Source organism: Paenibacillus oryzae, from assembly GCF_001675045.1.
Taxonomy (GTDB): domain Bacteria; phylum Bacillota; class Bacilli; order Paenibacillales; family Paenibacillaceae; genus Pristimantibacillus; species Pristimantibacillus oryzae.
Genome location: NZ_LYPA01000038.1, coordinates 1 through 57671, shown reverse-complemented (window position 1 = coordinate 57671; position 57671 = coordinate 1). Strand labels below are relative to the sequence as shown.

Annotated in this window: 56 protein-coding genes and 1 riboswitch (1 of these 57 running past the window's edge); of the genes, 17 read left to right on the top strand and 39 right to left on the bottom strand. The window is 51.1% G+C overall.

Annotated elements, in window-relative coordinates; translation table 11 throughout:
- The 6 genes from A7K91_RS06030 to A7K91_RS06005 all read right to left on the bottom strand — a co-directional run.
- Nucleotides 1–230 carry the 5' end (the start) of a phytoene desaturase family protein gene (locus A7K91_RS06030; RefSeq protein ID WP_156739359.1) on the bottom strand. Its footprint begins 1282 nt before the window's first position, so 230 of the gene's 1512 nt are visible here — the first part of the coding sequence; the start codon lies at nt 228–230; its stop codon lies off the left edge, out of view.
- A 228-nt stretch (nt 231–458) separates the two neighbouring features.
- On the bottom strand, nt 459–980 hold the full coding sequence (queF, locus tag A7K91_RS06025) for a preQ(1) synthase (RefSeq protein ID WP_068680717.1): 522 nt from the start codon (nt 978–980) through the stop codon (nt 459–461).
- Between the two features lie 21 nt (nt 981–1001).
- Nucleotides 1002–1706: a 7-carboxy-7-deazaguanine synthase QueE gene (gene queE, locus A7K91_RS06020; RefSeq protein WP_068680827.1), complete on the bottom strand. Its 705-nt coding sequence runs from the start codon at nt 1704–1706 to the stop codon at nt 1002–1004.
- A gap of 140 nt (nt 1707–1846) precedes the next feature.
- Nucleotides 1847–2530 carry a 7-cyano-7-deazaguanine synthase QueC gene (gene queC, locus A7K91_RS06015; protein WP_068680715.1) on the bottom strand — a complete coding sequence of 228 codons (684 nt, stop codon included), beginning with the start codon at nt 2528–2530 and terminating at the stop codon, nt 1847–1849.
- A 173-nt stretch (nt 2531–2703) separates the two neighbouring features.
- Nucleotides 2704–2747, bottom strand: a riboswitch (PreQ1 riboswitch).
- Nucleotides 2748–2846: 99 nt separating this feature from the next.
- Nucleotides 2847–3386, bottom strand: a complete 540-nt coding sequence (locus A7K91_RS06010) for a nucleoside phosphorylase-I family protein (RefSeq protein ID WP_068680713.1) — start codon at nt 3384–3386, stop codon at nt 2847–2849.
- A gap of 2 nt (nt 3387–3388) precedes the next feature.
- The gene (locus A7K91_RS06005; RefSeq protein WP_068680711.1) at nt 3389–4423 is read right to left on the bottom strand and encodes a leucine-rich repeat domain-containing protein; all 1035 of its coding nucleotides are present in this window, start codon (nt 4421–4423) and stop codon (nt 3389–3391) included.
- Nucleotides 4424–4623: 200 nt separating this feature from the next.
- Here A7K91_RS06005 and A7K91_RS06000 point away from each other — a divergent pair, with 200 nt between their 5' ends.
- Nucleotides 4624–5559, top strand: a complete 936-nt coding sequence (locus A7K91_RS06000; protein ID WP_156739358.1) for a J domain-containing protein — start codon at nt 4624–4626, stop codon at nt 5557–5559.
- A gap of 61 nt (nt 5560–5620) precedes the next feature.
- Here the strand turns inward: A7K91_RS06000 and A7K91_RS05995 are convergent, their stop codons facing one another.
- The 8 genes from A7K91_RS05995 to A7K91_RS05960 all read right to left on the bottom strand — a co-directional run bounded on the left by A7K91_RS05995 (nt 5621) and on the right by A7K91_RS05960 (nt 15476).
- Entirely contained in the window at nt 5621–6346 is a 726-nt protein-coding gene (locus A7K91_RS05995; RefSeq protein WP_068680708.1) for a LutC/YkgG family protein, read from the bottom strand.
- Nucleotides 6339–7922: a LutB/LldF family L-lactate oxidation iron-sulfur protein gene (locus A7K91_RS05990; RefSeq protein WP_068680706.1), complete on the bottom strand. Its 1584-nt coding sequence runs from the start codon at nt 7920–7922 to the stop codon at nt 6339–6341. The genes A7K91_RS05995 and A7K91_RS05990 overlap by 8 nt, the downstream gene beginning before the upstream one ends.
- Nucleotides 7919–8647: a (Fe-S)-binding protein gene (locus A7K91_RS05985; protein ID WP_068680704.1), complete on the bottom strand. Its 729-nt coding sequence runs from the start codon at nt 8645–8647 to the stop codon at nt 7919–7921. Before A7K91_RS05985 ends, A7K91_RS05990 begins: the two co-directional genes overlap by 4 nt.
- 41 nt (nt 8648–8688) lie before the next feature.
- Complete coding sequence (locus tag A7K91_RS05980) at nt 8689–9447, bottom strand: DeoR/GlpR family DNA-binding transcription regulator (RefSeq protein ID WP_068680702.1); 759 nt, start codon at nt 9445–9447, stop codon at nt 8689–8691.
- A gap of 96 nt (nt 9448–9543) precedes the next feature.
- On the bottom strand, nt 9544–11022 hold the full coding sequence (locus A7K91_RS05975) for a rhamnulokinase (protein ID WP_082967266.1): 1479 nt from the start codon (nt 11020–11022) through the stop codon (nt 9544–9546).
- Nucleotides 11019–12239, bottom strand: a complete 1221-nt coding sequence (gene rhaI, locus A7K91_RS05970) for an L-rhamnose isomerase (protein WP_068680700.1) — start codon at nt 12237–12239, stop codon at nt 11019–11021. The genes A7K91_RS05975 and rhaI overlap by 4 nt, the downstream gene beginning before the upstream one ends.
- Before the next feature lie 148 nt (nt 12240–12387).
- Nucleotides 12388–14457: a bifunctional aldolase/short-chain dehydrogenase gene (locus A7K91_RS05965; RefSeq protein ID WP_068680698.1), complete on the bottom strand. Its 2070-nt coding sequence runs from the start codon at nt 14455–14457 to the stop codon at nt 12388–12390.
- Between the two features lie 137 nt (nt 14458–14594).
- Entirely contained in the window at nt 14595–15476 is an 882-nt protein-coding gene (locus tag A7K91_RS05960) for an ArsR/SmtB family transcription factor (protein WP_245697285.1), read from the bottom strand.
- A 202-nt stretch (nt 15477–15678) separates the two neighbouring features.
- Between A7K91_RS05960 and A7K91_RS05955 the strand changes: the two genes are divergently transcribed.
- From A7K91_RS05955 to A7K91_RS05930, 6 genes are all read left to right on the top strand, one after another.
- Entirely contained in the window at nt 15679–16845 is a 1167-nt protein-coding gene (locus A7K91_RS05955) for an iron-containing alcohol dehydrogenase (RefSeq protein WP_068680694.1), read from the top strand.
- 103 nt (nt 16846–16948) lie between these two features.
- The gene (locus tag A7K91_RS05950; protein WP_068680692.1) at nt 16949–17776 is read left to right on the top strand and encodes an aldo/keto reductase; all 828 of its coding nucleotides are present in this window, start codon (nt 16949–16951) and stop codon (nt 17774–17776) included.
- Nucleotides 17777–17797: 21 nt separating this feature from the next.
- Nucleotides 17798–18493, top strand: a complete 696-nt coding sequence (locus A7K91_RS05945; protein ID WP_245697277.1) for a Rossmann-fold NAD(P)-binding domain-containing protein — start codon at nt 17798–17800, stop codon at nt 18491–18493.
- Between the two features lie 207 nt (nt 18494–18700).
- The gene (locus A7K91_RS05940) at nt 18701–19441 is read left to right on the top strand and encodes an ABC transporter ATP-binding protein (protein ID WP_068680688.1); all 741 of its coding nucleotides are present in this window, start codon (nt 18701–18703) and stop codon (nt 19439–19441) included.
- 17 nt (nt 19442–19458) lie between these two features.
- Nucleotides 19459–20505, top strand: coding sequence for an ABC transporter permease (locus tag A7K91_RS05935; RefSeq protein WP_245697283.1), 1047 nt, complete (start codon nt 19459–19461; stop codon nt 20503–20505).
- Nucleotides 20506–20563: 58 nt separating this feature from the next.
- Nucleotides 20564–21256 (top strand): TetR/AcrR family transcriptional regulator, encoded by a 693-nt coding sequence (locus A7K91_RS05930; RefSeq protein WP_068680685.1) that lies wholly within the window; start codon nt 20564–20566, stop codon nt 21254–21256.
- A 26-nt stretch (nt 21257–21282) separates the two neighbouring features.
- Here A7K91_RS05930 and A7K91_RS05925 read toward each other — a convergent pair whose 3' ends face one another.
- Complete coding sequence (locus A7K91_RS05925; protein ID WP_068680683.1) at nt 21283–22182, bottom strand: AraC family transcriptional regulator; 900 nt, start codon at nt 22180–22182, stop codon at nt 21283–21285.
- Nucleotides 22183–22355: 173 nt separating this feature from the next.
- On the opposite strand from A7K91_RS05925, the gene melA reads away from it, so the two are divergent.
- Nucleotides 22356–23654: an alpha-glucosidase/alpha-galactosidase gene (melA, locus tag A7K91_RS05920; RefSeq protein WP_068680681.1), complete on the top strand. Its 1299-nt coding sequence runs from the start codon at nt 22356–22358 to the stop codon at nt 23652–23654.
- 58 nt (nt 23655–23712) lie between these two features.
- On the opposite strand, the gene A7K91_RS05915 is transcribed toward melA, so the two are convergent.
- The 4 genes from A7K91_RS05915 to A7K91_RS05900 all read right to left on the bottom strand — a co-directional run bounded on the left by A7K91_RS05915 (nt 23713) and on the right by A7K91_RS05900 (nt 27603).
- Nucleotides 23713–24681, bottom strand: coding sequence for an Rpn family recombination-promoting nuclease/putative transposase (locus tag A7K91_RS05915; RefSeq protein ID WP_082967265.1), 969 nt, complete (start codon nt 24679–24681; stop codon nt 23713–23715).
- 155 nt (nt 24682–24836) lie between these two features.
- Complete coding sequence (locus A7K91_RS05910) at nt 24837–25172, bottom strand: DUF6171 family protein (protein WP_245697275.1); 336 nt, start codon at nt 25170–25172, stop codon at nt 24837–24839.
- Nucleotides 25173–25212: 40 nt separating this feature from the next.
- Nucleotides 25213–26697, bottom strand: coding sequence for an alpha-N-arabinofuranosidase (locus tag A7K91_RS05905; RefSeq protein ID WP_068680678.1), 1485 nt, complete (start codon nt 26695–26697; stop codon nt 25213–25215).
- Between the two features lie 114 nt (nt 26698–26811).
- Entirely contained in the window at nt 26812–27603 is a 792-nt protein-coding gene (locus A7K91_RS05900) for an alpha/beta hydrolase (RefSeq protein ID WP_068680676.1), read from the bottom strand.
- Between the two features lie 157 nt (nt 27604–27760).
- Here A7K91_RS05900 and A7K91_RS05895 point away from each other — a divergent pair, with 157 nt between their 5' ends.
- Nucleotides 27761–28738 (top strand): aldo/keto reductase, encoded by a 978-nt coding sequence (locus A7K91_RS05895; RefSeq protein ID WP_068680674.1) that lies wholly within the window; start codon nt 27761–27763, stop codon nt 28736–28738.
- A 1062-nt stretch (nt 28739–29800) separates the two neighbouring features.
- Here A7K91_RS05895 and A7K91_RS05890 read toward each other — a convergent pair.
- Nucleotides 29801–30406, bottom strand: a complete 606-nt coding sequence (locus tag A7K91_RS05890) for an ATP-dependent DNA ligase (RefSeq protein WP_068680672.1) — start codon at nt 30404–30406, stop codon at nt 29801–29803.
- A gap of 128 nt (nt 30407–30534) precedes the next feature.
- Here A7K91_RS05890 and A7K91_RS05885 point away from each other — a divergent pair, with 128 nt between their 5' ends.
- The 3 genes from A7K91_RS05885 (at nt 30535) to A7K91_RS05875 (ending at nt 33318) form a co-directional block, all read left to right on the top strand.
- On the top strand, nt 30535–30747 hold the full coding sequence (locus tag A7K91_RS05885) for an alpha/beta-type small acid-soluble spore protein (RefSeq protein WP_068680667.1): 213 nt from the start codon (nt 30535–30537) through the stop codon (nt 30745–30747).
- A gap of 427 nt (nt 30748–31174) precedes the next feature.
- On the top strand, nt 31175–32365 hold the full coding sequence (fabV, locus tag A7K91_RS05880; protein ID WP_068680666.1) for an enoyl-ACP reductase FabV: 1191 nt from the start codon (nt 31175–31177) through the stop codon (nt 32363–32365).
- A gap of 17 nt (nt 32366–32382) precedes the next feature.
- Nucleotides 32383–33318 (top strand): ribose-phosphate diphosphokinase, encoded by a 936-nt coding sequence (locus tag A7K91_RS05875; protein WP_068680664.1) that lies wholly within the window; start codon nt 32383–32385, stop codon nt 33316–33318.
- Between the two features lie 72 nt (nt 33319–33390).
- Here A7K91_RS05875 and A7K91_RS05870 read toward each other — a convergent pair whose 3' ends face one another.
- Complete coding sequence (locus tag A7K91_RS05870) at nt 33391–34320, bottom strand: aldo/keto reductase (RefSeq protein ID WP_068680661.1); 930 nt, start codon at nt 34318–34320, stop codon at nt 33391–33393.
- Nucleotides 34321–34439: 119 nt separating this feature from the next.
- On the bottom strand, nt 34440–35441 hold the full coding sequence (locus tag A7K91_RS05865; protein ID WP_068680659.1) for a Gfo/Idh/MocA family protein: 1002 nt from the start codon (nt 35439–35441) through the stop codon (nt 34440–34442).
- Between the two features lie 834 nt (nt 35442–36275).
- Between A7K91_RS05865 and A7K91_RS05860 the strand changes: the two genes are divergently transcribed.
- Both A7K91_RS05860 and A7K91_RS05855 read left to right on the top strand, forming a co-directional pair.
- Nucleotides 36276–37127, top strand: coding sequence for a helix-turn-helix transcriptional regulator (locus A7K91_RS05860; protein WP_068680657.1), 852 nt, complete (start codon nt 36276–36278; stop codon nt 37125–37127).
- A gap of 110 nt (nt 37128–37237) precedes the next feature.
- The gene (locus tag A7K91_RS05855; protein WP_068680655.1) at nt 37238–37888 is read left to right on the top strand and encodes a ThuA domain-containing protein; all 651 of its coding nucleotides are present in this window, start codon (nt 37238–37240) and stop codon (nt 37886–37888) included.
- 55 nt (nt 37889–37943) lie between these two features.
- Here A7K91_RS05855 and A7K91_RS05850 read toward each other — a convergent pair whose 3' ends face one another.
- Entirely contained in the window at nt 37944–39260 is a 1317-nt protein-coding gene (locus A7K91_RS05850) for a UDP-glucose dehydrogenase family protein (RefSeq protein ID WP_068680652.1), read from the bottom strand.
- Between the two features lie 127 nt (nt 39261–39387).
- On the opposite strand from A7K91_RS05850, the gene nagZ reads away from it, so the two are divergent.
- A complete protein-coding gene (gene nagZ, locus A7K91_RS05845; protein WP_068680651.1) occupies nt 39388–40665 on the top strand; it encodes a beta-N-acetylhexosaminidase in 1278 nt (425 codons plus the stop codon).
- 158 nt (nt 40666–40823) lie between these two features.
- Here nagZ and A7K91_RS05840 read toward each other — a convergent pair whose 3' ends face one another.
- The 3 genes from A7K91_RS05840 to A7K91_RS26975 all read right to left on the bottom strand — a co-directional run bounded on the left by A7K91_RS05840 (nt 40824) and on the right by A7K91_RS26975 (nt 43661).
- Nucleotides 40824–41507 carry a PspA/IM30 family protein gene (locus A7K91_RS05840; protein WP_068680644.1) on the bottom strand — a complete coding sequence of 228 codons (684 nt, stop codon included), beginning with the start codon at nt 41505–41507 and terminating at the stop codon, nt 40824–40826.
- Nucleotides 41508–41623: 116 nt separating this feature from the next.
- Nucleotides 41624–42589 (bottom strand): alpha/beta fold hydrolase, encoded by a 966-nt coding sequence (locus A7K91_RS05835; RefSeq protein WP_068680642.1) that lies wholly within the window; start codon nt 42587–42589, stop codon nt 41624–41626.
- A gap of 163 nt (nt 42590–42752) precedes the next feature.
- Nucleotides 42753–43661: a hypothetical protein gene (locus A7K91_RS26975; protein ID WP_068680640.1), complete on the bottom strand. Its 909-nt coding sequence runs from the start codon at nt 43659–43661 to the stop codon at nt 42753–42755.
- 46 nt (nt 43662–43707) lie between these two features.
- Between A7K91_RS26975 and A7K91_RS26970 the strand changes: the two genes are divergently transcribed.
- Nucleotides 43708–44199 carry a hypothetical protein gene (locus tag A7K91_RS26970; RefSeq protein ID WP_068680638.1) on the top strand — a complete coding sequence of 164 codons (492 nt, stop codon included), beginning with the start codon at nt 43708–43710 and terminating at the stop codon, nt 44197–44199.
- A gap of 30 nt (nt 44200–44229) precedes the next feature.
- A complete protein-coding gene (locus A7K91_RS26965) occupies nt 44230–45138 on the top strand; it encodes a hypothetical protein (protein ID WP_245697273.1) in 909 nt (302 codons plus the stop codon).
- Nucleotides 45139–45747: 609 nt separating this feature from the next.
- On the opposite strand, the gene ilvE is transcribed toward A7K91_RS26965, so the two are convergent.
- The 13 genes from ilvE to A7K91_RS05755 form a co-directional block, all read right to left on the bottom strand.
- Nucleotides 45748–46629, bottom strand: coding sequence for a branched-chain-amino-acid transaminase (ilvE, locus tag A7K91_RS05815; protein WP_068680636.1), 882 nt, complete (start codon nt 46627–46629; stop codon nt 45748–45750).
- Nucleotides 46630–46742: 113 nt separating this feature from the next.
- The gene (pheA, locus tag A7K91_RS05810; RefSeq protein WP_068680635.1) at nt 46743–47615 is read right to left on the bottom strand and encodes a prephenate dehydratase; all 873 of its coding nucleotides are present in this window, start codon (nt 47613–47615) and stop codon (nt 46743–46745) included.
- A complete protein-coding gene (gene thrB / locus A7K91_RS05805) occupies nt 47612–48658 on the bottom strand; it encodes a homoserine kinase (protein WP_156739371.1) in 1047 nt (348 codons plus the stop codon). Before thrB ends, pheA begins: the two co-directional genes overlap by 4 nt.
- A 22-nt stretch (nt 48659–48680) precedes the next feature.
- Complete coding sequence (locus tag A7K91_RS05800; protein ID WP_068680633.1) at nt 48681–49967, bottom strand: homoserine dehydrogenase; 1287 nt, start codon at nt 49965–49967, stop codon at nt 48681–48683.
- Nucleotides 49968–50022: 55 nt separating this feature from the next.
- Nucleotides 50023–50460 (bottom strand): ACT domain-containing protein, encoded by a 438-nt coding sequence (locus A7K91_RS05795; RefSeq protein WP_068680632.1) that lies wholly within the window; start codon nt 50458–50460, stop codon nt 50023–50025.
- Between the two features lie 210 nt (nt 50461–50670).
- Nucleotides 50671–51996, bottom strand: coding sequence for a GTPase ObgE (gene obgE / locus A7K91_RS05790; RefSeq protein ID WP_068680630.1), 1326 nt, complete (start codon nt 51994–51996; stop codon nt 50671–50673).
- A 13-nt stretch (nt 51997–52009) separates the two neighbouring features.
- Nucleotides 52010–52744, bottom strand: a complete 735-nt coding sequence (locus A7K91_RS05785) for a Spo0B domain-containing protein (RefSeq protein ID WP_068680629.1) — start codon at nt 52742–52744, stop codon at nt 52010–52012.
- A 163-nt stretch (nt 52745–52907) separates the two neighbouring features.
- Nucleotides 52908–53219: a 50S ribosomal protein L27 gene (rpmA, locus tag A7K91_RS05780; protein ID WP_068680628.1), complete on the bottom strand. Its 312-nt coding sequence runs from the start codon at nt 53217–53219 to the stop codon at nt 52908–52910.
- A 45-nt stretch (nt 53220–53264) separates the two neighbouring features.
- Complete coding sequence (locus A7K91_RS05775; RefSeq protein WP_068680627.1) at nt 53265–53597, bottom strand: ribosomal-processing cysteine protease Prp; 333 nt, start codon at nt 53595–53597, stop codon at nt 53265–53267.
- A gap of 12 nt (nt 53598–53609) precedes the next feature.
- On the bottom strand, nt 53610–53921 hold the full coding sequence (gene rplU, locus A7K91_RS05770) for a 50S ribosomal protein L21 (protein ID WP_068680626.1): 312 nt from the start codon (nt 53919–53921) through the stop codon (nt 53610–53612).
- Nucleotides 53922–54110: 189 nt separating this feature from the next.
- On the bottom strand, nt 54111–55370 hold the full coding sequence (locus A7K91_RS05765; RefSeq protein WP_068680625.1) for an Rne/Rng family ribonuclease: 1260 nt from the start codon (nt 55368–55370) through the stop codon (nt 54111–54113).
- Nucleotides 55371–55634: 264 nt separating this feature from the next.
- Nucleotides 55635–56516 (bottom strand): M50 family metallopeptidase, encoded by an 882-nt coding sequence (locus A7K91_RS05760; protein WP_068680620.1) that lies wholly within the window; start codon nt 56514–56516, stop codon nt 55635–55637.
- Nucleotides 56509–57456, bottom strand: coding sequence for a M23 family metallopeptidase (locus tag A7K91_RS05755; protein ID WP_169833378.1), 948 nt, complete (start codon nt 57454–57456; stop codon nt 56509–56511). The genes A7K91_RS05760 and A7K91_RS05755 overlap by 8 nt, the downstream gene beginning before the upstream one ends.
- Nucleotides 57457–57671 lie beyond the last annotated feature (215 nt).

Sequence of the window (57671 nt, the reverse complement as noted above, 5' to 3'; positions counted from 1 at the left end):
TGCAAATTTCTGCCCGCCGCCTGAAACACTTCCTCAAGCAGCCAAGGCATCATCAGAAACGTTGCGCCCCGGTCAAAATAATAGTCGCCAAGTTGAAACCGGGATGTTCGGCCGCCTACAGCGTCTTGTTTTTCATAAACGGCAACCTCATAGCCTTGCGATGATAAAAGCATCCCCGCCGCAAGACCTCCCGGACCAGCTCCGATAACTGCCACCTTTTTACCGACCACCGAAACTGCCCCTCTCAATAATTATTTATACCGTAAGGTTAATTAATATTGTACTATACCCCTCTCCACATTCACAACAGATATTTTTCACAGCAAAAAAGGCAGCGCCGTCAGGCCTGCCCTATGCTTTATGCTCTATGCTCTATGCTCTATGCTCTATGCTTTATGCTTTACACTCTACGCTCTATGCTCTACGCTCTACGCTCTACTGCGCATCGTCCGCAACTATTAACGGTTGTCCACCTTTTCGGGATACAAATCATGGTTCATCAGCCGATGCTGCGCCATATCCTCGTATTTGGTTCCCGGGCGGCCCCAGTTGCAATAAGGATCGATCGAAATGCCGCCGCGCGGCGTAAATTTGCCCCATACCTCGATATAACGAGGGTCCATCAGCTTGATTAAATCATTCATAATGATGTTCATGCAGTCCTCATGGAAATCGCCGTGATTGCGGAAGCTGAACAGATAAAGCTTTAGCGATTTGCTTTCGACCATCCGCACATCGGGAATATAGGAAATATAGATCGTGGCAAAATCGGGCTGTCCCGTAATGGGACAAAGGCTCGTAAACTCCGGACAATTGAATTTGACAAAATAATCACGGCCTTGATGCTTGTTTTCAAAATGCTCCAAAACCTCCGGCGCATAGCTAAAGGCGTACGCTGTTCCCTGATTGCCCAGAAGCGTCAGACCATCCAGCTCCCTGCTATCTCTTCCTTCACTGGTTTGCTTTGTATTATGCTTCATTGCTCTCATCCTTGTTTACGGCTACACGCCTTTTTTGTTGCCCCATACCCAGGTATGAAGCTGCGGCAATACATGTACGCCGCGAAGTTCATTATCGTCCATAACAAATTCGATCAGCCATTCATAACGCTCCACCAAATATGGCAAAAGCGCTGCGGGATCGGTTTCCAGCAAATTCCCGTTTCCGGCTTGCAAATAAAACGGCACGCCGGGATACCTGATATGAATGGTTTTGGCATAAGCCAGGTCGGCCTCGTCAAAAACAACAACCTTCAAGCAAAACACCGTTTTCGCTTGAGATAACTCGCCGATGATTTCGTCCAGCTTCCCAAGGTCCGTCACCATGCCCGAGGTTGGCGGCTTGGGAGACAAAGTTAAATCATCGATTACGGTAAACCAGGGCTGCCATCGGCTGCCCTGCGTTTCCAGCGCAACTCTGATGCCTTCAGCATGCAGCAAATCTATAAGCGAAGCCAGCTGCGGCAGAAGCGCGGGATTGCCCCCCGATATCGTGACATGATCAAAGCCTTCTCCGCCAACGGCGAGCAGCTCGTCGAAAATCTCTTTTGCGCTCAAAAGCCTAATGTCGGCTTTGCCGGTACCGTCCCATGTAAAAGCGGAATCGCACCAGCTGCACTGATAATCGCAGCCTGCGGTGCGGACAAACATCGTTTTGCGGCCGATGACCATGCCTTCGCCCTGCACAGTTGGACCAAACACCTCCATGACGGGGATGCGGCGTCCGACGGCAGCGTCAACAACCCCTTCATGAGCGCCCTGGCTGCAATCGGCGCTGCTGTCGGCAGAAAACCTATCATTGGCTGCTTCACGGGAAGCTGCCCTGGGGACGGCAAGTGACCGCGCCATCATGATGTTCCCTCCAGTTGCGTCCCCTCCAGAGATGCTCCGCTATCCAAATACTCCTCCAGCCCTCTCCGTCGCAGCTGACAGGCCGGACATTCGCCGCAGCCGTCCGCCTTGATGCCGTTATAGCAGGTCAACGTACGTTCGCGCACAAACTGAAAGGCTCCTAGCTCGTCAGCCAGCGCCCAGGTTTGCGCTTTATTCAGCCACATCAGCGGCGTATCAATAACAAAGCGGTAGTCCATCGACAAATTCAGCGTTACGTTAAGCGACTTGATAAATACATCACGACAATCCGGATAACCGCTAAAATCCGTTTCGCAAACGCCGGTTACAATGTGGCGGGCGCCAATGCCTTTTGCCAAAACGGCGGCAAAGGTCAAAAAAAGCAGGTTTCGCCCGTCAACAAAGGTGGAGGGCAACCCGCCATCCTCCTGCTTGATTTCAATGTCATTTCTGGTTAGGGCATTTGGCGCCAGCTGATTAAGCAGCCCCATATCCAGCACATGGTGCCGGATGCCAAGCTCGGCGGCAATATCCGCCGCGCAGTCCAGCTCCAGAACATGACGTTGACCGTAATTAAAAGTAACCGCCTCTACCTCCCGAAAGGTTTTTATGGCCCAGAACAGACATGTCGTGCTGTCCTGTCCGCCGCTGAATACAACAACCGCTTTTTCGTTCCTCATCCTTTACCGCTCCTCTCATTACCTCAAAGATGGAGCGTTCGCAAAATCCGGCAGTAAAAGCTGCCTTCTCCAAAAGAAAACGGCGCCCCCGATTCATAAAGAACCGTAAGCGCCGAACACAAAAACGACGATGTCCTTGGTCGTGTTTAAAAACACGCTCCGACGGACTACCGTTTCGTTTAGTTTTTTATAGAGGGAGTTCGCGAACCTCTCCCGGCGGCGCACCCCATTCATAAATGCGGGCAGCTATGCCGGATTTTCTTTTTCAGTTATCCATCGTACTATATCACAACCATTCCCGTATGGGAATAGCTCCTTACAGCAGCCTCCCCAGCTCCTTCAATGTTTCCGCCATATGGCGCAGCAGCTCGGGAATATCCTCCATCTGCTCTTCTCCAATGCCGCGATCAAAATGAATTTCAGCTGTGCAGCGGGCTTTGGAGTTCTGTGAAGCGCCATAGATTTTGCTGACCGTTTGCGCAGGCCGGCTTGTTGGCTGCCAGATGTGGAGCAGGACATGTTCGATGGCTTGGCACTGCTCGTCCTCTCGTTCAAGCTCCAGATGAAAACGAACCCGAAGCCGGCAGGCGCTTTCATCCGCCGCCGCCCTATCTTCATCTTCAGCCAAAAGCTCCGCCGCCAATTCCCGCAGCGACGAAGACAAAACCACCTCCGCCTCGACCTCCCCTTGTCCTGGAAGCGTAAAGCGAAGAGACAGCTCGCGGCCCATAACTGCCATATCCATTAAATCGCTCCGTCCCGACACAGTCACCAGGCCGTCCAGATTATCCATGTCGTACAGCTCATTCTCCAGCGCAACCTTAATATTTTCAAAAACGGTAGGATGAAAATTCATTGCTATTCCCCCAATAAATGTTTAGCGGCCTGCTGTCGGGCCAACGAGCGAATGTGCTTGTCCTCCGGAATATTTTGTATCAGGACGCCTTCTCTGCCTGCTTCTTGCATCATTTTCTGAAGTGCGGCAATACGGCCTTTATTAAAATCTATGAAGCGAAAATCGAGTTGACGCAAATGCTCCATCTCGGTTAATCTCCTAAACGCATCTGCTTTTATGACGGGATTGATTTCCTTGAGCTCCAAATACTCCAGAGTATTCGCCGTCCACAGAAGGTCAATTTCCTTCAGACCTTTCATATAAACCAGTTCCAGCTGGCGCAGCCGTTCAAGCTTGGAGAAATCGAATAGGCGCTGCACCTTAGGCTGTGCAATCTGAAGAAATGCGAGATTTCGCAGCAGTCTCAACTCGTCCAGATTCGTCAGGTTGCGAATGGCGGACAAGGACAGTATGGACACGGAGGAATCCGACAGCGCCGCAAGCGAACCCTCCTCCAGAGTGCAGCTGTCGATCAGCAAGTCCCGTAGCAAAGGTAAGGACGCAACGAAATCAAGACCGGCGATGGCGCGATTCAAAACAAGCGACTCCAGCGAGGAGCAGCCTGTAATTGGCGATAAGGAAGCAAATTTGCCGGATAGTCTGAGATAGCGCAGTTGTTTATAGGAGTTAATAAATTCGAGAGACAGCTCTTTTTTGGAGCTTATCACCAAAAAATCCATCCGCTCCAACGCGGATAACTGCTCCAAATGTTGCGAATGATTCATATCGAGCTGCAGGGCGAACACATGCCTAAGACCTGAAAGCGCCATCACCATTTCCTCCGGGTAGCGGCTTTTGGCATCGCTATTGCTAACCGATAAAATCAAATCCGGACGTTTGGCAAACAATTCTGTATCCAGTCTGGCCAAATCGTCCAGCTTATCAGCTCCGGCAACAAACGACACCGTAGCCCGCTTTCGGAGATGCTTGACGGCATTAGTGATCTTCTCCGCTGTCCAGGGCGCTCCGCTCATAGAGCCCGTCCATATTTCCCCCATCACACTCTCCCCCCTCGGTCCATCACATTGTTTATTATTGTAAATCCCCTGGAATAGGCTTGGCAAGCTAGACCGGCAACTATGAATATATGTAGACAATCTCCTCTCAAACGCGATCATTTGCGTTGCCGGGATAATTACGTATACTTATACTATAAGGAATCTAGCGGATTTTTCCCAATTATAACTGAGGTGAAACTGTGGAAGAGAATAAACAACTGGAAGAAGCCTATCGCTTAATGGGACTTGCGCCAATGGCGGAAAAGGAAGAGGTGGAAAAGCGCTATACTACACTGCTGAAGAGAGAGCGCGCGCGCCAAAAGCAAAGCGCTAGTGAAAGCGCCTCCTCCGAGGGCCGCGACGAGCCGGAATTCACAAAAATAACGGAGGCTTATCGCTACATTCTGGAATACGAGGATCGAAAAATAACGGAGGCCTTTAATCAGCAGGAATACGGAAAATACGGCGGCATGGCGGAAAAAGCGCAAAAGGTGGACCATTTTTGGCGCTACTATAAGTTTCATACGCTTGGCGCAATCGCGTTAATCGCACTCCTGATTTATGGCATCAACAGCTATATCGATCATCGCGAGCATCAAAAATATTTGGCGAGCCTGCCGCCCGTTGACGTTCATGTCTCGTTTTTTGGCACCTTTATGCTGCCGGAGGGACAAAAGGATCAAACCGCCGTTAACGCGGCGCTGCTGTCGCATTTTCCGGAATGGCAGCGCGTGGACTCCACGATTACATTTGTGCCGCAGGATGACATGAACCAGATGGCCTATTTGCAGAAGGCAGCTGTTACGCTGGTAACGGAGAAAGCCGATGTTTATATTATGGACCGCAGCATGCTGCAGTACATCGGAACCCAAGGCGTGCTTATGGAGCTGGACGACAAAACGGATATCATCAAGGGACTGGATGAAAAAAGGCTTCAGAAGCTCACCGTCACACCAGGCGTTCTGGACGAGACTCCAGGCGAGGAGCATATTTATGCAATTGATTTAAGCGGCTCCTGGCTTGACAAAGAGCTTCCCTTGCTAAAAATGGACTTATTTGCCGGCGTTCGCGTCAACTCGGAAAACCCGGAGAAAGCTCTTCAATTCATTAAAACGTTTGCCAGCGCCATTAAGTAATAACTCCGAGGGGAAAGGGTGTCTTGTGGGTTTGCGCTTCCAAGACACCCATAGCATGTCATTATCCTATTAATAGCGCATACACAATTCCCGGACCGTGAACGCCGATGGTCAGATCATTTTCGATGTCGGAGGAGCGGCTAGGCCCCGAAATAAAATGAATGCCTGCCGGCAAATTCTCTTTCCCCGCCTGATCAAATGTTTCCAGCACTTCTCCAAGCCTCGTAACCAGTCGTCCAACAGGAATAAGTATAAACAAAACGGTGGGGAGCAGGCTGACAGAGCGCCCTTTTCCGCTGGAAGACAGAACAACCGCCGAGCCCGTATAAGCTACGGCATGATCCGCTTGCACAATGCCAAAATCCGCTCCTGCCGCTTCCGTTTTCCATGCCTTGTCCCGGTCGCTGTTCCATACGGCGATTTCCGCTTCCGGCAAGGCTTTTTCCAACTCCAGTTCATTCAGAGCAGGTTCGTCCTGACGAAGCACTATCTTGACATCCATTTCCTTTGCTTTATCAACGATGAAAGCAGAAGCGTCAGAAAACGATGCAAGCCGCTCCACATGACCGCCGACTGATAAGAAATTATCGGTAAATCGTTTCACCTTCTCCTCCGTGTTCCATTCCAGAGCAGTCCAGAAATCCGGCGCGCCCCGATGAGGATTCAGCGGCGCTTCGGTCATGGGACCATGCCCCAGTCGATTGGCAATCCCTCCGATAAACGCCTTCTGCCTATCATGAGATCGCTTCTCCAGACGCGCAAGCCATTCCTCATGACTTTCATTCATGACCCCCGCCACCTTCCCATTGCTTATCCCTGACTCTGTTAAGCTGACTGTTGTCGGCGCTGTCTGTTCCATGGCTATCCTTTCGCGTTCTCTCTTGCAGCCGCCGCTCCAGCCGCTCTGAAACGGAAGCGTCCATCTCCTGCAATCCCGCTCTCAGCTCCTGCTCCAGAGTGGGCCAACGATCGCGAAACGATTGTTTTGGCAGCGCAGGAGTAACCCGATAAGCGTTCCACCCCTTGAGCGGTCCTAGCCTGGATTTGATAAAGCCGTCGCGCAGAAGCAGCCGTTGCCCCGTTTTCCCAAGCCGCAGCATGCCGCCAAGCCGCCTGGAGCTGCCCATAATTGCGGCAAAGCCGCCCATGCCAAGCCCCTCCAGCTTGCTGCCGTGGCCGTCCTCCACTTTTCGCCGCCGCAAATAAACCAGCATGTCATGCAAGGGAATTTTGACGGGACAAGCCTCATAGCAAGCGCCGCACAAGGTAGAGGCATTCGCTATATCATCCCATTCCGCTACATTGGCGTTTAGCGAGGGAGTCAGAACGGCTCCGATCGGGCCGCTATAGGTACTGCCGTAGGAATGTCCGCCGATATGCCGATAAACCGGGCAAGCATTCAGACATGCGCCGCAGCGGATGCAGTTCAGCAGCTCCTGAAACTCGGGATCGCCTAACTGAAGCGAACGGCCATTGTCGACGATGATCATATGCATTTCATCCGGTCCGTCAGCGTCAGCGCTACGACGCGGCCCCGTAATGCCGGACATATACATGGTGAGCTTTTGTCCCGTAGCGGAGCGCGGCAGCAAGGTCGCCATCACCTCCAGATCGCTCCAGGAGGGGATGATCCGCTCCATGCCCATCAGTGTAATTTGAGTACGGGGAATGGTGCTTACCATTCGTGCGTTCCCTTCATTTTCAAACAGCACCATTGAGCCGGTTTCAGCAATGGCGAAATTGCAGCCTGTCATGCCAATATCCGCCTCCAGAAACTTCTCCCGAAGCTTTTTTCGCACAAAACCGGCCAAAGCCGTTGTATCCGGCGGCAGCTCGTATCCCGCCTCCCTTGACAGCAACTCAGCAATTTGATAACGGTTTTTGTGAATGGCGGGAATGACGATATGAGAGGGCATTTCTCCGGCCAATTGAATAATATATTCGCCCAGATCGCTCTCTATTGCTTCAACGCCAATGCCCTCCAGCGCCTGATTGAGATGCAGCTCCTCCGATACCATGGATTTGGACTTAACGACCGAACGAGCGCCGCATCGGCGGGCGATATCCAGGCTGATCTCCACCGCCTCGGCCGCTGTTGCGGCAAAATGGATATGAACGCCATTTGCTCTGGCGTTATCTACAAACAGATTCAAATAATAGTCAAGATGAGCAATGGTATGCAGCCGTATGGCGCGTCCGCGTTCTCTCCATTGCTCCCAATTGCCTTGTTCGTCAGAAGCCTTTTTTTTACCGTTTCGGAGACGCTCCGTCGTGAAGCGGACCGCCTTGCGCAGAAACTCGTCGTTCAGGGCGATTTCCGCCCGGGCCTTAACCGTTGCTCCGCCCTTGCTTCCTCCGCTCATGCGCCCTTCACTCCCTCGTACAGAAGCTCCGCCAGATGCATAACGCGCACAGGCTTGCCGCGATAATGTAAATTTCCAGAGATGTTCATGAGACAAGCCATATCCAATCCAACGAGCACCTCCGCTTCCGTCTCCAGCACATGATCAACCTTTTCCGTAACCATCGCTCCGGAAATATCCGCCATTTTGACCGCAAAGGTACCGCCGAACCCGCAGCAGTCCTCCGCAAACGGAAGCGGAATAAGCTCCAGGCGCTCAACCTGACCCAGCAGCAGCAGCGGCTCGTCCTTAATGCCTAATATTCGCGTGCCGTGGCAGGAGGGATGGTACGTCACTTTATGGGGAAATGAAGCGCCAAGACTCGTTATGCCCATCACCTGTACGAGAAATTGCGTAAATTCATAAGACTTCTCCTTAAGCTCACGAATCCGTTCCCGCTGCTCCGGCTCGTGCTGAAACAGCTTGTCATAATGATGCAGCATCCCTGTACAAGAGCCTGAAGGCGCTACCACAAAATCGCTGTCCTCGAAGGCGTCCAGAATCCTGCGCGCAGCCTCCCGCGCTTCCTTCCAATATCCGCTGTTGTACGCTGGTTGTCCACAGCAGGTTTGCACGTCCGGAAAATCCAGCTTCACTCCGTATCGGGCAAGGAGGCAGGCCATAGCCTCGCCGACACGGGGAAACATGGCATCGCTCATACAGGTAATAAACATAGAAACCTTCATCCCTGTGTCCCATCTCCTTCCACTGATTAAACTGCTATTGATTAAACCGATTTTACGGAGATTCCCCTCTGCTCCAATTGGTCCGCTTCCTCTGGTGAAAGTCCGGCATCCGTAATCAGCATGTGAATATTATGCAAATCAGCTACATGGGTAAACGCCTGCACGCCGTATTTGCTTGAATCCGCAAGCAAAATAACGTGATCCGCCATACCCACCATTTTTTGCTTGATTCGGGCTTGAAGCTCGTTTGACTCGCTAATCCCGCGCTCCAGATGCAGTCCTTTGCAGGAAAGAAACGCTTTGTCCACATGGTAGGCGTCCAGCGACCGTTCCGCCAGCGGCCCCACATAGGAGAGACTGCGGGCGGCCAATATGCCTCCTGTGGAAATAACCTGGATCTTTTCCTTGCCGACCAGTTCCATCGCCACCTTAATGGAATTAGTGAGTACGGTGACCGGCATGTCCGGCATGGAGGCTGCCATATACCAGGCCGTGGTGCTGGCGTCCAGCAAAATACGCTCCTGCGGCTCAATAAGCTTGACCGCTTCCATCGCGATGCGTTTTTTTTCCTCGGCAAAAGCAATCTCTCGCTCAAAATACGGCGTTTCTGGCTGCTGCTCCTTGACACTGACGGCCCCGCCATGAGAACGGCGCAGCCTTCCGGCTTGCTCCAGCCGATCGAGGTCGCGCCTGATCGTTTCCTCTGTCACCTGGCATTGCTCGCTCAGCTCCGTCACCCGGATGCTGCCTCTCTCGTTAACCAGCTGTACAATTTTTTCATAGCGTTCAGCTACCAGCATACCTTGCCCTCTTTCCAACCGATTCCGGTGTCCGTAATTTGCGGGCAAACCGGACTGGCTCATGATGCATTGCCTTCGTTGCGCCGATACCGCCTGTCAGCTTGCGGACAATCCTGTTACGGCCAGATAACGTTGGTAAGCTTCCGCCCAGTCGTCATGATTATTCGGCTCATACGCCACATTGGGGAAAGAAGCTTTTACAATAGACCTGGCCTGCCAGATATCCTCAATTTGCCCTCTTGCTATCCATTGTACCAGCATATTGCCGATTGCGCTTCCTTCAACGGGCCCCGCCCATACCGGCTTGCCCAGCGCATTGGACGTCCATTGGCAGAGCAGTGAATTCTGAATGCCTCCGCCAACCATATGCAGGCCCGGGAAGCTAATTCCTGCCAGCTCCTCTGTTTGCTCCAGCACGTACCGGTATTTAAACGCCAACCCCTCCATTACAGCCCTGACGGCTGAGCCAATCGACGACGGCTCTGCTTGCCCGGTATTGCGGCAATATTGACAAAGCCGCGCCGGCATGTCGCCAGGCTGCAAAAACAAGCCATGGTCCACATCAATAAAAATAGCAAAGGGCGAGGCTTCGTCTGCAAGCTCCACCAGCTCCGCAAAGCTGAATGAGTTGCCCTGGCGTTCCCATTCCCGCCTGCATTCTTGCAGAATCCATAATCCCATAATATTTTTGAGCAGCCGGTAAGTGTCATATACGCCGCCTTCATTCGTAAAGTTAAGCTCCCTTGACCGCTCTGTAATAACCGGCTGCTCTACCTCGGTGCCAATTAGCGACCAGGTTCCGCAGCTCAGGTAGGCAAACCCCGGCTGCTCGGCCGGGACAGCAGCTACGGCAGAGCCTGTGTCATGCTCCGCTACAGCGATAACGGGCGTTGCCGCCACGCCCAGCTCATCGCAGAGCGAATCGCTTAACCGCCCTACCTCTGTTCCAGGTTTTACAACAGGCTGGAACCATTCGCGAGGAACGCTTATGCCAGCAAGCAATTCATCGTCCCACTCTCCTGTGAAGGGGTTAAAAAGCTGGCTCGTTGTGGCCAGTGTAAATTCATTGACTTTCTGCCCCGTCAAGTAATACCGAAGCAAAGAGGGAATCATCAGAAAATGTCTGCCCTCCCGCAGCAGTGGAGACTGTTTTTCCGCCAAAGCCGCCAATTGATAAAGGGTGTTGAACGGCATCAGCTGGATGCCGGTGCTTCCAAATATCTTCTCTGCGCTTAATCGCTCCACAACTCGCTCCATCACTTCCGAGCTGGCGGCATCGCGATAGTGGCGCGGATTGCCCAGCAGCTCTCCGCTGTCATCCATCAGCCCAAAATCCACTCCCCAGGAATCGATGCCCAGGCTATCCAAAACAAAGCCTTCGGCCTTGGCACGCCATATCCCCGTTTTCAACTCATGCAGCAGGCGCAAAATATCCCAATATAACGCGCCTCCGGCCCAAACAGGTTCATTGGGAAAGCGATGAAGCTCGGAAATATCTATCCTTCCGTTTGCCAAATGGCCGATCATCGCTCTGCCGCTGCTTGCCCCCAAATCAAATGCCAGGACGGAGCTCACCAGCTTGCACCGCCTTTTCCTCTGGCCAATATGCTGTCACCGTAGCTCCCCGCCAAATACGACTTCATAGGATCAAGCGGCAAGCCTTGCTCCTCGCGAACCGCGTGAAGCAGCGGCGTGACATCGCATTCAAAGGCGCTCCGCACGGCATGCTCGGCGCCAAGCACGTCATTGCGCGCCGCGGCAGCATTAACCTCGTCAAGGTGGATCAGAAGCGCCTTGGCATATTGCGTCTGGACGTTCAGCACGGAGCGGAGCATGGCCGGAATTTTCTGTTCGATATTATGGGATTGGTCAATCATGTAGGCAATATGCTCAACGCTCTCGGCCACCTCGGCTCCGCCATCCTGTCGAGCGCTCAGAATCTGATAGAAGATGAGAAAGAGCTCATAGGGATTGATAGATCCTGCAATCAAATCATCATCCGCGTATTTTCGGCTATTGAAGTGGAAGCCTCCAAGCCGTCTTTCGTCGAGGAGATAAGCGACGATATGCTCAATGTTTGCGCCAGGCAGATGATGCCCTGTGTCCACCAGCACCTCTGCCTGCGGCCCCAGCTTCTGCGCCAGATTATATGCCATTCCCCAATCCGCCAGATCAGTATGATAAAAGGCCGGCTCAAAACATTTATATTCAATCAGAAGGCGCATATCCGCATTTAGCGCCTTGTATACCTCCTCCAGCGCCTCCTGCATCCAGCGCTTGCGATTGCGGATATGACCCTGGCCAGGATAATTGGTGCCGTCAGCAAACCAGAGACTTAAATCCCGCGAGCGGGTCTCCTTGGCGATATCAACACATTCCAGCAAATGATTGATTGCCATTCGCCGAATGGAGGCATCGGCATTGGTGACGCTGCCTAGCATATACTCATCCTCTTGAAACAGATTGGGATTAACCGCGCCAATGGAAAGACCCAAACTTTCAGCATGACTGCGCAGCTTGCCGTAATCCTCTGTTTTATCCCAAGGAATGTGAATGGCCACTGAAGGAGCAAGCCCCGTCAAGCGATGAACCTCGGCGGCATCCTGAAATTTCTCGAATGGGTTTCTAGGCACTCCCGCCTTCTGAAACACCTTGAAGCGGGTGCCGGAATCGCCATAACCCCAAGAAGGGGTCTCTATTCGCAGCGCTTTCAAGCTAGCTTTTACTTCCACCAGATTAATGCCCCTTGCGGTCTGCTGTTCTTCAAACAGCGCATACGCGCGATCATTCATGTCCAAAACGTCCTCTCATTCTGATGTGGGATAACACAGGCCAAAAAAACCAAACGCAAATTCGATCTTAGTGATGGCAAACAAAGCCTCCTTGGAGGAGATATTCAGCACGCAAATGCATGATGCATACCGTTCTCCTTTCATGCTCTTATCTTGTAAAGGCGGCGGGGACGCCTCCATCAATAGTCATCATGCAGCCGGTCGTTTTGGCTGATCTGGACGATGCAAAAAAAGCGATGCCTTCCGCAATATCACGCGGGTAAATGTTGACCAGCAGCGTGGTACGCTTACGATAATATTCCTCCAGCTCCTCAGGCTCAATACCGTAAGCCGCCGCCCGTTCATTGCGCCAGCTTCCGTTCCAGATGGCCGAGCCCTGCAGGATCGCATCCGGGAGCACGGTATTGACGCGAATGCCGAATTCCCCGCCTTCAGCCGCAATACAACGCGCAAGATGAGCCTCCAAAGCTTTTGCGGAGCTGTAGGCTGTTGCATTTTTGCCGGCGTATACGGAATTTTTGGAGCCTATAAAAACCATATTTCCGCCCAAGCCTTGTGCTTTCATGAGCTTGAAGGCTTCTCTGGCCACCAGAAAGTAGCCGGTGCCCAGCACATTTATGTTAAGATTCCATTCCTTAAGGGACGTTTCGTCAAAGGGGCTGGAAGTCGCCAAGCCTGCATTGTTGACCAAAATATCCATTCCTCCGAATTGCAAGGCCGTTGCTGCGTAAGCGGTGCGGATCTGCTCCTCGCTAGTCACGTCCATCCCGACAGCAATTGCCCGCCCTTCTCCAAACCGGGCATTGATTTCAGCCGCAACCTTCTGCGCGCCTTCCAGATTCAAATCGGCAAGCACGACATGGGCTCCCTCCGATACGAGACGGCGAGCCGTTTCACTGCCGATGCCACCCGCGCCGCCGGTAATGAGAGCAACTTTTCGTGAAAACTCCGCTTCGGCGGGAGCCAGTGAAAGCTTATACAGCTCAAGCGGCCAATATTCTACATTGTAGGATTCATTTTCGCTCAAGGAAACAAAGCTTCCAAGCGCTGTTGCGCCTCGCATTACAGCAATCGCGCGATGGTACAAAGCACCGCTTACCCGGGACATGGCCCAGCTTTTTCCGGTATTGATCATGCCTACTCCTGGAATCAGAATGACACGCGGCGCTGCTTCAAACTGCACGTCGCCTTCATGCTTGTTCCGCTTAAAATATTGTCTGTACTGCTCCTTGTAAGCTGCAATTTCTTCAACGAGCTTGACCTTGAGTCCTTCAACGTCGCCGGCATCAGGTATCCAGTTCACGAATAGCGGCACCACTTTGGTATGCACCAGATGATCGGGACATGCTGCCCCAACCTGCGACAGCTCCGCAGAGTTTTTGCCGCCAACAAAAGCCAATACATCCTCGCCATCGTCAAAGGACAGAATCATCGCTTTTTCGTCGCTGACCGCACCTCTAACAGTTGGCATAACCGCCGCAGCAAGCGCGTTTCGCACATCTGCAGGCAGCGGGGCAAACGTCATGCCGCCAAACAATTTTTTTTCGTCAATACGAGCTTCTATAAAGGCTTCCGCCTCATTAATAATACGAATTGTTTGGTTATAGCACTCCCTGGAGGTATCGCCCCATGTGACTAGTCCATGCTTTTCCATCAGTACCAGCTCCGCGTTGGGGTTGGCCAATACGCCTTCCGCAATCATTTTGGACAAGGCGAAGCCGGGACGAACGTATGGAACCCATACAAATCGATTACCGAAAATCTCTTCAGCCAGCTGCCTTCCGTTATCGGCGCAGCACAGGCTGATAATGGCGTCAGGATGCGTATGGTCAACATGTCTGAACGGCAGGAAGGCGTGCAGCAGCGTTTCGATCGAAGCTCGCGGATGCCTGGCGTCAATCATGCAATTACTCAAATATGCCACCATTTCTTCATCAGACATTTCGGAGCGCTGGAACAGCGGCGCTATATCCTCCATGCGAAGTCCCGTGAAGTTGCCCGCCTTCATCGTTGCCAGGTCAGAGCCGCTGCCCTTTACGTACATCACTTCGACGTCACGGCCGCGAAAATCCTTTATAACTGTTTTGCTGGAGGTATTCCCTCCGCCATAATTGCAGACACGACGGTCCTCGCCAATGATATTGGAACGATAGACCAGCTCCTCAAGGCCGCTTTTTACTGCATCCGCCTTTTCTATATTCCATAAGCTTTGAACCATGAATATCCCCCCGCAATGTTTGTTTTTTTGAGATTACACCCATAATAACATCTTTGTTTACCTTTGAATACATTTATTTGTGTTTGAATATCCAAAAAAAAGATGCCCGAGGGCATCTCTTCATTCAACACTTATAGCTATGGGCGGCAGCGAAGTACAACATCAATGTCCTGATTGTAATTACCGAAGCCGCTGCCAAACAAGGTCACGCCGCCGCAATTTTTGGCTGTCGCGCTGCACGATATACGGAAAAGAATTTCTTTTCCATAGGTTAATTGCAGGTCGTTAATCGTTGTATCTGATACACGAACGCCATCTATAAACGAACCTTCCTGATTCACCCGAATGGTTTTCATTAAACCGTAATGGATGTTTTTGTACCACCATTCCGGCGTGTAGACGCCCCGTACTCCACCAAAATCGCCTGGATATGTCCAGACCCCGATTGGGGCATCGTTAATGGTAAACATAATGTCCGAGGGATAATGATTAACGGCGCACGGCGTTTCGGAGCAGATCTCCATAGAGAGCTCCAGAGAATCCGGCTGCTCATTTGCAATCATGTAATTCGGAATCCGGTATTCTACATAGCCTGAACCAAACCAGAGAGCCTTGGCCGCCACATGCTCGGGATCGGCAAAATAACGAGGATCATCACACATTCCGATCATGCTTGTTTCTGACGCAAGTCCACAGGTTGGTTTGATTTCATAAGCCGAATAATGCCCAATCGGAATTGAAAAGGCGTATTTCTTGCGGGTATCAATAGCTGGCACGCCCTTGAAATGCAGCGTCGCCTGAGAAAGCTGAAGGTAACATAGCTTCTGCAGCCCTCTTTTGCCTGCTATCGTTTCGGAGCGAATAATGCCTGCTTCCTGGAGCCTTTGAATATGACGAGTCACGATTGGAGATTTTATAGCCAGCGCCTCGGACAAGCTTTTAATATTCATGGGCCCGCTTCCCAGAAGCTCAATGATTCTAACTCGTGTCGGCGATGAGAAGCACTCCAGAAATTGCATATTTTCAAGGTTGACTTCAATATTCATAGCAGCTTCCCTTCTCTATTTCCATATCTAATTCAGCTCATTATATAACTTCAAAGTTAACCTTTCAACCCTCCATTAAAGCTTGACACACCACAATACATTCACTAAAATGAAGCCGAATACTGTAATTTACGGCAATTAGATTACCCCAAAAGTTAATGATAGGAGGAGCAACATGAATAACTTTCAATTTCACAATCCCACACGCATCATTTTTGGAAAAGGCACCTCGGACAGCATTGGGGAATGGACAGCTAAATATGGCAAAACCGTTTTGCTCGTGTACGGCGGCGGCAGCATCAAAAGCAGCGGCCTGTATGACCGTGCACTAACGCAATTAGAAGCTGCAGGCGTCAAGGTTCATGAGCTGGCTGGCATCGAGCCCAACCCTCGCTTGACAACCGTTAAAAGAGGCATCGAGCTCTGCCGCGCGCAAGGCGTTGATTTTATACTTGCTATTGGCGGCGGAAGCGTTATCGACGCAGCCAAAGCGATTGCTGCAGGCGTTCCCTATAAGGGCGATGTCTGGGATTTCTTCACCAATCAAGCCAGAATACAAGAGGCTTTGCCGCTTGGCACCGTGTTGACCCTTGCGGCGACGGGCTCTGAAATGAACGGCAATACGGTTGTCTCCAACTGGGAGGAAAAGCTGAAACGCGGCGCGGGCAGCCCTCTTCTTAACCCGGTTTTCTCTATTCTTGATCCCGTTTTGACTTATAGCGTTCCCCGTAATCAGACCGTGTATGGCTCGGTAGACATCATGTCCCATGTGTTCGAGCAATATTTCAGCCTTACCCCGGATACTCCGCTTCAGGAGCGGCTCTGTGAATCCATCCTGCAAACCGTTATCGAAAATGTCGAGCTTGCACTGGACAATCCGGAGCATTATGAAGCAAGAGCGAACCTGATGTGGTGCGGCACGATGGCGCTTAACGGCGGCTTGATCAGCGTTGGCGTCCGAAATGACTGGGCATCGCACGGAATTGAGCACGAAATCAGCGCCATCTACGACATCCCGCATGGCGGCGGCTTGGCAGTTGTATTCCCTAACTGGATGAAATATGTGCACAAAGAGCGCATCGACCGTTTTGTTCAATACGCAGAACGGGTATGGGGGATTAAGACAGAAGGAAAAAGCCAAGAGGAAGCAGCGCTTGCCGGCATTCAGGCCACTCGCGAATTTTTCACTCGCATCGGCGCTGAAGCCCGCCTCGCCGACTTCGGCATTGGCTCCGATCAATTGGAGCGGATGGCCGAGGAAGCTGTTCGCTACGGCCCTATCGGCTCCTTTAAAGTATTGGCGAAAGACGATGTAAAGGCTATTTTGGAGCTGTCTCTGTAGTGCGATGCTTAACGCGGCCTACCCCCGCTGCAAATCCGATGATTGTGCAACGTCATATCAGGGTAATGTTTGTAGGACAAGACCTAACAAGGAGGATACGATGATGACAAAAGCATTAACGGAAAGCACTGTACTTAGCAATGGGGTAAAGATGCCATGGCTGGGGCTTGGCGTATTTAAAGTGACCGAGGAAGGCCTGGCGGAAAAAACGGTTAAAGCCGCAATAGATGCCGGCTATCGGCATATTGACACGGCGGCGGCTTATGGCAATGAAGAAGGCGTTGGCGCCGGCGTCAAAAACAGCGGCGTTCCCCGCGACGAATTGTTTATTACAACAAAGGTCTGGAACGCGGATCAGGGATATGAAACCTCCCTTGCCGCCTTTGAAAAAAGCCTGTCAAAGCTGGACATGGACTACGTCGATCTGCTGCTGATCCATTGGCCGGTCAAAGGCAAATATAAGGAAACCTGGCGTGCGCTGGAGGATATATATAAAAGCGGAAAAGCGAGAGCTGTAGGCGTCAGCAACTTCCAAATTCATCATTTGCAGGACTTGGCCGAAGGCAGTGGGCTTGTGCCAATGGTAAACCAGGTGGAATACCATCCGCTGCTGTCTCAGGTTGAGCTGCTTGCATATTGCAGGGCCAACGGCATTCAATTAACGGCATGGAGCCCATTGATGCAGGGCCATCTCGACATTCCGCTGCTGGCGGAAATCGGCAACAAATACGGCAAAACGCCGGCACAGGTCGTCTTGCGCTGGGACCTGCAAAACGGCGTTATTACGATTCCCAAATCGGTGACGCCGTCCCGTATAGCCGAAAATGCCGATATTTTCGACTTTGAGCTGTCGCGTGAGGACATGGAGAAGCTCTCCTCCCTCAACCAAAACCGCCGTTTCGGATCTGACCCCGACAATTTTAATTTCTGATCCAATATGGACAATAAAAAATTGCAGTTTCATGGTTCAACAGCTGTAGTTGCGGGAGCGACAGGACTTGTCGGCAGAAAGCTCGTCCAGCTTCTGCTTGATCATCCCGCCTACAGCCGCATTGTCGTCATTGTGCGGCGGGAACTCGGCATTGCCCATCCCAAGCTGGAGGAACGAATCATCTCTTTTGAGTCTCTGGGGGAGGAATTGGACGGGAAACTGCTGCAAGGCGCTGACGTCTTCTGCGCTCTTGGCACGACAATCAAGCAAGCCGGCAGCCAAGAGGCGTTCCGCCGAGTCGATTATACCTACCCGCTGGAGCTGGGACGCGCGGCACGCCGGTTTGGCGCATCATGCTTCATCCTGGTAACGGCAATGGGCTCCTCCGTTGCTTCGAGGTTTTTTTATAGCCGCGTCAAAGGCGAGCTTGAACGTGATTTGACCGCTCTCAAGCTGCCGCGTCTCGTTATTCTGCGCCCCTCCCTGCTGCTTGGCCACCGGACGGAAAGCAGGGCCGGCGAACGTGCGGCCATCCTTTTGTCGCGTCCGCTCGGCGCATTGATGATAGGGCCGCTTGCCCGTTACAAAGCCATTAAAGGCAGCGATGTTGCACTAGCCATGTTAAAGGCGGCGCGCATGGACGGATCTTCCTTGCAGGTGCTGGAATCCAACGCTATTGCCAAACTGGCGGCTGCTCCCTTGCAAGAGCCATTTTGAACAACTAGCTAAGTTCGCATTCACCACCTATTAAAATAGCAATAAGCCAAGATGGCTGATGCAAACGCATCGGCCATTTTGGTTTTTCAAAGGTATTTTTAGTTGAATAAAGATGAGTGATTACTCACTTGACAATACTCCCATGAAGATTTAAGCTGTTTTTATAAGTGAGTGATCACTCACTTTTATGATTATGGAGGTGCTGCAATGAGTCAATCCGAATCCATATCGCTTTGCCTTCAGGCGCACAAGATTTGCAGAAGTATTGGAGCTCGTGAAATTATTAGCGATGTATCGCTAAACATCAACAAACAGGAAATTTTCGGATTTTTAGGTCCTTCGGGCTCAGGTAAAACCACGCTTATCAAAATACTGGCCGGCATCGACAAAGCAACCAGCGGCGAAATCACGCTGCTGGGCACAGCACTTCCGCATCTGTCCATGATGAAAAAAATCGGGTATATGGCACAATCGGACGCTCTATACCATGATTTGACCGCCAAGGAAAACCTGGACTTTTTTGGCTCGTTGTTTGGCTTAAAGGGACAACATTTTATGCGCAGGCAGCGGGAGGTTCTGGAGCTGGTAGGCCTCGAGAGCCATGCCAAAAAAATGGTGCAGGCTTATTCCGGAGGCATGAAGCGCCGGTTGTCGCTGGCAATTGCACTTATACACGAGCCCGAGGTATTGATTCTGGATGAACCAACCGTCGGCATAGACCCGTCGCTGCGGCTTATGATTTGGAACGAGCTTTATCGGCTTTGCCGGAGCGGTGTTACCATTTTGTTGACTACGCATGTGATGGATGAAGCCGAAAAATGCCATCGGTTAGGCATGATTCTGGATGGGCGGCTTATTGCAACGGGAACGCCAGAGGAGCTTAAGCAAACCGCGCGAGGAACTACGATGGAAGAAGCCTTTCTTTATTACGGAGGGATTCGCAAATGAGGATGATGTCGCTTTTCATTCGTATTATCCGGCAATTTCTGCATGACAAAAGAACGCTTGCCCTGCTTATTCTGGCGCCGATTCTGGTTCTGACGCTGCTTTACCTCGTTTTTAACGGAGAGGACTATACGCCAAAAATCGGTACGGCCGGTTTACCTGCTCCCGTTGAGCAGCGGCTTGCCGAAGGAAAGGCCGGCATAACCTCCTTTTCTTCCCTTCAGGATGCCGTGGAAGCGCTGAAGGCTGGAAGCATCGACGCTTATGTCTTCATTGAAGAAGGCAAACCAATAGTCAAGCTGGAAGGCAGCGACCCTTCCAAAAGCAAAGCGGTCCTGCTTTTTATCGGCAATACGCTTGGCCATACTTCAGAGCCGACGAGTTCTGGAGCTTCGGAGTCCCCTTTAGTCGAACCGGGGAATCTCCCCCAGCCGATTGTGCAGTATTTGCACGGAGGCCCGGATATGACCACTTTTGATAATTTGGGCTCTGTTTTTATCGGGGTATTTACGTTTTTTTATGTTTTCCTCATTGCCGGCGTGTCCTTTTTGAAGGAGCGCACAAGCGGAACGCTGGAACGGCTGCTGGCAACTCCGCTGCGACGCCATGAAATCGTCATTGGCTATATGCTGGGCTTTGGTTTGTTTACGGGAATCCAGAGCCTGGTTATCGCCGCTTTCTCCATCCATGTGCTTGGTTTGATGCTTGTTGGCTCCATCTGGTACGTGCTGCTGATTACGGTGCTTATTTCGGCAACCGCGCTTAGCTTTGGCATTTTGCTCTCCTCGTTCGCCGGAAGCGAATTTCAATTAATGCAGTTTATCCCGCTTGTGATTGTCCCGCAAGTCTTTTTCTCCGGCTTGTTCAACCTGGAATCGATGTCGCCCTGGATTAGCTGGCTTTCCCATATTATGCCGTTAGCCTATGGAGCAGATGCTCTGAAAAGCGTGATGATCAAAGGAGAAGGCTGGAGCAGCATCGCCTTCGATGTTTACGTGCTTGCGGGATTATGCATTGTGTTTATGTCCGCAAATATCATTGCGTTGCGCAAGCATCGGGCATTATAGTAATCTGATAGTAGCAATTGACAGATGGAGGAACACGATTGGAGGAAATGTGGCATTTATGTCGGAGCAAAATGAAAAATGGCTGAAAGAGCTTATGATGCTTGCAGAAGGATCGGATAACATAAAAACGGAAAAGCAAGCACGCATCGTGGAAGCCGCCATTGAAATTTTTAGCGAAAAAGGGTTTGCCGCAGCCTCCACCAGCGAAATTGCGCAAAAGGCGGGCGTAGCGGAAGGCACCATTTTCAGACACTACAAAACAAAAAAGGATTTGCTCATATCTATTGCAGGACCAATTGCCGTTAAAATGGCCGCTCCCTTTCTTATGCGAGAATTTGCATCCAAAATTTTGGATTTGCCCCATGAGCAATTTCGGGATTTGCTGCGGACCATCGCTAAAGACCGGCTTCAATTCGTCCGCGACCACTTCAAGCTATTGCGCATTCTCATCCATGAAATTCCGTTTCAGCCGGAGCTTCTGGAGCAGACAAAAGCTTTGTTTAAGGAGATCGTGCTGAAACGGATGGAAGAGATCATCATCCATTTTCAGAAAAAGGGCCAAGTCATTGAAGCCCCGCCTTGGCGAATATTGCGTACGACAGCGAGCATATTTATCGGGATGGTGGGAACACGCCTGCTGCTTATGCCGGATGAGGACATTGACGAGGATGAAGAGATTGAACGAACTCTTGACTTGATTATGTACGGTTTATCCCCGAAGCCAAAGGAAGAACAGCCCCGCTCAACTTAACTGGAGCAGGGCTTTTTGGCATGGAGTTATTCGGCATTAACCTCTTTTGTTTTCTTAAATTCCGTTGGCGCGACGCCGCTCCATTTGCGGAACTGCTTCGAGAAAAATAGCGGATCGTTAAAGCCGACCGATGCTGCCGTCTGAGCGACAGTCAAACCGTTCATGAGCAGCGATTCGGCTTTTTTCATCCGTACTTTATTCAAATATTGCATAGGAGACAGGCCCGTTGTTTCCTTAAAAAGCTTGGTCAAATGGGCGCGATGATACCCAAGCGCCTTGGCGATTTCGCTCACCGAGGTATGCTGCCCGTATTGGTAGGACAACATCGAAATGGCCTGCTGCAAGCCGGGAAAAGCCCGCGAATGCAGCTCTCCCGCTTCCACGTTGCTGTCTCTTTTGTCTAACGGCGCTCCTGCGTCGGAGGTTATTGCAAGCTGTCCCAGCTTATGCAGCATAATTCTGAGCCATCCCGAAGCCTCCACGCTGCGAAGCCCCGCGCTGCCTCCCTCCGGCTTCTCCAGGCTGCCTCTCAGCTTGCGGAACAAATCCTTCATTTCCGCCAGTTCGCACCCTCTGACAACGCCGGCATCCGGGGTAATGCCGATCCGGCTTAACATGTCGGCGCTTGCTCCTCCCGAAAAAGCGACCCACATATATGTCCAGGGCTGCTGCTTGTCCGCTTCATATCTTGCCAGCACTTCAGGGAAAATGATAAAGCAGTCTCCTGCTTTCAAGCGATGCCTTTCACCCAGCGTTTCAAAAACGCCGCCGCCCTCCAGCACAATATGAATGAGATAGTAATCATGAACCGCAGGTCCGATGATATGCCCGCCTCGGGGCTCTCCCTCTCCGCAAAACAAAACCGACATTTCATCGCGGAACGGCGATGAATTGACGGCAATGGAAATCATGTGGTGATCGCTCATAAATCCCCCTCCTTTCCCCGGCACTACCTGCTCTATTTTATACTGTGAGACGACATTTATCCATATAGTTCTGCTTTCCTTCCATATGAAAAGAAAGCGTATAACCTTATACTAAGGCTGTAAAGAATGACTTTTTCGAGAAGCCAGCTTATCCAAACCAGGAGGTTTTTTCAATGTCCAAAATTACATTTATCGGAGCGGGCAGCACGGTCTTCGCCAAAAATATTTTGGGGGACGTTATGCAAACCCCGGCGCTTCAAGGATTTGAGATTGCATTGTTCGATATCGATGGGGAGCGCTTGCGGGATTCGGAGCAAATGCTGCTCAATTTGAAGCAAACAAGCGGCAGCACCTGCGTTGTGAAAGCCTATAACGACCGCAAGGAGGCGTTGAGGGGAGCACGCTATATCGTCAATGCCATTCAGGTAGGCGGATATGATCCTTGTACCATTACCGATTTTGAAATTCCGAAAAAATACGGCTTGCGCCAAACTATAGGCGATACAGTAGGCATCGGAGGCATATTCCGTAATTTGCGAACCATCCCGGTGATGCTGGATTTTGCCGCCGATATCCGGGAGGTATGTCCCGATGCTTTGTTTCTCAACTACACCAATCCAATGGCCGTGCTGACAAATGTCATGATCACGCATGGGGGAATAAATACAGTTGGCCTGTGCCATAGCGTTCAAGTGTGCGTACCTCATTTGTTCGACCATCTAGGCATGGACCCTGAAGGCGTCAAATGGCATATCGCCGGCATTAACCATATGGCATGGCTGCTTGAGGTAAGCAAGGACGGAGTTGATTTATACCCTGAAATCAAACGTCGCGCCGCCGAAAAGCAAAAGGAAAGCCATCATGACATGGTTCGTTTCGAGCTGATGCAGAAATTCGGCTATTACATTACGGAGTCTTCCGAGCATAATGCGGAATACCATCCTTATTTTATCAAAAGAAACTATCCCGAGCTGATTGAACGCTTCAATATTCCGCTGGATGAATACCCGCGACGCTGCATTAATCAAATCGAGGACTGGAAAAAGATGCGCGACTCGCTGGTGCTGGACAAAAATCTGGAGCATTGCCGGAGTCATGAATATGCGTCCTACATCCTTGAAGCCATGGAAAGCGATGTGCCGTACCGCATTGGCGGAAACGTGATGAATACGGGCCTTATTCCAAATCTGCCGCGCGAAGCCTGCGTCGAGGTTCCATGCCTCGTTGACCGGAATGGCGTCACGCCAACCTATGTAGGAAATTTGCCGCCTCAGCTTGCTGCATTAAATCGCACCAACATTAACACCCAGCTTTTGACGATCGAGGCCGCAATAACCGGCAAAAAGGAGCATATTTACCACGCTGCAATGCTGGACCCGCACACCTCCGCGGAATTATCCATGGACGATATCATCGCTATGTGCGACGACTTGATTGAAGCCCACGGCAGCTGGCTTCCTGCCTTTAAATAAGCTGAAGGCTTCGCAACAAAATACCCGCCAAAAGCATTTCTGCTTTGGCGGGTTCCTATTATTTATTTTCAGACGGCCTACTGATTTTGGCCATTTCATCGACCTCAGAAAGCGGAATATCCAGCATGTCGGCTATATCATCCTCCTGAAAACCTTTGTTCAGCAGTTTTTGTACCATATCAGCTTTTCCGAGCATCAAGCCTTTTTCGACGCCTTTCTCCATTCCCTGCTGCAAGCCTTCCTCTAGTCCTTCCTCGTATCCCCAACGCTTCCATGCTGGCATCAGCTCCAACAGCTCCGCCTCCTCCTCGCCAAATTCCTCCGCCAAAAGGTCCAGCAGCTGCCGGTCCTCAGCTTTATCCGGTTTAAAATACAAGTCGCCTACTGACATAACAAGCTGCAGGCGAGCCTCGTCCAATTGATTTCGCAGCTTCAGCAGCATCCGCAAATAATGAAGCCGCATCTCGCGTTTTTCTTTTTTATTATACCCCATTTTCGCCAGCAATGCAGCAGCGACAGGATTAGCAGAATCTACGAAACGCCGCCAGCTAAGACGGCGAAGCTCAATTTTAAAAAAGTGAAACCTCAAAATTTCATGATCGCCCGCTATGGATACCAGCTTATCCGGCTCCTCCGAACCTTCATCCGCTGTAAAAATCGCAATCGGAATAATGAGCTTATGCTGAGTGCGATGTCTTTCAAAGAGCCGGCTGTAATAAATAAACATGCGTTCATGAAACTGGGGATCTCTGTATGATTGCGGCTCCAAATGGACAAGGACAAATGCGCTGCTATCTGCGCTTTTTGTCTCCAACAGCAAATCAAGACTTCGCGACTGTTCGCCGACAATATCCACCAGCAGCTCCTGCATTAAAAAGCGGGCATGTCCAAAGTCCAATAAGGACATAAGCTGAGGAAAAAACAGCTCGATAAACTCCTTAAAAAAGACCTCCAGCAATTTTTTAAACGCTTCGTCATGACTGACCTCGCTACGCAACTGTTCCTCCTGATCCTGAATAGCCTTCACCGCCTTTCATCCCGTTATCTTCCCTTTCCATCTTTCAATTTGCCGACACAAAAAAAGCACACGACTACTGGCGCAATGCGCCTGTTGTCGTGTGCTTCACGATTTGTTTCATATATCAAGATTATAATGGCTTGTTTGCCGGACTGCAAGAACGGCTACTTGCCCGATGCTGCCTCCGAAGTAACGGCAGGCCATAACCCTCCGCCGGGCAATGGGCAGCTTTTCGACTTCAGCTTTGCGGCAACCCGCACATAACAGCCGCAAGCGGAGCACGTTTCGCCATCCAGCAAACGCGGACAGCTGCGGCATACCTGAAGGCGGGCATTGTATTCGTCATCGCTTACGCATACATCGGACCGGCTGAATATGGGAGCGGCCAGCATGCGGTCAATGTCTGAGCTGCTAACCTGATAGTTGCTTCCGCAGCCCTTGCACTCGTCCCGATAACCATTATGCCTCTCCATCCGCCAATCCTCTCCTTCTCTTGCCATCTCATTGATCCTAACCATTTTGTTCCGCTCAAAAAGCCTTCTACTTCAGCTCAAGCACTGTAACCGACATCGGGGAAAGCTTCACCTTCAGTGTTGTTCCTTCCACCTTAAACGCTGTAAATGCGGAAGGCTTCACTTTATCAGGCTGCTGGAACGTATTGTGGGCATCCATCTCGGCTGCTGTCAATTCCGTTCCCGATACCTCAACGTTTTGCTCTGTCAAGCCGCGCAGCTCGATTTCCACCTCGGCATCCTTAGCCGTATCCACGTTGCACAAGCTGATGTGAATAACGCCGTCTCCGTTTTTCGACGCGCTTGCAGAAACTTGAGGAATGCTTTCATTTCCATACGTATAATTGCCCGTATTCAAATGCAATGCCAAACGCTCCGCGTCCTGATGTACTTTAAACATGCCAAATACATGGTACGTAGGCGTCAGCAGCATCTTATCGCCCTCCGTCAAAATAACGGATTGAAGCACATTGACGATTTGAGCAATATTGGTCATCCGCACACGGTCATTGTGGTTATGGAAAATATGGAAGTTCAATGCCGCAACCAGCGCATCCCTTATTGTGTTTTGCTGGTACAAGAAGCCGGGGTTTGTGCCTGGCTCAACATCAAACCAGTTGCCCCACTCGTCAACGACCAGACCCACTCGCTTCGCAGGATCGTACTTGTCCATAATCGCGGAGTGGCGCGTCAGCAATTCCTCCATAAATAACGTTTTACGAAGCGTTACGATCCACTCTTCCTCCGTAAATTGCGTAGCATTTCCTTTTTTCTCCCAGGTTCCGGGAACTGTGTAATAGTGGAGAGACAATGAATGCATATGATTATGCGCCTCGCGCATCAGCACCTCGGTCCAGCGGTAATCGTCCACGTTTGGTCCGCAAGCAATTTTGTGAATCACGTTGCCGCTGTAATTACGGACGTAGGTTTGATAACGACGATATTCATCCGCATAATATTCAGGACGCATATGTCCGCCGCAGCCCCAGTTTTCGTTCCCGACTCCGAAATATGTCAGCTTCCACGGCTTCTCCCGGCCATTGGCGCGACGAAGCTCGGCCATCGGCGAAACGCCGTCAAAGGTCATATATTCAACCCACTCCGCCATTTCCTGAACAGTGCCGCTGCCCACGTTGCCGCAAATGATCGGTTCGCATTCAAGCAGCTCGCAAAGCTGCATAAATTCATGCGTGCCAAAATGGTTATTTTCGACAACGCCGCCCCAATGCGTATTAATCATCCGTTTGCGGTTTTCGCGCGGACCGATGCCATCCTTCCAGTGATACTCATCGGCAAAACAGCCGCCAGGCCAGCGGAGCGCAGGAATAGAAATAGCTTTAAGCGCTTCCACAACATCGTTGCGGATACCGGCTGTATTAGGAATCGGCGAATCCTCGCCCACCCAGAAGCCTTCGTAAATACATCTGCCCAGATGCTCGGAAAAATGGGAATAAATATTGCGGTCGATTTTGCCAAGCGTTTGATCACCTTGAATAACAACCTTGCTGCTCATTCCATCGCCTCTTCTCCAGTATTAGGATGTCCATGCTCATGGAATAATGATTTTGTTAATCCACAAACATATTCGTTAATCCTATTCCTATCATAAAGGCAAACGAGCGATTTATCAATTCCTTTTCTCAATTTGCAGCCATTTCAAAAAAAGCTGGATATGATCATCCCAATACGTCCAGGTGTGGCCTCCCGGTCCCTCGTCATAGCTTAAATCAAGACCTCTTTCAACACATTTATCTCTAAACAACACATTTCCTTCATACAAAAAATCTTCGGTGCCGCAGCTTTGATATAGCCGGGGTACTTCCGCGCCTGTAAGCTTTGCCTGATCCACAAGCGCCAGCAGGTCATCGGCCGAGCCTTTTACGTCCTTATCGCAAAAAATAAGCTGGAAGGCGCGGCCAATCGGTGAAGCCTTCTCCGTGTTATTAACAAGGCCAGCGATATCCAGCGCACCGGAAAAGCTCCCTGCCGCCGCAAACATCTCGGGACGTCTAAGCGCCCACTTAAACGCGCCGTAGCCCCCCATGGACAAGCCAGCAACATAGTTGTCTTCTCTGGCGTGAGACAGCGGGAAAAACGACCGCGCCAACGCCGGCAGCTCCTCTGACAAAAAGGTCCAGTACGCTCCCCCGTACTCCATATCCGTATAAAAGCTGGTATGCGCATTTGGCATAACAACTGCGATGCCGCTTTCCGCCACGTAACGCTCCACCGATGTCCGGCGCGACCAAATGGTATCGTCATCAGAGAAGCCATGCAGCAAATAAAGCGTTCTGTGCTTGTTTCCTCCGCTTACGCTGCTCATGCCGATCTGCGAGCTCGTTTGCTGGGGCAAAATAACCGTCATGGATGTACTGATGCCTAATGTCTCCGAAAAAAAGTCGCATTGAATACGAGCCATCTTTTCATCTCCTGTCAATGTAGATAATCTTTAGAATCTTCATCAAAAATGTACCATGATTTTATGGAAAACTGCAAAAGGATAGGCGTTGCCTTTTGTAAAGAGTATAATCAAAATGGAAAATTCAAATTATTGGAATACTGGAGGCTGATCGTATATGACTGTAATGCCGCTTTCACAAAGGGGAGTAACAAACAGCAGGCTGGCTCTCGGCTGCATGGGGCTTGGCGGAGATTGGAGCTATGAGCCTTACCGGGAAGAGCATATCCAAACAGCGGAGGCGGCAGTGGAAGCCGCTTTGTCGATCGGAATCACCATGTTTGACCATGCCGATATCTATACGCGCGGTAAAGCCGAGCAAGTGTTTCGTCATGTGCTGGACAAGCAGCCAGGGCTGCGCGAAAGAATCGTTATACAATCCAAATGCGGCATAAGGCTATCGGAAGGCAATCTTCCCAATCGATTTGATTTTTCCAGGGAGCATATCCTGAATTCGGTTGACGGCATATTAAGCAGACTTGGGACCGATTACATTGATATTTTGCTGCTGCACCGGCCTGACCCGCTGGTGGAGCCGGACGAAGTTGCCGAGGCTTTGACAAAGCTGAAGGAGTCTGGTAAGGTGCGTCATTTCGGCGTATCCAATATGCATAGCGGTCAAATCGATTTCCTGCAGCGGTCTTTTTCGGAGCCGTTTATTGTTAATCAGCTGGAGCTTAGTCTGGCCCGTCATGACTGGGTTGACCATGGCGTTTATGTCAATCAGAAGGCCGGCTTGTCCGTTCAATTCCAGGAAGGACTTATCGAATATTCCCGCAGCAACAATATCCAGCTGCAAGCCTGGGGACCGCTAGCGCAGGGAAAATATAGCGGCAGGCTTCCCGAAAACGCTTCGGAGAGCGACGTCCGCACAGCCAAGCTTGTGGAGGAGATGGCTAAGGAGCGGGAAACAACGCCGGAAGCAATCGTTCTGGGCTGGCTGATGCGCCATCCGGCAGGCATTCAGCCTGTAATCGGGACTGCAAACCCACAGCGTATTGTCGCTTGCCGCGATGCGGAGCACCAAGCCGACGCCATGACGCGTGACGAGTGGTGGAGGCTATATATCACCGCCAGAGGAGACAAAACACCATAGAGAGAGAGAGAGGAAGCTCAAAAAATCCGCTTCCCATTGCGGGTCATGACTAGCGTCATGGCCAGCGGCGAATATGGGATTCAGCCGAAACTTCCGTTGCTCACTTAGCTCCCACTAAGCTCCGCTACTCAGTTTCTAGCTTCTTCCCATCTTCTTGGCACTGATAACCGGACTTTTTGAGCCTTTATTTGAATAAGGTCGCTCAAAAAGTCCTCTTCCCTTTGCGGGGCATGACTGGCGTCATGGCTGGCGGCGAATATGGGATTCAGCCGAAACTTCCGTTGCTCACTTAGCTCCCACTAAGCTCCGCTACTCAGTTTCTAGCTTCTTCCCATCTTCTTGGCACTGATAACCGGACTTTTTGAGCCTTTATTTGAATAAGGTCGCTCAAAAAGTCCTCTTCCCTTTGCGGGGCATGACTGGCGTCATGGCCGGCGGCGAATATGGGATTCAGCCGAAATCTCCGGTCCTCTCGTAGCTTAGACTACGCTCCGGTCCTCGATTTCTAGCTTCTTCCCATCTTCTTGGCACTGATAACCGGACTTTTTGAGCCTTTATTTGAATAAGGTCGCTCAAAAAGTCCGATTCCCATTGCGGGTCATGACTAGCGTCATGGCTGGCGGCGGCGAATATGGGATTCAGCCGAAATCTCCGGTCCTCTCGTAGCTTAGACTACGCTCCGGTCATTGATGACCGTTAGAATAAGAAAAGGCTGCAATTTCCTAAAGTAACGGTCACTCGTGTCCTTTAGAGTTCCAAATTGGCGCATTCGGGCGGGAGTTTGAGCTGTTACGGACATTAATGTCCATAACAATGTGACAATCCAACTAAAGAAGCTCCTGACGGACATTTGTGTCCGCAAAAGCAAATAAATTTCCAGCTCTGCTTTCTAGCGTTATTTTGTAAGGAGCAGCCTGACGTTCATATATCTGGCGTAGCATTCGGAAGCAACCTCAACCCACTGTTCCAATGCGTTCTATTATGGTAGAAGTCATGGAATGATTTCGATTTCTGGCTTCACTTCATCTTCTAATGCATTGAAAATGTAGGCTTGTGAACACGCTATAATGTTACTTGTCCTTTATCGTTCAAGACAGCCAGCCAGTCCTGGCTTCGTCCCTCGCGATAAGGGCTTTTCTTTTTTTTGCACATTATGCCCTCAAGTCCTATCAAACCCGCCAAACGATACAGCTTGACGCCCTCCTGCTCGACAAAAAGCATATGTTTAAAATAATGATTTTCCTCCAAAACGTCATGCAGCGCCTTTTTTCTCTCCAACAGTGGCCATAAGCGCAAATCCGCTCCGTTCAAGCTAAGAAGATCAAAAGCAAAAAAAGTAACCGGATTTACCTTCGCCGCTTCCCGGATATCGGGCCGGCGGGTCATCCGGTATCGGCTCTGCAGCTTTTCCTTATCCTCCCGGCCCGTATCCGGGTCCAAACAAGCCGCCTCGCCGTCGATCACCACATCCGCAGGGAACCGGAGAGGAACGCGCGTCAGCTCCGGATATTGCATCGTTAAGTCGAAACCATGCCTCGACAGCAGAGTGGTTACTCCATCCTTCATCTCCAGACGCAGCCGCTGCCCCGCTATTTTAGGTTCAAACAAATGGTCCTCGCTGTCAAACGGAGTTTTCCGCTTGATGGGCAGCATCGGTTTCTCAAACATAGACAAGCCCCTCCATCGCTTCATTTTAGCATGACGCCTCCCTTCAATTCTTCGGTAAAATATGGCGCAGTTAGCGAATAATGCACAGCGCGGTATTGCATAATAGAAGCAAAGGAGGTTGATCAGAAATGGCAAGCAGTCAATCCAGAGGCATCGTTGTCCCTCAAGCTCGCGCCGCGCTGGAGCAGATGAAATATGAAGTTGCCCAAGAACTTGGCATTCAGCTCCCGCAGGACGGCTATTACGGCAATATGACCACCCGCGATATGGGCTCCATTGGCGGATACATAACTCGCCGCCTTGTCCAGATGGCCGAGCAGCAGCTGAGCGGATACCGCTGAAGGCTGCGAGCTGATCCCTTGGCCGCTGACAGAGCTATAAGCAGCAAAACCAACGCATCCAACCCGCTGCATCACAGCGCTTGGCTGCGTTTTTTATTTGCTTCCGGGCTCGTTACATAGCATTCCTGACGGTTACTCTTTCTTTTATGGCTGAATATCGGTAAAATGGGAGTATTCCATTTAAGAGGTTGTTCAAAAAGTCCACTCTCCATTACGCAATATGCCTCTCGGCATGAACGGCGTCGAAGATGGCATTCAGCCGAAAGAAGCGTAGGCTTACGAAGTATGTTTCTTTCAGAAACATTTGAGGTGCTCACTTAGCTTCCACTAAGCTCCGTTCCTCGATTTCTAGCTTCATGCCATCTTCTTGGTACTGAAAAACAAACTTTTTGAACACGCACTTTAATAAAGAGAGGAATAACTCTAAATGATTATTCAACCTAAAACTCGCGGATTTATATGCACAACCGCACATCCGGAAGGCTGCGCCAAGCAAGTGGAGCGGCAAATAAAATATGTGAAGGAACAAAAAGGTATTTCGGGACCGCGCAATGTGCTCGTTATTGGCGCCTCCACAGGCTACGGTCTGGCATCCCGCATCGTTTCCGCCTTTGGCGCAGGCGCTGCAACAATCGGTGTTTACTTCGACAAGCCGGCAGAGGGCGCCCGTACGGCATCCGCCGGCTGGTACAACTCTGCGGCATTTGAGGCGTCTGCTCAAGAAGCCGGCCTGAAGTCGTACAGCATTGTTGGCGATGCGTTTTCCGATGAAATCAAAACCAAAACAATTGATCTGATCAAAAGCGAGCTTGGCCAGGTAGATTTGGTGGTCTATAGCGTTGCGTCGCCGCGCCGTACCCATCCCAAAACAGGAGAAACTTTCTCCTCTGTCATCAAGCCGCTGGGCGGCGTCTACACCAATAAAACCGTCAACTTCCACACAGGTGAAGTAAGCCAAGCCACCATTGAACCGGCAACCGAGGATGAACTTCGCCAGACGATTGCCGTTATGGGCGGCGAGGACTGGGAGATGTGGATCGACGCGATGGAGCAAGCCGGCGTGCTGGCAGAAGGCGCAACAACGGTTGCTTATTCCTACATAGGTCCCGAAATTACTCACGCTGTCTATCGTGAGGGAACAATCGGCGCAGCCAAAAATCATTTGGAAGCAACAGCAAAAACCTTGAACGACCGACTTGACTCCAAAGGCGGCAGAGCATTTGTATCCGTCAATAAAGCTTTGGTAACCCAGTCCAGCTCAGCCATTCCGGTTGTCCCGCTTTACATTTCCGCCCTGTACAAAATCATGAAGGAAAAAGGGCTGCATGAAGGCTGCATCGAGCAAATGTACCGTCTGTTCTCGGAACGTCTTTATGGCGAAGGCTCTGCTCCTGTGGACGAAAAAGGGCTGATTCGCGTGGACGACTGGGAAATGAAGCCGGACATTCAAGCTGAAGTCGCTAAAGTATGGGAGCAGCTGACAACGGATAATGTATACGAGCTATCCGATCTTGAAGGCTACCGCCGTGAATTTTTCCAATTGTTCGGCTTTGAAACCGACGGCGTCGATTATGAAGCCGACACAAATCCGGATGTCGCCATGCCTGGTTTGAGATAGCACCCGAGGAGGACCTTATGTCAATCAAAATTTTTTCCGGATCATCCAACCGTGATCTGGCGCTTAATGTGTGCAAGGAGCTTGGCGTTCCGCTAGGAAAAGCTGCCATCTCCCGCCAGCAAAGCGGCGAGATTCATGTATCCTACGAGGAGTCGCTTCGCAATAGCCACGTTTTTCTTGTACAATCGCTGTCGCATCCCGTCAATGAGCATCTGGTGGAGCTGATGGTAATGATTGATGCGGCCAAACGGGCTTCCGCCCAATCGATCAATATCGTTATGCCTTATTACGGCTATGCCCGCCAGGAGCGTAAATCCGCGCCGCGCGAGCCCATATCCGCCAAAATGGTAGCCGACGTCTTAACTACGGTTGGAGCAGGCCGTATCATTACGGTCGATTTGCACGCCGATGCCATTCAGGGCTTTTTCAAAATAACGGTGGATCATTTGACCGCATTGGATTTGATTATCGGTTACCTGCGCTCCAAAAATATTAAAAACCCTGTTGTTGTTTCCCCCGATGCGGGACGAGCTACGACTGCGGAAAAGCTGGCCAATATGCTGGATTGCCCGTTTGCGATCATGATCAAAAACAGACCGGCGCACAACCAGTCTCAAATTACGCATATTATTGGCGAGGTTGAAGGCAAAACGCCTATTATTATTGAGGATTTGATCGATACCGGAAGCACAATCGTCAATGTAGTTGAAGCGTTGAAAAAACGGGGCGCGGAAGACGCCTTCATCTGCGCTACGCACGGATTATTTTCCGAAAATGCCGTACAGAAGCTGGACCATCCCAACATTCAGGAGGTTGTCATCACCGACACGATTGCGCTGGATGCTGCTAGCCCGGACAAATTTGTTGTTTTGCCGATGGCTCCGCTGCTAGGGGCTGCTATTCACATTATTACAGAAGGCGGCTCTATCGCAACCTTGTTTAAAACCGAATAGAACAAAAAGGGACCTCCCTTTCCACATCTTGGTGGAGAGCGGGGTCCCTTTCCTTATGGCTTGATTAATCCTTTAACCGGAGCCTTCAAGCCACTCCATTTCCGATGGAGTAAGCTTGATGAAGGAGCCTTGGTGGCAAGACTGAAGCTCCTCAGCGCTTTGTGCGCCAATCAAGGCGCAGGTTGGGAATGGCTGATTCAGCACATAAGCAAGCGCGATCTGGATAGCTGTCGCTCCCTTTTGCTCCGCCAGCTCACGGGCGCGCGCCAAACGCTCCCAGTTGGCATCGCTGTAAAATACACGCACCAGATCGTTATTATCGCGAACCTCAGGCGTGAAGCGGCCCGTAAAGAAACCTCTTGCCTGTGAGGACCAGGACAGCAGCGGCAACTGTACCGACTGATGCCACGCCAGCGTCTCGGCATCGGTAGAAACGCATCCAGGCCAGAAGGGTTCGTTCGCTTTGGCGAGGCTGAGATTGGGACTGCTGAACGTAAAGCCCCGAAGGCCATTTTGAGCTGCGTAGGCATTCGCCTCTTCAATACGCCGCCATGTCCAGTTGGATACGCCGATAGCGCCTATTGTCCCCGCTTGAACATGCTCGTTAAGCGCATCCACAATAACGTCAACGGGCATTTCGGTATCGTCGCGATGAAGAGCATACAAATCGACAAAATCGGTTTGCAGCCGCTCCAGACTCTCAGCAAGGTCTTTATTTATGGCTTCCTTGTTGACGCGGGGACCAAATTGATCGTGATGCGCCCCTTTGGTCATAATGACCAGCTTGTCCCGGTTGCCTCTTTCCTTCATATACCGCCCGATTACTTCCTCGCTTTGTCCCCCGCAATAAATATGGGCCGTATCCAGCGAATTCCCCCCTATTGCAAGAAACGCATCCAGATTGGCTGCCGCCTTTTCATAGCTCTCATGCCTGAAATAATCGGTGCCTTTCATCAGCCTCGAAACAGGCTTTTCACAGCCTTCAATATGGATATATTCCATTACGAAAACCTCCCTGCACTACTTAATTTTTTTAGCACTTTGACCTGCCGCTTATTGCATTACCCCTCTTTTACTCCTCTTAAATGAGAGCTTAAAGAGCTGGATAGTATTGATCATCACTAAATAGAAATTCTGCTACGCTCGTTCGCGGAACGCAAGCATGCTTCAAGAACCTTCATATTATTTACGGAGTCGGCTGGCGTAAATTTCAGCGGAACATTGCCTGTAATGGCTGCATGCATAGCATCCGCCTGTGCGGTGTATGCATTGATGTCCGCAATTTGTACCTCTCTCTTTTCTCCGCCTCTGTGTACAAAAAAGTTGGCGCTGCCTGGCGAATTGGTTACATACGCGTTTGGCACCTGAATGATCCCTTCCGTGCCAAGCACCTCCAGCGGATTGCGGAATGCCGCCCACATGCCGCAATCAAAAATAAGCGACTTGCCTCCCTCAAATTCCAGCAGGCCGGACAGCATCATATCAACGTCATCGTGCTGCGGTGAAAACATTGCGTGCGCCGTCGCTGCTGCAGGCTCCTGGCCCAGCAGCAATCTGGCTGCGCTGATGGGATAACAGCCAACGTCGTACAAGGAACCGCCGCCCCATGCCTTCCGATACCGTACATTGCCGCTGTCTCCCGCATTATTAAACGTAAAGGAGCTTGTTATGCTCCTTACCTCGCCAATTTCGCCAGAGGCAATAATGGAAGCGATCTCATCATAGCGCGGATGCCAGCGATACATAAAGGCTTCCGACAAGTGAACGCCGGCGCGCTGGCAGGCATCCGCCATTTGCTGCGCTTCCTCAGCGGTAAGCGCAAGCGGTTTTTCGCATAATATATGTTTTCCGGCTTCCGCAGCCTTTAGCGTCCATTCCATATGCAGATGGTTGGGCAGCGGAATATATACGGCATCAATACTATCGTCGGCTAAAAGCTCCTCATAGCTGCCATAAGCATCCGCAATGCCAAACTGCTTTGCGGTCTCTCTGGACTTCTGCAAATCCCGGCTCGCAATGGCCGCGACTTCGTTAATAGCAGAGCCCTGTATTCCCGGTATCACCGCGCGCTTAGCTATGGAGGCGCTGCCTAGGATGCCCCATCTTAGTTTCTTCATACTCATCTTCCCAGCTCCTTTTAGAGGTAGTTCAAAAAGTCCGCTTTCCATTGTGGATCATGCCTGGCGGCATGGCCGGCTTCGAATATGGCATTCAGCCGAAACCTCCGTTGCTCACTTAGCTGCCACTAAGCTTCGCTACTCTGTTTCTAGCTTCATCCCATCTTCTCGACACTGAAAACCAAACTTTTTAAACCTCATTTTAGACGAGGTAGTTAAAAAAGTCCGCTTTCCATTGTGGATCATGCCTGGCGGCATGGCCGGCTTCGAATATGGCATTCAGCCGAAACCTCCGTTGCTCACTTAGCTGCCACTAAGCTTCGCTACTCTGTTTCTAGCTTCATCCCATCTTCTCGACACTGAAAACCAAACTTTTTAAACCTCATTTTAGACGAGGTAGTTAAAAAAGTCCGCTTTCCATTGTGGATCATGCCTGGCGGCATGGCCGGCTTCGAATATGGCATTCAGCCGAAACCTCCGTTGCTCACTTAGCTGCCACTAAGCTTCGCTACTCTGTTTCTAGCTTCATCCCATCTTCTCGACACTGAAAACCAAACTTTTTAAACCTCATTTTAGACGAGGTAGTTAAAAAAGTCCGCTTTCCATTGTGGATCATGCCTGGCGGCATGGCCGGCTTCGAATATGGCATTCAGCCGAAACCTCCGTTGCTCACTTAGCTACCACTAAGCTCCGCTACTCTGTTTCTAGCTTCATCCCATCTTCTCAAATATAATAAATAGTATGACGATATTGTCATTATAAATGGGCTGGATTGAAATGAAAATGACAATATATTAAGATAGATTATAACTATATTGTCATGAAAGTCGAGGATTGTCGATGCAGCGCCAAAGCCATCTTCTTACTTTGCCTTCCAGCCCTTACTTCTGCATGCCGGAATCTGTAGGCTTTTATCGGAGATGGGCCGAACATACCGTAAGCCGAAATGCCGATGCGATGAACAATTTTAATATTCACTTTGTTTCCGGCGGGAAAGGCTATGTCGAGCAGGACGGCGTTATCCACACCCTTGGACCGGGAGACGCATTCCTTTATTTCCCCTTGCAGCAGCAGCGTTATTACAGCAGCAAGGAAGAGCCTTGGGATATTCATTGGGTCCACTTCTACGGCGACAGCTTGTTTGATTTTATGGTGAAGCGCGAGCTGCATCTTAGCCGAATCTGGAGCATTCGCCAACCGGAGTTATGGATGAGTGCTCATGAGGAGCTGTTAACGGAAGCGGAGCAAAATCGGATGCTGCATCCTCACAGACTTTCGACCCTGACTTATGCTCTGCTGACTTTATTTGTAGAGCAGGCGGTGCCCAAGGCAAGCGGCAGGTCCATTTCCTCGGGTGGACGCATTCTGGAGCTGCTTCCCGTTATGCAGCAGGAGGCGACGGAGCCCTTTCTGCTGGAACGCTGGTCGGCACTCGCCGGGGTAACGCCGCATTATTTTTGCAAGCTGTTCCGCCAAGTGATGGAGATGACGCCGATGGATTTTATTACCCGCTGCCGGCTTCAGACAGCCAAGCAATGGCTTCTGGAGCGCCAGTCGTTAAGTATCGGCGACATAGCCAAGGAGGCGGGTTATCCCAGCGTCAGCTATTTTAACAAAAGATTTATGGAGCACGAAGGCATGACGCCTTCCACTTACCGCCAGCTCTATGAAACATCCAACCGCCATCAATAAACTAAACGGCTTGCCGCAAGAAGGCGAGCAGCTTACAATAAAGGCAGCGTTATTTTGTAAGGGCATTCATACATTTCGTTCCCGTACACGGGGGCTTGGGAGGAAAAGAGATGAGCCAATCTATACATGCCATAATGCTGGGAAATAACGAGGACGCTCCCTGGCATCCTTTGAACGCAATCATCGAGGAAATGAAAACCATCGTTCCTGCCGGCTGCCGTTTGACCGCAAGTCAGGACTATCATCTTTTGTCTGCATTAGACACCAATAATACTTGCGATCTATTCATCAGCTACACCGATTGCTGGGATAAGCCGCTGTCAGCCCAGCAAAGGGCAGGTTTGCTTCGTTATGTAGCGGGAGGCGGAAAAATGCTTGTCCTGCATAACGGAATTTCGCTGCAAGCCAGCAGCGAGCTGCTGACACTGATTGGCGGCAAATTTACGAATCATCCTCCATACCAGCAGTTAAAATACGTTGTCACGGAAGCAGGCGCAAGCCATCCCATCATGGATGGCATCGAGTCCTTTCTTTTGGAGGAGGAGCCCTATCAGTTCGAGCTGGATGACTTTGTTGAAAAGACGATTTTTATGGCATATGAATTCCAAGGTACTGCCATTCCTGCGGGTTGGGAGCGCAAGTATGGTCTCGGAACTGTCGTATATTTGCAGCCCGGCCATCATGCGCCCTCCTTCCAATCCCCGGCTTACCGGAAAATGATCGCCTCCGCCATTACGTATTTGTCAGAAATAAATCGCTGAAATTACGTTCGGGGTCGTTAAAAATGCGGCAAACTAGGCGCTTTATAGAGCCGCTTTAGTCCGCTGCGCTCATTTCTGTCTCCCTTTTACGAGGTCTTCCCAGGCCGATGTAATGTAGCCCGGCCTCCTCCACCGCAGCACGGTCCAGAACATTGCGCGCGTCTACAACAAGCTTGCCTTTCATGGCCGCTTTGACGACCTGCCAATCAGCATCGACAAATTGCTTCCATCCGGTCGCCACGACCAAAGCGTCGGCACCCGCCAGCGCCTCCAACTGGGACGCCGCCCATTGGACCCCATCCATGTCCGGCGATGACAAGGGATCATATGCGGTAACCCCGCATCCTTTTGCAGCCAGCTCCTCCATTAGCACCAAAGCTTTGGAGTAGCGAAGATCATCCGTATTTTCCTTGAAGGCCGCACCCCAAACAGCAATGGTCATACCCGGCTTTAATGCTCCAAGCTCTCGAGTCAGCTTCGTTACATATACCTGTACCTGCGTTTCGTTTACGTATGCTGCAGCCTCCAGCAGCTTTAGTCCCATTCCTTTACCGGCTGCCGTTGCTATGAGTGCTGAAACATCCTTTGGCAGACACGAGCCGCCATACCCGATGCCCGCTTGCAGGAACCTCGCCCCTATCCGCTCATCCATTCCAATACCCTTTGCTACCTCGGTAATATCCGCACGAAAAGCTTCACAAAGCCTTGCCAGCTCATTAATAAAAGAAAGCTTGACGGCCAAGAAGGAGTTGGAGCCGTATTTGATCATTTCCGCCTCTGTTCGACCCGTATGCAGCACCGGTGCGGAAATGCCGTCATACAGCGAAGCAACAAGCGTCCCGGCTTGAACACTGGAAGCGCCTACCAATATGCGGTCGGGATGAAAGGAGTCATGGATGGCTGTGCCTTCCCGCAAAAATTCCGGATTGGATACCACCTCGACCCATTCTTTTGGAACGCCTCTGCGCAAAAAAAAGTCTTGCGCCCAATCTCCCGTTCCTGGCGGCACCGTACTTTTAATAATGACGGTTTTGGGCTCCTGCATGCCATTTGCAACGGTTAACAATACGCTTTTGACATAAACCAAATCCGCTGTTCCGTCCGGGGCGGAAGGCGTACCCACCGCTACCATTATGACCGGGCATTTTTCTACGTAAAGAGGCACATCGGAGCTGAAAAACAAACGGTTGTTTTTTGTGCCTTGCTGCACCAATTCCTCTAATCCGGGCTCAAATATAGGAATATGACCGTTCAACAGCGAAGAAATTTTGATATCGTCACGATCGCAGCACCATACGGTATGGCCGAGCTTCGCCAAAACAGCCGAGGTCGTGAGGCCGACATACCCCGCTCCCACAACGCAAATATCCATTTGGGTACATCCTTTCCATTCTGATTAATGTATTGCATCATGTGCTGGAAGCAAGAAAATGGAAACGGCGTTTGACCCGCCTGAGCCATATAGGTACAATAGGAGAAATCAGATGGGAGGTTGATTTATGCGAATTGTATTGGCCGTTGCTTTATCCTTTGCACTCATCGTAGCCGGCGGGTGCGGTAAATCCGGCGGAAATGTTTCCCCCCCTGCAACCTCTCCGCCAGCTGCAACCTCATCACCTGATCCCTCTGCTCCCTCGCCCGCTGCGCCCGAGGAGACGGAGAGCCCGACAGCACCACCTTCAGCGAATGAAGAAATTGCAGCTCAAATCGCCAAAATGACGATAGATGAAAAAATAGGGCAGCTTCTATTAATTGGACTGGACGGAAAAAAGATCAGCCCTTTTGCAAAAAAAATGATTGCTGAAAACAAAATTGGCGGATTTATCCTGTATAAGGACAATATTAAATCTGCGTCTCAAACGGTGGCATTACTGAACAGTCTTAAGGCTGCCAATAACGAAAATAGCATTCCTCTCTGGCTAAGCCTAGATCAGGAAGGCGGCAAGGTGAGCAGGCTGCCTGCGGAGATTGCCAAGTTTCCTTCGGCGCGTGAGCTGGGGGTATTGAAGGACATTTCACATACAAAAGAGGTTGGCCGCTCATTGGGGTCAACGGTTAAGGCTTTGGGATTTAATTTGGATTTTGCCCCTGTGCTTGATATCGACAGCAACCCCGACAATCCCGTTATCGGCGATCGTTCCTTTGGCTCTGACGCGGATACAGTTATTAACCACGGCATGGCCATGATGGAGGGCATTTCGGAAGCTGGCGTGACAACCGTAGTCAAACATTTCCCCGGACACGGAGACACTTCAGTGGATTCCCACTACGCGCTTCCAGTCGTAGGCAAATCCTTGGACGAGCTGGGCAAGCTGGAGCTGCTGCCATTTGTGGAGGCCGTGGGGCATAATGCCGACGCCGTTATGGTGGCCCACCTGCTTATACCTGCATTGGACAAGGAGCTCCCCACTTCGATCTCGTACAAAGCCATTAATGGCCTGCTTCGGACTGGCCTTGGGTACAATGGCGTTGTTGTCACCGATGACCTGACGATGGGCGGCTTGCTGCAGGACAATGAAATCGGAGAGGCAGCCGTCAAGGCGGTGTTAGCCGGAGCCGACCTGCTTCTGGTCGGGCATGATGAGAAGCTGCAGCAGAGGGTGCTGACAGCGCTGCAAAGTGAAGTCCAGAATGGCGGGATAACCGAAATGAGGCTGGATGAAAGCTTGTACAGGCTGCTTGCGCTAAAGCAAAAATACAAGCTAATGGATGCGGCAACCGACGAACCGGACATTAAAGCCCTTAACGAGGAAATTACAAACGCGCTAGCCAAATAATAAGAGGCAAGATTGTCCTGGCTTGTACGCAGGTCGGCCTATTTGTTCTGGAAGCCTTAACCTGAAAAAAAGTCTCCCATTTTCACATCGGCGCAGTTCGGACTGCGCTGACGTGGTAATGTGGAGACTTTTCTTTGATCCTTATTTATCGGGATTCATTATTGCTTATTGCCTTCCAGCTCCGCTTTCAAAGCTGCAAGCTCATCGTCCAGTTCGGTATCCCTGCCGGATTTTTCGAGTTCATCGAATTTAGAGTCCAGCGACTTGCCTTCATTGGCCAGCTCGTAAGCCGCATCCGCCTGATCATGCATTTGTCTGATGCGCTCCTCCATCCGGTTAAAGGTTGCGCCAAGATCGTTGTTGCCAATCCCGCTCATTGTTTTATTGATGCGCTCTTGAGCTTTTGCAGCCTCAGCTTGAGCAACCAATGTGCTTTTTTGCGTTTTCATTTCCTGCACTCTTGCTTTCATTTCCTGGAGCTGCGTGCGCAGCTTGTCTGCGGTTGCTTTGGCTCTGTCGTAGCTTGCCTGCGCCGCGACTTGCTTATCGGAGTAACGCTTTTTATCGGCAAGGGCTTCGCGGGCAAGGCTTTCATTACCGCTGGCAAGCGCCTGACGGGCTTGGGCGTCGCGTTTGGCGATAACCTCGTTTGCCTCATTCAGCTCGCGCTCAAAACGTTTTTCCACCGCAATTTGAGTCGTTACGGCAGATGTTACCTTTTCGATATCCTCGTCCAGCTCACGCAATACCTGATCAATCATTTTCACCGGATCCTCCAGATGGTCCAGTGCTGCATTAACATTAGATTTACCGATACGGAACAGTCTTTGAAAAATACTCATAGTCAACAATTCCTCCTTCGTCCTGTTAGGTCGTTATAATTAACAATACGCGCCAACTGGAATAACGTTTCAATTGGTTGCGCCAGTAAAATCACACAAACGACAAATATTATCTATTATACCATGGGGCTTAGGAAGAATTGTATTAATTTGTCGTTTAAGCCCGGCAGATGTTCATGACCAAAATCGGGATAAATCAAGGTTTGTTTGGGAGCGGTTATTTTATTGTAGGCCGCAAATTGAGTCGATGGCGGGCAAATTGTATCCATCAGTCCAACCGCCATCACAACCTCAGCCTTGATCCTGCCTGCCTGATATTGCAGGTCGATATAGCCGAGCCGTTCAAAAACCTCGTCCTCCCGCTCATGCAGAGGATCAAAGCTGCGGAAATAATTTTTCAGCTCCTGATAAGCATCCTTGGCTAAATCCATATTCCATGTCCGTCTATAATCGCATAAAAACGGATAAACCGTGCCAAGCTTGCTTACGCGCGGCTCCAGAGCGGCGCAAGCTATTGCAAGCGCTCCGCCTTGAGAACCTCCGGTTGCATAAACATGGTCCGGGTCAACCTCCGGCAACGACAAAGCTATGCCTGCTAGCTGGGCGGCATCCAGAAAAATATGTCTAAACAACAGGTTGTCGGGATGATCGTCGAGTCCTCTGATAATATGGCCGTTCAAGGTGTTGCCTTTAACACCGCCAGCATCCTCCGATTGTCCGCCCTGGCCGCGCGCATCCATCGACAGCACGGAAAAACCAAGCGAGGCATACACCAGCTTGTCGCTCCAGTCGCCGCTATTGGCGCTGTACCCATGAAACTGTACAATGGCTGGATGCTTGCCTTCCGCATTGCGGGGCCGAACATATTTGGCATGAATTCTTGCCCCTCTCACGCCTGTAAAATAAAGATCGAAGCACTCCGCCAGCGGTGTCTGAAAAGAGCTGGGAATAAGCTCCACCTTGGCTTCAACCGCGGACATTTCCGCAATCGCGCGCTTCCAGTAATCGTCAAAATCCGCTGGTCTGGGATTTATTCCTTCATATTGCTTTAGCTGCTCCAACGGCATATCAATCAGCGGCATCTAAATCTCCCTCTCTCGCAATCTCGTCTATGTATCATGTAATCGGATACAAAATCACCCTTATTATACACCCGCCAGTTAACTTTTTGATACTTAAAAAGCCGAATTCATACAGTAAACAAGAGAAACCCGGCAACCTGTAACAGGAAGCCGGGCTATTTCTTTAACGATTCAGCCAAGGGCGGCTGCCCCTGGTTGTTTTAGGCTTTGGCTTGGAAACAACCGTGCGAATAACGGCTTTTTTTGCTTTCTTCTTGGGCTTTGCCGCTCCCGTCTTTGGAGTAGAACTGGAGCTTGAATAATCAGGAGTCAAATAATTCGGTGTTGAGAAGGTCGACATCGTATTAGCGTTGACTTGATCCTCTCTAATGCCTCCGCAGCCGCAGCCGCCTGGAGCCCCATAATACGGCATCTGTTGTCCTCCATAGCCGGGCCACATGGGAAGCGGCGCTGCCGGAACATAGCCCGCAGGATACCCTGTTGGATAACCACCGTAACCAGGCGGCGGATATTGCGCAGACAAGGCTGCTACTCCGGGATGATTCGGCATTGCGCTATAAGGCGCAATGGGCTCCGCGTTTTCGGAATATGCCATCGGCGAGACGTCTCCTTTTTTGGAACCAACGGATAACGGCGAAACATTGGCGTTTGGCCCAATAGATGACGGAGACACATTAGCATTTTCGCCCAATCCTTGATAAGGGTTATTTCCATACCCCCACATTGGGCCCATACCGTAAGGGCTATAAGGTGAAACCGGATAAGCCGGATACATTCCGGGAGGACAATCATAAGGATAAACAGGTGCCGTTGATGCATAAGGCGCCCACTCAACGCTCGTATTGGGATTGTTTGCACTTTGGGCTTGCGCTGCTCCCCAGCTTCCTTTGCCCGCAGGGACGTTTTCGCCCATCATGCCATAATTGGCTGGCGATATATTGCTGTTGGCAGCATTAGCACCTTCAACGTTAGCACCTTCAACGAAGGAATAATCCATTCCGGACATCGCCTGAACTGCAGGAGTATCATATTGCTGAAATAAATCAATGCTTTGAATATATTCGGAATTCATTGCATTAACCTTTTTTTCCACCGGCTTTTCATTTGGCAGAGTCTTTTTGGCAGCCGGCGCCGCAGACAGCGGGGAAACGCTGGCGTTGCTCAACGGGCCCACGTTGGATGACATCGGCGACACGTTGGAATTGCTCATCGGACCCATGTTCGATGACATCGGCGACACGTTGGAATTGCTCATTGGGCCCATGTTCGATGACATCGGCGACACGTTGGAATTGCTCAACGGGCCCATGTTGGATGACATCGGCGAGACGTTGGAATTGCTCAATGGACCCATGTTGGATGACATTGGCGACACGTTGGAATTGCTCAATGGACCCACGTTAGATGACATTGGCGACACGTTGGAATTGCTCATCGGACCCATGTTGGATGACATCGGCGACACGTTGGAATTGCTCAATGGAGCCATGTTGGATGACATTGGCGACACGTTGGAATTGCTCATCGGACCCATGTTGGATGACATTGGCGACACGTTGGAATTGCTCATTGGGCCCATGTTGGATGACATTGGCGACACGTTGGCATAAGGCATTGTTTTGCCCGTGCTCATCGGAGCCATGTTGGACGACATTGGCGAGATGTTTGCATTAGGCATTGTTTTGCCCGTGCTCATCGGACCCATGTTCGACGACATTGGCGAGACGTTTGCATTAGGCATTGTTTTGCCCGTGCTCATCGGACCCATGTTCGATGACATTGGCGACACGTTGGCATTGCTCATTGGACCCATGTTCGACGACAGCGGCGAGACGTTGGAGTTGCTCAACGGGCCCATGTTCGATGACAGCGGCGAGACGTTGGAGTTGCTCAACGGGCCCATGTTCGATGACAACGGCGAGACGTTGGAGTTGCTCAACGGCGCCATGTTGGACGACATCGGCGAAACGTTGGCGTTAGGCATTGTTTTGCCCGTGCTCAGCGGCGCCATGTTGGACGACATGGGCGAGACGTTGGCGTTAGGCGATGTTTTGCCCGTGCTCAGCGGCGCCATGTTGGACGACATGGGCGAGACGTTGGCATTTGGCATTGTTTTGGCTGCCAGGGGCTCCACCTTGCTCGCCGCGAGCGGCAGTGCTTTGTTTGCCAGCGGTTCGACCTTGCCTGTTGCAAGCGGCTCTGTTTTGCTTGCCAACGGCTCCACCTTACCTTTCGCAAGCGGCTCTGTTTTGCTTGCCAACGGCTCCACCTTACCTTTCGCAAGCGGCTCCGCCTTGCTCGCCAGCGGCTCTACCTTTTTGCTAAGCGGCTCGACTTTTTTCGCCGCTTCCTTTTTAGGTGCAGGTGCGGGCTTTGGCTCTGGAGCAGGTGGAACCGGACTAACGATTGGTCCTGTAGGCGTCTTCTCCATGATAGGCGCTGTATTCTTTTTCCCCGTGGCTAAGCCGGTTAACGTCTTACCGATAACGGGCGCAGTAGACAGCTTGCCAACAACGCCTTGCACATTCTGCATAAAATTGCCGCCGTGATGTGTGCTGGAAGCGTGACTTTGTTGTGGCGTTATAACAGCGTTCGCTTTCGGGATATTAACGATTTCCCCGGTGAGCAGCACATTAGGATTTTTCAACTGAGGATTGGCATGAACCATAGAGGCGAGCGGCACACCCCATGCTTTGGATAGCTTCCACAGCGTATCTCCCTGTTTGACGACATGCTGATGCATAATGTCCGATGAATGAACACCGGCATGGCTGGAAGGCATTTTGATTTTCATGCCGATATGCAGCACATCCGGGTTGGTGATGCTTGGATTCAGCTGCAGAATCTGATCCTGAGTTACGTTATATTTTTGGGCCAGGCCGTATAACGTATCTCCCTGTTTCACAATATGGATTTTCACTGCCCAATAACCTCCTGTCACGTTCTGTGTAACGGGGAATGCCCGCTATCAATCTCTACATCCTATGCAGGAGATGGGCTGGTGTCTCCACTTTGACAGAAAAAAAACAGCTATTCCTTCTCATCGTTTTTCGACAGTATGTCCTTATATAGGCATGCCTCTGAAAAATGAACGACAAAAAAGGCTCCCGCAGGCAGATCCTTCTGCCTGACAGGAACCTTTAAATGCTTCCGAACTATTAGTTGAATACTTGGACGCCGTCTACGGTAACAATGCTGCGGAATTCCTGCAGCAAGCGAGTCGTAATCGGGCCTGCCTGGCCGGAGCCGATCTTGCGTCCGTCCACCTCGCGAACCGCGATAACCTCGGCTGCCGTTCCCGTGAAGAAAACCTCGTCTGCCACATAAACATCATGCAGTGTAAACGGCTCTTCCTTCAACGTATAGCCGAGCTTGGCGCAAAGCTCCATTATAGCTGCGCGCGTAATGCCTTCCAATGCGCCAACGTAACAAGGAGGCGTATAAACAACCCCTTTTTTAATAATAAAAATGTTGTCGCTGGAGCCTTCCGCTACATATCCTTGCGAATTCAGCATAATCGCTTCGCCGACGCCCGCCAGATTGGCCTGGATTTTGACCAAAATGTTGTTCAAGTAGTTAAGCGATTTGATTTTCGGATTGAGCGCATCCGGAATATTGCGGCGCTGCGATACCGATACCGAAACCAGACCGTTTTTGTAAGCTTCCTCAGAATAAATGGCCAGCTGCTCTACAATGATAATGACCCAAGCCGCAGGACAGCGTTTTGGATCTAGACCCAGGTTGCCGGGACCGCGCGATACGATAAGACGAATGTAGCCGTCACGCATCTCGTTGCGGGAAATGGTTTCCACCAAAGCTTCCTGCATTTCGTCCTGCGTCAGCGGAATGTCCAGCATGATGGATTTGGCCGAATCATATAGCCTGTCCAAATGCTCCTTGCATTTAAAAATGTTGCCGCCGTAAATACGGATGCCTTCAAAAATGCCGTCGCCGTACAAAAAACCGTGATCGTATACCGAAACTTTTGCATCCTCTTTAGTTACATATTCACCATTGAGATAAATCCATTGCTGTGCCATAACCTTACCCTACACCTCCGCAAAATGTCATGCCGATTAATACCATACTTATATACTTTACCGCAAAAAAGCCGCCCTGTATACGGCCTCAACTCAATTCTCAAGCCCTTCCGCTACAGCAGCTGCTCATAGGAAAAAGACGGGTAACAGCCCAATATCCGCACCTGGCAGCCTATCGCCTCAACCTCCTGAAGCGCGGATGGCAGAAGGACAGTGTCCAGCGACATTTCAATCTCCATATAAAAATAGTAATTGCCCAGTTTTTTCTTGGTTGGACGCGACTCGATTCGCGACAGGTTGATCTTCCGCCATGCAAAAGCTGACAACACCTGATGAAGCGCGCCAGGGTAATCCTCCGGCAGCGTAATCAGAATGCTGGTTTTGATCCGTTCAGACTGTCTGGCCTTGTATGGCTCATGTCCCACCAGAACAAAGCGGGTATAGTTATTGTCGTGATCGGTTATTTTCTCTTCCAGCAAATCCAGACCGTTAATCTGGGCCGCTATGCGGGTGCCGATCGCCACAATGCCTTCGCCCGGATTTTCCTTGACGATTTTAACCGCTTCTGCCGTGCTGCTGACGTGCTCCGTCTCTGCTTGCGGCATAAACCGCCGCAAAAACTGCAGACATTGAGCCATCGCTACGGGATGGCTGATCACCTTGCGGATACGCGTCAAATCCAGCTCGCCGGAGCCGTTTAGCAGCTCCGGGCGGCGGCCGATCAAATTTTGAATCGAGGGATAAACCCATTCAGCCTGCATCGGCAAATCCACCTCGTGAACAAGCCAGTCCATATGGAGGCTGACGGAGCCTTCAATCGTATTTTCGATCGGAATAACGCTGTAATGGCTCACACCGGTTGCCGTTGACTGAAAAACATCGGCGATTAGCCGATGATGTCTCCAATTAACCTGTTCGCTGCCAAAAAGCTGCTTTGCCGCTTCGTCGGAGACGGACCCCGCGGGCAGCAGCGCTATTGTTTTCATGATAACCGCTCTCCTTTGATTCTGTCCAAAAACGGTAAATCCGTTCCGCCGTTTTCACCGCTGCCGTCATTCATCACGGCATCGTCGCACAGCTCCGCAACGTTAACCTGCGGGCCCTCGCCATATGGCGCCAGCCACAGCGTCTGCGCCGTAATGCCCTCATTCTGCATCGTCTCCTGCAGAAAGGCCTCCAGCGCCGCCTTGCCGCTGCTGGCGGCGTCAACAAACGCGATCAGCGTCGGCCCGGCCCCGCTGAGCGCAGCGCCCAGCGCGCCATGTTCACCGGCGCGCGCCAATATTTCCGTCATGCCGGGGATTAGCGGCGCACGGTAGGGCTGGTGCAGCCGGTCGCCAAGCGCATGACGCAGCAGTTCAAGCTCGCCGCTGGCAAGCGCGGCGACAAGCAAGGAGCTGCGGCCGACGTTATAGACGGCGTCGGCCCGGTCGACGACAGCCGGCAGTGCATGACGCGCCTTCTCTGTCGAGAGCTGGAACGCCGGGATGGCAACCAGCGTCTCAAGTCCTGGCGGCGGCTGCAGCTTCACGTGCTGCGCCTCCTCGCCCTTCGTCCAGGAGCACACTACAATGCCGCCGAACAGTGAAGCTCCTACGTTGTCGGGATGCCCCTCCAGTTCCGTTGCAAGCTGGAACAGCTCCTGTGTGCTAAGCGGTTCGCCGATCAGCGCATTAGCGGCAACTAAAGCGCCAACTATAGCCGTTGCGCTGCTGCCAAGCCCGCGCGCCAGCGGAATATCGCTGTACATAGCGATATGAAGCTCCGGTACTTCGGCTCCAGCCTGCTTGAACACAAGCTGGGCCACCTTGTACAGCAGGTTGCTTTTATCCTGGGGCAGCCCGTCCATTCCTTCCCCGTGCAAATCGAACGTTGTGGCTCCGCTCGTGGAAACCGACATCTCGACCCAAGCAAACAGAGACAGCGCCATGCCAAGCGTATCAAACCCCGGTCCAAGATTGGCGGTGCTCGCCGGAACCTTGACCGTCACCCTGCGGCAGGAGGCGAGCTCTAGTAATCTTTTGTCCATTTCTCCTACGTTATCCATAATCCTATCCTTCCACCCGATACACGCTTTTCACCGTGTGTACAACATCCAGCTTATGGAACGTCTCCAGCACCTTGGCTACAGCGGCTTTATTGGCGTCATGAGTAATAATGATGATTTCCGCTTCCGGATTATTAGGGTTAGGCTGCTGCAATACGGATTGCAGGCTGACTTCAAAGGCTGCAAAAACCTGAGTAATTTGCGCCAATACGCCGGCCCGATCCGCCACATGCAGGAGCAGAAAATATTTCGACGATATTTCCTCATCCGTTTTTTGTCTGGTTTCGTTGTAGGTTAACGCATTTTTTTTGCCGCCTACTCCCAGCTTGATGTTTTTGACAACGGCGACCAGATCCGCAACGATCGACGTAGCTGTCGGCAGCTCCCCCGCTCCCGCTCCGTAAAACATCGTTTCGCCCACCGCTTCGCCATACACATAAACCGCATTAAACACACCATTGACAGAGGCGATTGGATGAGTCGACTTCACCATGGTAGGCTGGACGCTAATGCTGATGGAATCGTCCTGGCGCTCTGCAATACCAAGCAATTTAAGCTCATAGCCGAGACGTTTGGCATACAGGATGTCCTCTTTTGTCACGGAGGAAATGCCTTGAGTCGAAACCGTATCCAGCGATACATGGGTGCGGAAGCCCAGCGTAGCCAGAATCGTCATTTTTCTAGCAGCATCCAGCCCCTCCACATCGGAGGTAGGATCCGATTCGGCATAACCAAGCGCTTGAGCCTCCTTCAGTACATCCCCGTAGGATGCCCCCTCCTGACTCATTTTGGTCAAAATGTAGTTGGTGGTGCCGTTAACGATCCCCATAATTTTGGTAATACGGTCCGATGAAAATCCTTCCACCAGCGTGCGCAAAATAGGAATGCCGCCCGCTACGCTCGCTTCATACAACACATCGCAGCCATGCTCCCGGGCCTTGGCCAAAATTTCCGGTCCATGCAGCGCCATCAGGTCTTTATTGGCCGTCACGACATGTTTGCCCAGAGACAAAGCCTCCAATATATAGTCCCTCGTATTGCCGATGCCGCCCATCACTTCAACAACAACGTCAATTTCGGGGTTGCGGATAATATCCCAGGGATCCTCCGTCAGCTTTTCCTGCGGCACGGAAATGGCGCGCGCTTTTGTTTTATTTTGCACAAGCACCTTTTCAATGACGATAGAGGAGCCCGCCTGGTTTTGCAAATCCTCCTGATGCCCCTCAACAATGCGTACTACGCCGGTTCCGACGGTTCCGAGTCCCAGCAATCCTACTTTTATCGGCTTCATAACTGACCTCCAGTTCAACAGCAATGATATAATGGCTTCCTATGCTTCCTTTTTATTACCCTTGCCCGATAACGGCGGCTTTTCGCACGCCCTGTTGCTTTCTGAGCAATTCAATCAGCGAGGACAGGTCTCCTGCCAGCCCCGCGATGTCAACAGACAACACAACGTTGGCAAACCCTTGCAGCGGAATGCTTTGATTCATTGCCAGCACATTACCCTCCCGGCTGGCCAACAAGCCAAGCACGCTGGACAAAACGCCTGCGCGATGCTCCAAATCCATCGATATAGTGACGATTCGCTCGCGTGACACATCCTGCAGCGCAAACACGCCATCCTTGTATTTGTAAAAAGCGCTGCGGCTTATGCCCGCCCGCTCCGCCGCTTCGTGAACCGTAGACGCAGCCCCGCTATCCAGCATATCCTTAACCTGCATCGTTTTGACGATGGCTTCCGGCAGCAGGTCCTCTCGAACGACATAATAGCGCTCCGCCATTTTCGTCCTCCCTAGACAGACAAATGTACATCCATAGTGGACATTATATACAATTGGGAAGGCTCAGGCAATAGGCAATTGCAAAATAGAGCCATGCCGGTTTTTCGTTTCAGGTCATAACGCCTGAATCTTCCGGTCTGCCATGTTGTTGAAAAAAGAAAAGGAGCCTCCTGTCATTTCCATGACCAGGAACGCTCCCTTTTTAGTACATTAATCGTATGGGTTGTAGTCGCTGCCTTCAAAAAATTCAAACGCAAAGTCGTTGACCCGTATCATATCGCCGTCTTTTGCGCCTTTTTTGCGCAAGGCCTCGTCAACGCCCAGCTTGCGCATCGTACGGGCAAAACGCATAACGGCGTCGTACGAATTCAGATTCATCCGTTTCATCATACGTTCGATGCCTTCGCTCTCGACGACATAAATTTCGTCCTCGCGGCGAATCGTAAAGGTAATCTCCTCTTTTTTGTTCATCGTGTAAACCTTGCGCTCAGCTTGCTCCGCAGGTTCCGCTTGGACTGCCTCCACTTGAATGGAATCCAGCAGGTCGGCAGTCTTGTAAAGCAGCTCCTGTATGCCTTGCTTCGTCAGGGAAGAGATAGGCACAATTTCATGCTTTTTACCTTCCTCTAGCTCGGCAAGCCGTTGCTTGAACAGAGTAAGCTGCTCCTCCGCCTTCGGCATGTCCATTTTGTTAGCGGCAATGATCTGCGGGCGATCCGCCAGATTGGCATTATAAAGGGCCAGCTCCGCATTGATTTTCATCCAGTCGTCAAAAGGATCGCGTCCCTCAGACGCAGCCATATCGACCACATGGATAATGACGCGGGTTCTTTCCACATGACGCAAAAACTCATGGCCAAGCCCAACGCCTTCATGCGCGCCTTCGATCAGCCCAGGCAAATCCGCCATCACAAAGCTCCGGCTATCGCCTACGTCTACAACCCCTAGATTAGGCGTAATGGTTGTAAAATGGTAAGCTCCGATTTTTGGCTTTGCACCGGATACAATGGAAAGCAGCGTCGATTTGCCTACGCTGGGAAACCCAACAAGACCAACATCCGCCATTACCTTAAGCTCAAGCACGATCCAGCGCTCCTGGCCTTCTTCTCCATTCTCCGATATGTAAGGAGCCGGATTAGTCGGTGTAGCGAAACGGATATTGCCCCGGCCGCCGCGGCCTCCCTTGGCCACAACAACCTTCTGGCCATGACGGGTCATATCCGCAATGATTTCGCCTGTGTCGTCGTCGATAATGACCGTACCTGGCGGAATCCGAACGATGGTATCGTCAGCGCTTGCGCCATGCATGCCCTTTACTTTACCCCGTACGCCGCGTTCCGCTTTAAAATGCTTCTGGTAGCGGAAGTCCATCAGCGTGCGCAAACCTTCGTCAACTTGAAAAATCAAGTCGCCGCCGTTGCCGCCATCGCCGCCTGCAGGTCCGCCGTTCTCAACGTATTTCTCCCGTCTAAACGAGATAATCCCGTCGCCGCCGTCGCCGCCTTTTACAAATATTTTTGCTTTATCAACAAACATGAATAGCCTCCGTTCAAGCGCTTATGTCTGCGCGCAGCAGCACATTGAAGCCATGCTCCGAATCCACTACCTTGAGAGGCGCGCCTTTTAACTGCTGTATCATTTTTTGACTCCATTGCTGCTCATTAATAAGCTCGCCTTCATAATAAAATGCTGCATAAAGCGCAGTATTATCCCTGCTCAGCTTCAGCCGAAGTACAGCCAGCTCGCCTGCGCCCGGTTTTGCGGCAAGCCGATACGTGTTAATGGCATGGATTAGCGTATCGGCGATTTTGTCATGGTCAAGCCTCATGCCGGACAGATTCAGATCGCTCTGAATTTCGAGCTCCAGCAGCATATTGCTGGAAATGGTTCTGAAGGATTGAATGTAGCTGACCAGCGAAGGAACGCCCAGCTTGGCAATCGCGCTGTCAACCGCCATTCTTTCTCTTATATTCTCCATAAAGCTGATGCACTTATCTAGCTTTCCCAGTCGGGCATATCCGAATAATACCTGCAGGTCGTTCATCCAGTCATGACGATGATGATTCAATGTTCGTATGCCAGCGCTTTGCATCGCCTTTATCGTTCGGGTCATTTGCTCTTCATGCTCTCTTTGCTTGCTGATGATCCAGAATGCAGCTGCCGCAGCCGTCCAGCATACAAAAAGAACCGCCGTCCAGATTTCCTCCGGCATAAGCAGCAGCGCCGCTCCGGGAAGGACAATCGATGCTGCGGCTACATACTTGGCCAGCCCATTTCGTCCCATTCCACGAACCTACCTTCTTGTAAATTCCTAGCTTTACCAGTATATCACGACCGTCAGACAAGGTCATCAGCAAAATCATGACTGAACGAAGCAAGCCCCGGCCTAGCAATGCCGGCCGGGGCTTTCCGATATAATCTCAACGCTTATGCGTCAATATTATGATTTAAGCTTCAACTGCCGCAGCAACAGGAGCTTGCGGAGCAGGGTATACGCTCACTTTTTTGCGATCGCGTCCATAGCGCTCGAATTTCACAACGCCGTCCACTTTAGCATAAAGCGTGTCGTCTTTGCCGATGCCCACGTTAGTGCCGGGATGAATCTTTGTTCCGCGTTGACGGAACAGGATGCTTCCGCCCGTTACAGTCTGGCCGTCAGCGCGTTTAGCGCCAAGACGTTTGGACTGGGAATCGCGTCCGTTCTTTGTGGAACCTACGCCCTTCTTGGAAGCGAATAGCTGGAGATCCAATTTCAACATGATGTAGCCCTCCTTCTTACGAAAATGATTGCGGCGACGGGAGAGCTAAACGCTCTTCTCCTTCACGGCAACAAATTTGCCATATGACTCGGCAATCGTCCCAAACATAACAACCATGGATTCCAGCAGCAGCTGCAGCTTTTCCTCTTTCTCCCGTTCGGGTTGGAGCGGAATTTCACTGGAGAGCCAGCCGTTTCTCATCGTTGCCGGCAGAACGATGCCCGTTAACGTTTCAATTGCGTTGACCGTGCCTACAGATATGGCCGATACCCCAGCGCAGACAATGTCTTTGCCGCGTTTCGCATACCCGGCATGTCCTTCCACCGCAAATGACAAAATACGACCATCAGCATTGCGCACAATCGTAATCTCAATCATGCCAAATCCCGCTTACGCCTGGATTTTTTCGATTGTTACTTTCGTGTAAGGCTGACGATGGCCTTGCTTGCGACGGTAGTTCTTTTTGGCTTTGTATTTGTACACGGTAATTTTTTTGCCTTTGCCGTGTTTTTCGACTTTGCCAGTAACGACTGCGCCAGATACAACTGGAGCGCCAGTAACCAGACCATCCTTGCCGGAAACGGCCAGAACGCGATCGAATGTTACGCTTTCGCCTTCGCCGCCGTTCAGTTTTTCGATGAAAAGAACATCGCCTTCCTGAACTTTGTATTGCTTGCCGCCAGTTTCGATAATTGCGAACATAATTGGGTGCACCTCCTTAATTTCGAAGACTCGCCTGAAGCAGGTGGCAGCGGCTTACGCCATTGCGCTTTTCATACCCCGACAGAGCGGTACCTGTACATTTCAATTGCACATATAAAATATACACTCGAATATCTTATCATAATGATGCCCATAGTTCAAGACTGCTATTTGGATTTTTTTGCTGCTTCAGCTCTTGTTCCCGGATTCCGCCGTTTTTTGTCTCCCGGTTCCGCCACAGGCTGCACAAAGCTCTCCCTTGCGCACACTAGCGGCCTCCCGCGATTTTTTTCGCGTGAGCTCCATCAGTCCAAGCCTCGTCCAGCCCACAATGCTGCATTTGGTTCCGTCCTCTTTAGCTTCCTCTGTCATTCTGGCCAAAATGCTGCTGCGGCTTTCATCCCGCTCCATATCAATAAAATCAATAATGACAATACCGCCTACGTCCCGAATGCGGAGCAGCCTTGGGATCAGCTCGGCCGCTTCCAGATTGGTTCGATACACCGTATCCTCCAGACTGTTGTTTCCCGTAAACTTGCCGGTATTCACATCAATCACCGTCAGCGCTTCCGTTTCCTCACAAATCAGATACCCCCCGCTAGCAAGAGGAATTTTTCGGGCAAAGGCCGTTTCCAGCTGCTCCTCCACGTCAAAATAACGGAACAGCTCCCGACCGTCTTGAGGGATATAAAGCTTCAGCCGCTCCTTAAGAGCAGGCGCCATTTCGCCAAGCAAGCTCTGGGCTTCCTGGAATTTGGCTTCATGATCAATCCATATCTCCCCAATATCGGACGCAACCGTATCCCGGATGACCCGGTGCAAAAGACCGGCCTCCACATGAAGCTGACAGGGGGCGTTTGAAGCTGTCGTCTTGGTCACGATATGATCCCACAGCCTGCGCAGCTTGCCTGCGTCGCTGGATAACGCTTCCTCGCTTTCTCCTACAGCGGCCGTACGCATAATAATGCCTTCTTGACCCTGCCGGATGGATTCACCGATCAGCCTCAGCCGTTCACGCTCGCTTTCGCTTCCGATTTTTTTGGAAACGCCGACATACCCAGCCTCAGGCATATACACCAGATAGCGGCCCGGCAAATTGAAATGGGTCGTAACCCGCGCTCCCTTTCCGCCGATGGGATCTTTGACGATCTGAACAGCAACAACCTGCCCCGGCCTGGCAATTTCCTGAATCGCGGGTTTTTGGCGAGGCTGCTTGTCCGCATGAGGATGCAGCAGGTCATCGATGTACAAAAACGCATTTTTGCCAAGGCCAATATCCACAAACGCGGCCTCCATGCCGGGAAGGACGTTGACGATTTTTCCCAGGTAAACATTCCCGACCAGGCTACTGCCAGCCGATCGCTCCATATAAAACTGAATTAATACCCCATCTTGTACAACTGCGGTTTGCAAGGAATTATCCTCGACATGCAGCAGCAACTGCTTCATCCCTTCACCGCCCTTTTAGAGGTTGTTCAAAAAGTTTGCCTTCCATTACGAAACATGCCTGGCGGCATAATCAACGTCGAATATGGCATTCAGCCGAAATCTCCGATCCTCACGTAGCTCCCACTACGCTCCGGTTCTCGATTTCTAGCTTCATCCCATCTTCTCGGTACTGAAAACCAAACTTTTTGAACTTGATTTAATGGTTGTTCAAAAAGTCCGCTTTACTTTACGAGGCATGCCTGGCGGCATGCTTATGAGTTAAGTTTACATCAAAAGCTCGCTGACTGCACGGTGGGGTCCCAGACCCGACAAGCAGCTTCTGACAATAGCATTTTCCGGCAGCATCCTGAGACTGCTCCCGTCATGCTCCGAAACGTACACAACATGAAAGGCCTCACGCTTGAACAGTCTGGCAACCGACATAAGAGACTGGCTGCCGTTCACCACAAGATGTGAAGCCTTTTTTCCTGCCTCCATAGCCCGATTTGTCATCCGCTCCCGATGTGTCAGAAAACGCAAAAAAAGGAAGGGGACATTGCGGCTGTACGCGCGATTGCTGGCAAACAAAAATAAACCAACCACCAGTAAATTCAACTGAACAGCTTGCTCCTCCAGCCAAAAGGGAACAACCGCCGCAACGATCATCAGACAGCTGCACAGCAGACCAAGCCGCGCCGTCCAGAGCAGCGCTTTATAATATTGGCAAACGCTGCCCAGCAAGGCATGCAAAAGCTTGCCCCCGTCAAGCGGATGAATCGGCAGTAAATTAAATAACGCAATCATGAGATTTGCTTCTACAACGTAGGACGCCCATTCGGAATGCCACAGGCCAAGCTGCCCAAGCCCCCAGGCTGCAAGCGCCATCCAGCCGTTTTGCAGCGGCCCCGCCAGCGCAACAATAACGTCTTCCTTCGCCGAGACGCCGGCTGCCTCCTCTACCTCCGCAACACCGCCAAAAGGCAGCAGCTTGACCTCTTTGACGCGCCAGCCAAAACCTTTGGCGGCCGCCACATGTCCCAATTCATGCACAAGCACAATAACAAAGAGGACAAGCAGCTCCATAAAATAACCCGTAAGCGCCGAAGCCAGCATAACCATCACAAACAAAGGGTGGATCGACCATAAAATGCCGCCCCATTTAATCAAGCGGAATCACATCCAGGGGATCAATGTAGCGGTCATTTCGCTTGACGGCAAAATAAAGCGGACTGCTTCCGTCAGATCCCGCATCAGGAAGCTTTCCGATAATGTCTCCGGCTTCCACCCAGTCATTAACCGCCACAAAGGATTGGCTCAGCTCCCCGTACACTGTAATAACATTACCGGCGTGCTGGATCAAAATCGTATCGCCTTTGTCGGTCACAAACAGAACCCGCCCTTTGCCCACCGCAGCAACCTCAGCTCCAGAAGGAGCAGCAAGCTGGATGCCGTTTAGCAGCTCGGCAAAGGTTAGCAAAAGCGAAGCGTCCTTGACGGGGGCAGCCGCGAAGACATCCCCGTCTTCGCCGGTGCTCGCCGTTTGCGCAGATTCCTTTTGGAACAGAGGGATAAAGGATGGCGCTCCCGCAAAGGCGGTTTTGTACCATTGCGCAGCCGCCCCGAAATCAAACTCATCGGTCAGCGCGCTTTTGATCAAAACCTGTCCCTTCCTGCTCCAGCCCTCATCCAGCTGGAACAACCCCCAAATAGCGCCAAACAGGAGCGCGGCAATTACCATTTTCCATTTTAATTCCTTCCAAAACCTTCCTCCATCTCCGGGGCCTTCGTTTCTGCTTGTCCTGATCTGTTCCTCGTCCCGCCAGGCAGGAGGCTGAAAATGATCATTCGCTTCCCAGGCAGACCATGGATTGCGGTTTTGCTTCCAGGCAGCCTCGGGGTCTGGATCGTTATCTTTGGGCAGGGTCATTCCTGCATCTGATTTACCGGTTTTCAAAACCGGCGGGCGGCCGCTGCTGCGATCTTTGCCGGACACTGGCTGCCGGGGTTCATCTCCATAAGCATCCAAAAGCGATTGTATTTTATGGCGTCTGCGCTCTCTGACATCATCCTTCAACCCCATCATTATCCCTCCCGCTTCCTTGTCCATCCCATACCCCATCTTATGTGCGGGCAGGGACAAGTATGCGAAGGGCTTAGCGCTGAAAATAAGGCTTCATAAGCTCGCGCCTGGAGCATAAAAAAAAGCATGAGCCTGGAGGAACGCCCCAAGCCATGCTTATATCTACGCTTGACCCATAACACTTCCTTAAATTTACAGTAAAAAGCGATAGCTGCTCAAGACGTTTTGGAACACTTGGAGTC

Bases quoted from the DNA above. Each gene is read 5' to 3' on its own strand.
- queF (WP_068680717.1), bottom strand. From the start codon at position 980: ATGAAGCATAATACAAAGCAAACCAGTGAAGGAAGAGATAGCAGGGAG.
- queE (WP_068680827.1), bottom strand. From the start codon at position 1,706: ATGGAGGTGTTTGGTCCAACTGTGCAGGGCGAAGGCATGGTCATCGGC.
- queC (WP_068680715.1), bottom strand. From the start codon at position 2,530: ATGAGGAACGAAAAAGCGGTTGTTGTATTCAGCGGCGGACAGGACAGC.
- A7K91_RS06010 (WP_068680713.1), bottom strand. From the start codon at position 3,386: ATGAATTTTCATCCTACCGTTTTTGAAAATATTAAGGTTGCGCTGGAG.
- A7K91_RS06005 (WP_068680711.1), bottom strand. From the start codon at position 4,423: ATGGGGGAAATATGGACGGGCTCTATGAGCGGAGCGCCCTGGACAGCG.
- A7K91_RS05995 (WP_068680708.1), bottom strand. From the start codon at position 6,346: ATGAATGAAAGTCATGAGGAATGGCTTGCGCGTCTGGAGAAGCGATCT.
- A7K91_RS05990 (WP_068680706.1), bottom strand. From the start codon at position 7,922: ATGAGCGGAGGAAGCAAGGGCGGAGCAACGGTTAAGGCCCGGGCGGAA.
- A7K91_RS05985 (WP_068680704.1), bottom strand. From the start codon at position 8,647: ATGAAGGTTTCTATGTTTATTACCTGTATGAGCGATGCCATGTTTCCC.
- A7K91_RS05980 (WP_068680702.1), bottom strand. From the start codon at position 9,447: ATGCTGGTAGCTGAACGCTATGAAAAAATTGTACAGCTGGTTAACGAG.
- rhaI (WP_068680700.1), bottom strand. From the start codon at position 12,239: ATGAATGATCGCGCGTATGCGCTGTTTGAAGAACAGCAGACCGCAAGG.
- A7K91_RS05965 (WP_068680698.1), bottom strand. From the start codon at position 14,457: ATGGTTCAAAGCTTATGGAATATAGAAAAGGCGGATGCAGTAAAAAGC.
- A7K91_RS05960 (WP_245697285.1), bottom strand. From the start codon at position 15,476: ATGCAATTTCTGGAGTGCTTCTCATCGCCGACACGAGTTAGAATCATT.
- A7K91_RS05955 (WP_068680694.1), top strand. From the start codon at position 15,679: ATGAATAACTTTCAATTTCACAATCCCACACGCATCATTTTTGGAAAA.
- A7K91_RS05950 (WP_068680692.1), top strand. From the start codon at position 16,949: ATGACAAAAGCATTAACGGAAAGCACTGTACTTAGCAATGGGGTAAAG.
- A7K91_RS05940 (WP_068680688.1), top strand. From the start codon at position 18,701: ATGAGTCAATCCGAATCCATATCGCTTTGCCTTCAGGCGCACAAGATT.
- A7K91_RS05930 (WP_068680685.1), top strand. From the start codon at position 20,564: ATGTCGGAGCAAAATGAAAAATGGCTGAAAGAGCTTATGATGCTTGCA.
- A7K91_RS05925 (WP_068680683.1), bottom strand. From the start codon at position 22,182: ATGAGCGATCACCACATGATTTCCATTGCCGTCAATTCATCGCCGTTC.
- melA (WP_068680681.1), top strand. From the start codon at position 22,356: ATGTCCAAAATTACATTTATCGGAGCGGGCAGCACGGTCTTCGCCAAA.
- A7K91_RS05910 (WP_245697275.1), bottom strand. From the start codon at position 25,172: ATGGCAAGAGAAGGAGAGGATTGGCGGATGGAGAGGCATAATGGTTAT.
- A7K91_RS05905 (WP_068680678.1), bottom strand. From the start codon at position 26,697: ATGAGCAGCAAGGTTGTTATTCAAGGTGATCAAACGCTTGGCAAAATC.
- A7K91_RS05900 (WP_068680676.1), bottom strand. From the start codon at position 27,603: ATGGCTCGTATTCAATGCGACTTTTTTTCGGAGACATTAGGCATCAGT.
- A7K91_RS05895 (WP_068680674.1), top strand. From the start codon at position 27,761: ATGACTGTAATGCCGCTTTCACAAAGGGGAGTAACAAACAGCAGGCTG.
- A7K91_RS05890 (WP_068680672.1), bottom strand. From the start codon at position 30,406: ATGTTTGAGAAACCGATGCTGCCCATCAAGCGGAAAACTCCGTTTGAC.
- A7K91_RS05885 (WP_068680667.1), top strand. From the start codon at position 30,535: ATGGCAAGCAGTCAATCCAGAGGCATCGTTGTCCCTCAAGCTCGCGCC.
- fabV (WP_068680666.1), top strand. From the start codon at position 31,175: ATGATTATTCAACCTAAAACTCGCGGATTTATATGCACAACCGCACAT.
- A7K91_RS05875 (WP_068680664.1), top strand. From the start codon at position 32,383: ATGTCAATCAAAATTTTTTCCGGATCATCCAACCGTGATCTGGCGCTT.
- A7K91_RS05870 (WP_068680661.1), bottom strand. From the start codon at position 34,320: ATGGAATATATCCATATTGAAGGCTGTGAAAAGCCTGTTTCGAGGCTG.
- A7K91_RS05865 (WP_068680659.1), bottom strand. From the start codon at position 35,441: ATGAGTATGAAGAAACTAAGATGGGGCATCCTAGGCAGCGCCTCCATA.
- A7K91_RS05860 (WP_068680657.1), top strand. From the start codon at position 36,276: ATGCAGCGCCAAAGCCATCTTCTTACTTTGCCTTCCAGCCCTTACTTC.
- A7K91_RS05855 (WP_068680655.1), top strand. From the start codon at position 37,238: ATGAGCCAATCTATACATGCCATAATGCTGGGAAATAACGAGGACGCT.
- A7K91_RS05850 (WP_068680652.1), bottom strand. From the start codon at position 39,260: ATGGATATTTGCGTTGTGGGAGCGGGGTATGTCGGCCTCACGACCTCG.
- nagZ (WP_068680651.1), top strand. From the start codon at position 39,388: ATGCGAATTGTATTGGCCGTTGCTTTATCCTTTGCACTCATCGTAGCC.
- A7K91_RS05840 (WP_068680644.1), bottom strand. From the start codon at position 41,507: ATGAGTATTTTTCAAAGACTGTTCCGTATCGGTAAATCTAATGTTAAT.
- A7K91_RS05835 (WP_068680642.1), bottom strand. From the start codon at position 42,589: ATGCCGCTGATTGATATGCCGTTGGAGCAGCTAAAGCAATATGAAGGA.
- A7K91_RS26975 (WP_068680640.1), bottom strand. From the start codon at position 43,661: ATGAATTCCGAATATATTCAAAGCATTGATTTATTTCAGCAATATGAT.
- A7K91_RS26965 (WP_245697273.1), top strand. From the start codon at position 44,230: ATGTTGGACGACATTGGCGAGATGTTTGCATTAGGCATTGTTTTGCCC.
- ilvE (WP_068680636.1), bottom strand. From the start codon at position 46,629: ATGGCACAGCAATGGATTTATCTCAATGGTGAATATGTAACTAAAGAG.
- pheA (WP_068680635.1), bottom strand. From the start codon at position 47,615: ATGAAAACAATAGCGCTGCTGCCCGCGGGGTCCGTCTCCGACGAAGCG.
- thrB (WP_156739371.1), bottom strand. From the start codon at position 48,658: ATGGACAAAAGATTACTAGAGCTCGCCTCCTGCCGCAGGGTGACGGTC.
- A7K91_RS05800 (WP_068680633.1), bottom strand. From the start codon at position 49,967: ATGAAGCCGATAAAAGTAGGATTGCTGGGACTCGGAACCGTCGGAACC.
- A7K91_RS05795 (WP_068680632.1), bottom strand. From the start codon at position 50,460: ATGGCGGAGCGCTATTATGTCGTTCGAGAGGACCTGCTGCCGGAAGCC.
- obgE (WP_068680630.1), bottom strand. From the start codon at position 51,996: ATGTTTGTTGATAAAGCAAAAATATTTGTAAAAGGCGGCGACGGCGGC.
- A7K91_RS05785 (WP_068680629.1), bottom strand. From the start codon at position 52,744: ATGGGACGAAATGGGCTGGCCAAGTATGTAGCCGCAGCATCGATTGTC.
- rpmA (WP_068680628.1), bottom strand. From the start codon at position 53,219: ATGTTGAAATTGGATCTCCAGCTATTCGCTTCCAAGAAGGGCGTAGGT.
- A7K91_RS05775 (WP_068680627.1), bottom strand. From the start codon at position 53,597: ATGATTGAGATTACGATTGTGCGCAATGCTGATGGTCGTATTTTGTCA.
- rplU (WP_068680626.1), bottom strand. From the start codon at position 53,921: ATGTTCGCAATTATCGAAACTGGCGGCAAGCAATACAAAGTTCAGGAA.
- A7K91_RS05765 (WP_068680625.1), bottom strand. From the start codon at position 55,370: ATGAAGCAGTTGCTGCTGCATGTCGAGGATAATTCCTTGCAAACCGCA.
- A7K91_RS05755 (WP_169833378.1), bottom strand. From the start codon at position 57,456: ATGGACAAGGAAGCGGGAGGGATAATGATGGGGTTGAAGGATGATGTC.